This window comes from Morganella sp. B601 (assembly GCF_051172335.1).
In the GTDB taxonomy this organism is placed as follows: Bacteria; Pseudomonadota; Gammaproteobacteria; order Enterobacterales; family Enterobacteriaceae; genus Morganella; species Morganella morganii.
In genome coordinates, this window is the sequence record NZ_JBPIZE010000002.1 from 171651 (window position 1) to 229321 (window position 57671).

A 57671-nucleotide genomic window follows, 5' to 3' on the forward strand; every position below is an offset into this window, starting at 1 on the left:
TTCATTTGCGAACTTCGGCTCTGTGGGAATGATTATCGGCTGTGTGTCCGCGATCAGTAAAAAACACGGAAAAATGATAGCCGCAAATACGTTCCGGCTGGTTGCCGGTTCAACGCTGGTCAGTTGTCTGTCTGCAACAATGGCCGGTATTTTTTCCGGGCAGAGTTAAGCCTGTATTATGGTTCCGTACATCATATGCGTGATCAGAGGAGAAGTGAGATGACGAAAATTATTATGGATTGTGACCCGGGTGTGGATGATGCTGTTGCGATTCTGCTGGCACTGGCTTCTCCTGAAATTGAGCTGCTGGGGGTCACAACTGTTGCCGGGAATGTTGAGCTGGATAAAGTTCATGAAAATGCCCGCAGGATCCTTGCGCTGGCATCGCGCCCGGATATACCGCTGGCCAGAGGCTGCGGGCGTCCTCTGCTGACCCGCCGGGGAAACAAAACAGCCGTGCACGGCAGTGACGGCCTGGCGGGGGTGGAAATACCGCAATCCCCTTACCGTTATTCAGAAAAACATGCGGTGGATTTTATTATTGATACCGTGATGTCCAACCCCGGCGAAGTCACTCTGTGCCCGACAGCACCACTGACCAATATTGCAATGGCGATGCTGAAAGAGCCAAGGCTCAGAGATAATGTGAAAGATATTGTCCTGATGGGGGGCGCGGCATTTCGCCGGGGAAATATCACACCAGCCGCTGAATTTAATTTCTATGTTGACCCGCATGCGGCACATATCGTTTTTGACAGCGCAGCACATATCACTATGCTGGGGCTGGATGTGACCCATAAGGCGGATATCCGGGCGGGATTATGCGGGGTACTGGAGCAGGGAAATGCCATTGCCGTTGCCGCCGCACAGATGGCGCGCGGCTATGCGGAATCGGATCCGTTCCTGCACGATCCCTGTGTGATTGCGTATTTAGTCCGCCCTGATATTTTTTCAGGCACCGACGGACACGTTGAAATTGAGTATGAGTCACACAAGCTTTTCGGCTTCAGCCATGCCGTTGTGCCGGATGTGCAGAAAGGTGCTGAAAACCAGTGCCGTATCGATGAACCACATATCAACACCACCATCATCACCGATGTACAGGCGGACGTGTTAATGTCGCTGATAGCAGAACGGATTCTGTCATTATAAATACAGATTACGGGTCAGAGGTGCCACGTTCGGTGCGTAGCACGGTTCTGTTGTTTTTTTATGTCCGGAATTAAAATACACTGATGCAGGATGTACAGGTAAAATTCCGGATTATAAAAATGAAAATATTACTGATTGAAGATCATGAAAAGACCGGCAGCTGGGTTAAAAAGGGATTAGAGGAAGCCGGATTTATTGTTGATATCACGGCAGATGGCAGAGACGGGTTGTATCTTGCTCTGGAGAACAATTACCGGCTGGTTATTCTTGATATTATGTTGCCCGGTATGGATGGCTGGGAAGTGCTGAGAATATTGAGAACCGCCAAAATGGTACCGGTTATTTGTCTGACAGCCAGGGATGCAGTTGCTGACCGGGTAAAAGGACTGGAACTGGGCGCGAATGATTATCTGGTTAAACCGTTTTCATTTTCCGAATTACTGGCAAGAGTCCGGAATCAGCTGCGTACTTCTCAGCCGGCTTCCAAAGTGATTAATATCGCCGATCTCAGCATTGATCTGACCCGTCATGATGTACAGCGGGGAGGCGTGAAAATATCGCTGACACGTCAGGAATATTCACTGTTGCTTTTTTTTGCGCTGCATTCCGGAGAGATCCTGCCCAGAACACTGATTGCCTGTGAGGTGTGGGGAATGGATTTTGAGAGTGATACCAATATTGTCGATGTGGCTGTCCGGCGGCTCAGAAAAAAAATAGATGACGATCATGATCGTAAATTAATTGAAACTGTCCGTGGTATGGGATACCGCCTGAACGGATCGGACTGATGAAAATACGCTCACTGAGATTTAAAATTGTATCATTATTTATGTTGCTGATGGTGGCAAACGCAGGTTTTGTCACACTGATCCTTTATCACTCTCTGAAAAATGAACTTGCCTCAAAAGATGATGACATTCTGATTAACCGTGCCGACCAACTGGCTAAACTGATTGTCAGTGGTATTGATATTAAATCGCTACCTGTTTATTTCCGGCGGATGATGGATATGCGGCAGGATGTTATTAAGATAGCAGATACTGATAATCACGTTATTGTGGATACCAACCCGGAGATAACCCTGAATACCCGGGACAAACTTAATTATCCGGATAATCAGGAAACGCCTTTAATCTCATACCAGAATACGGACGATAACATGCCGGTTTCCGTGGTTAATTTTGAGACTCAGGCTCCTGAAGGTAAATTATATGTCACTCTGGCAAAGCGTTCGGTTGATCGCAGCAGTGTTTTACGCGGATATTTACAGCAAAGTCTGATTGTTTCCGTTATTGCTATTCTTCTGATGGCCGTCTTCAGTATATGGCTTATCCGCCGGGGATTGCAGGATATTACGCATCTCAGCCGGATCACCGCGAAAACAGATCTGCACTCTCTGGGACAGACGGTGGATATCAGCCGCTTACCGGATGAACTGAAAAGTTTGGGTGATTCATTGAATATCATGCGCTCACGGCTGAAAAATGATTTTGTCCGGCTGACACAACTTGCGGATGATTTAGCGCATGAATTAAGAACACCCATTAATGCCATTAAAATTCAGAATGAAATCACATTACAAAAAACGCGCACTGCGGATGAGTATGAAGCGATTATCGCCAGCAATACAGAAGAGCTGGATAAACTGGCAAAAATAATACAAAACATTCTGTTTATCGCCAGAGCAGAGAATAAAAATATTAATCTGAAGCGGGAAACCATCGTTGTTTCTGAGCTGGTTGAGGATATTTATGAGTTACTGGCATTTTATGCCGATGAGAGAAATATCCGGCTGGTTAATAAAATATCGGATGTGACGGTATCAGCCGACAGAGTATTGCTGATGCAAATTATGGTTAATGTTGTGTCAAATGCGGTTAAATATTCATATGAAAATACGGAGGTTATTGCCTGTGCAAAAAATAATCATGGCAGCACCGTCATTTCAGTGATGAACAAAGGTGATGTTGTTGCAAACAGTGAACAGGTCTTTACCCGCTTCTGGCGCGGAGATAATGCGAGAACGTCAGAAGGAAGCGGGCTGGGCTTATCGATTGTTCAGGCAATAACAGAATTGCATTCAGGTGAGGTCAGATTTGAACGTACCGGGTCATATAACACGGTAACCTTAATTTTTCCGGATACTCATCCCCTTTCATGACAAATTTGTCATCGTCCTGTCAGCTTTAAATTCAGATTATGCGGTATAACAGTTCCTGAATGTTATCACCGTGATTGTTGGATACAGGGACTCATCATGAAGAAAATAATACGATCGTCTGAGATTACTCCGGAATCTGTTTTTATGATGAAGCGCAGGAATCTGCTTAAATTATTAGGTGCCGGTACGGCCGGATTAATGGTCAGCCCGTCAGTCAGCGCCGGTCTGTTTTCGTGGTTTTCCGGCGATGATAAGCCCGGAATTCCGGAGACAATCTTAAAAGACCTCAGTTATACAAAACCTGAAAAGTATCAGTCCGATCTGGTATTAACGCCGGAGGATAAGGTGACAGGTTACAATAATTTTTATGAATTCGGCCTGAATAAATCGGACCCGGCTGAAAACGCACATACCCTGAAAACGGATGAATGGACACTGACGGTTGAGGGAGAAGTTAACCGGCCTCTGGTATTAAATGCCGATGAGATCCGTCATAAATTTCAGGCCGAAGAGCGTATTTACCGAATGCGCTGTGTGGAAGCATGGTCAATGGTTATTCCGTGGGTTGGTTTTCCTCTGAGAGATTTATTGTTATCAGCGGAACCGAACAGCAAAGCGAAATATGTTGCTTTTGAAACGGTGTACGCCCCGGAACAAATGCCCGGTCAAAAGAGCCGTTTTACCGGAGGCGGGCTTCAGTATCCGTATATTGAGGGGTTGCGCCTGGATGAAGCACTTCACCCTCTGACACTGATGGCAACCGGTGTTTACGGAAAAGAACTGCCGAAACAAAATGGTGCGCCTGTCCGGCTGGTGGTTCCGTGGAAATATGGTTTTAAAGGCATAAAATCCATTGTTAAAATTCGTCTGACAGAATCTGAGCCGCCGACCACATGGAATCTTTCAGCACCCCGTGAATATGGGTTTTATGCCAATGTAAACCCGCAGGTTGATCATCCGCGCTGGTCGCAGGCTACAGAACGTTTTATCGGCTCCGGAGGGTTAGGCCGGACAACACGGCAGCCGACATTACTGTTTAACGGTTATGCAGAAGACGTGGCAGAATTATATAAGGGGATGGATTTGCGGAGATATTTCTGATGATGAAATTATTCCGTTACCCGGCGGTTAAACTTTTTTTTCATCTGACGGCAGTATTGCCGCTGGTATGGCTTATTTATGCTGTTAATTACGGGGTGCTGGGAGCAGATCCCGCAAAAGATATTCAGCATTTCACCGGTATTACGGCACTTCGTTTAGTGATTATTATCGCAATGATACCGGTGATTGCTTTTTATTTTAAGCTGAACAGTTTATATCAGGTGAGAAAATTACTCGGATTATGGTGTTTTTTCTGGGCAACGCTGCATCTGGCCAGCTATTTTTTTCTTGAAATAGGTGCAGAAAATACGGCACTCTTTTTCAGTGAGATATTTTCCCGTTTTTATCTTAATCTCGGTGTGGCTGGTTGGTTAATTTTGTGCCTGATGGCAGTGACGTCGTCTGACCGGATACGCAACTTATCAGGCCGGTGGTGGAAACGGATCCATAATCTGTTGTATCCGTTGTTGTTTATTGTTATTACGCATTATATTTTAGCAGCGAAGACAGATACACCGGAACCGGCCATTTATCTGGTACTGGTTATTCTGGCATATTGTCATCGCCGGCAGCAGCGAAGCAAAAATCAGATGTTACCCGATAAAATCAGGTAACACTCTTATGCCAGTTATCTTCTGCGGTTACTTATCGCCGTAATATTCATAAGTGGTATGAAAAGGCACTTCACCGGCAGGTTCACCGTTAATATGCCGGAGCCAGAGCCCTGCGGTGCAGTTCTGATAGGTATCCCATTCCGTACACTGAATATCATTACCGGTTACGATTCCGGTGGATTCCGTTCTTTCTGTCCCTTTATCCAGGCCACCTTTCTCATTGTAGGTGAAATTAAAGTTACTGAGAGGAATTGGTGTGGTGTAAATACGGGTTAGCCGGTCAGCTTTATCATAATCAAAATTCAGATTGTAGGATTTGGCGAGAATTTCACTGCTTATCAGAACCGAATGTATATTGTTGTCACGGTATTCCACGGTGCCGTTTTCGGTCATGATGGTGCTGTTACCCTCGATAAAATTTTCCGTCCGGTAGCCGGTGATAACCTGTTGCGCATCTTTGAGCAGAAAAATCCGGCTGATAGTCGGGCGCGTTTTTTTCTTACCAACATAATCGGCAGAAAAGCGGTATTCCATACTGATCTCATCAGCAGTTTCCGCCCCGGTCACCAGTAAATCAAAGATCATACCGTATTGCATACTTTTGCGGGTGAAATCATAGTGAGTGATCTGCCCGCAGGGTGACAGTGTCACATTACTGGCGGAAAATATCCTGAGATCGCTGTCCTGCTGATCGCTGTCGGTGACCATGGAGGATGATTTTACCGGTCCATTCAGGTAAGAAAGTCCCATCATCCTCATATGATTGAGCCGGGTCTGTTCAGACATCGGCTGGCAGTCAGTTTCTGCGGCATAGGACGGCAGGGCGAAAACAGCGGAAAACAGCGCCAAAGGCAGAACTGAGCAGGTTACTGTGAGTTTTTTCACGATTTCTCCGGAAAGCTATGAATTCAGATTCATTTATTTCGATGGTAAGGGAGTTATTCCGTTCAGGCAACCGGCCAGTCAAAAAATCAGTTTTATCCGTTATAAAAATTATCCCCATGAAATTAAGTGAAAAGAATCGCTTTCAGAATTAACAGAACCCTGTTTTTTTAACAAAATTACAGTAGAGATATTACTTCATAAACTCATCAGAACCGACATGTTCCGAAGGAACATAAGTGAATTAAGAAAGGAAAAAGGAATGATGAGAAAAAAACGGGGTATTGATAAAATAAGCCACATTTATTACGAAAAACAGGATTATCTTAAATTTTCTGAATTTGAGCATGACTGGGGGATAAGTCATACACCATACGGAGATATTTATCATTATGACCCCGGCAGGTTCGGTGGCGGAAGAACCGGAGGAGACTCATTCTCTGATTTGCCACCGATATCGTATTCCCCGGATATTTATCCATACCCGGGGAATTCAATTGATTTAGGAGAAATAACAGTAAATTCAGGTTATCCGGATACAGAATCAACAGGAGAAGATCCTCTGTATACGGATGAGCCTTATTTGCATACGGCACACGCTGGTCTTGCAATATCAATGTATCCTCAGCAAAATACCCTGAAATTTATTCTTGATATGCGTAATATCTCCGCTATTGTTACACCAATAAAAACCTATTTATTACTGGCATTAGAAACTGTTCTTCCGATTGCGGGCAGGGTACTGGGAATTGCGGGCATATTAATGCCGTCATCAATCGCAGAAGAGCCTTTGGTTATATACTATCATGATAATAGTTATGGAGATGGTGATGATGATCCTTATATTCTGACCACGCTACCGGCAACTCTTGTCACCGGTACTTCACCAGAAATTTTCGCAGGGGAAAAATCGGTACCGGCAGACGTTATTGTATCCCTGGCCATCAATGAGCAGGAAGGGAAGCATACTACGGTAATTACACCTGTAAAAGATAAAATAATTCCGGTTATTAAAGCAGAGAAAACGGATATTCCCAGTGTGTATGATGTCAATATAATTCCGGATGCCCCCCCTGTTCGAATAACGGTTATAAATAATGTAAAAAGTATTATTGTCAAACCGGAACAGGTTAGTCTTACCCCTCCGGTGAAAAATTATATTCCGGCAAGTCCGGAGATTAAAACACACCATGCCATTATTGATTTTTCTGGTGAGCATGAACCTGTTTATCTGTTCCTGTCACAATTACCATTATTTGAAGAAATTGAATCTGGAAATACTATCCGACTCTGGCAGGAACAATTTCCGGTTGAAGCGGCACGGATAGCATACCAATCAGCAGAAACTGAACTGAATAACACCACAGAATTACGAAGAAAAGCCATATCGGATCGCAAAAACCACCGGGAAATTGACCTGGAATCTCATATGAAAAAGCTGGCATATTATCGGAGAATAGCTTCGCATTCCGGATATTTGGAAAGAAAATATGCAAAGCAAATTCAGCAGGATATCGACAGACATTTTGATGTTATCAACCAGCATAAAATCGCAGAACGTAATTTTATGCGGGCAGGGATACAGAAGAACAGAACTGAACGTCATCTGGCAATGATTGTTGCCGGGCCGGAGTGGCTTCACCGTATCCGTCATTTTGAAAAAAGATTAATATCACTGATTGAAAATCCGGATATATTTCTGATTGACGGAAATAAAACCGGGGAACTTCAGATTTCGGTGAAAGGCAGCGGAATTATCCCGCAACAAAATGAAGAAAAGCCTTTATTCCATGATTACCTGACGAACCAAAAAACGGACAGGAATGATTCAGAGGATAGTATTGCGGGGTATCATTCCGCCGTAATAATGCAGACGAACAGTATTGCAGGGCAAATGGCGGTGGCCGTTCCTGCCGGTAATATAAGAATATCGGATGGTTTTGCCGAAAGGAATTATCGTGGCCTATGGATTCGTGACAAAAATACCGAAAAATTGGTGGTCGTTTTTGATGTTCGCCGGTATCATCGCGGAAAAATCCCGGTTATTAACGCAGTAAAAGATAGCATTACCGGTGTATATAAAGCGTCTCTGCCATCTTCCGCGACCATTCTGATCAACCCCGTTAATCCGCCAATACCGCCCGGATTTCCGGGGGGAATATCCATTCCTGAGCTGAAATTTCCTTTCCATACAGGAACATCGGCGGAAATACCTGTAACACCGATGAATACCGGTTTCCCGTTGCCGGATGATATATCCTTCACGGATTTTATTCTGGTATTCCCTGATGGCAGCGGGCTGAAACCTGTATATATTATGCTCAGCAGCCCTTATGGTGAAACCAATGCCAAAGGTAAATTCAGCGGACGTGACTACCATACTGAGCGGGCTGGCGGACCGATTGAAGTACTTGACTGGCGGATTGCGGTAATAGACCGTGAGGGAGTAGACAAGGTAAGATTACATATCAGCCGTTTTGGAAGTAGCGCTGATAATGACATTATGCTTGAACGGCTGGAATATATTCTTACCGGAACGTTTCCGGCGACTGATACAGATAAACGGTTTTATACTCATGAAATACGTGAGCTGGAGCGTTACCGGAATCTGGGCATAAAAGACGGAGTACGACCTGAGAATGAAGGGGAAGTGTGGAATAATACACATACGGCTACATTGGAAGATTATCAATTGAGTTCGGATGATGCATTACTATATACAGCAGAGGCTCTATTTTCAACATATGATGATTGAGGTGTAAGGTGATTGATTACAATGAAATGGTAAAAAATGAATCGATGGAAGATGTTATCCTGTTTCTGGTTGCCAGGCGTGAAAGTGGTCTTATTTACCCGGCAATAGATCGTTTTTTTTATCGTTATAATGGCCCGGATAAATATGAATCGTGTAATATTATGATTCTCCGTGAAACGCACAGGCTTCTGAATGAAGAAAAAATAATGTGCGGGGGAGAGAAAGGCGGCCTTTATATGAAAGGGCCAAAATGGATTGAGCTCGATTTTATGTCAGAAGGGAAATATGAGATAGATTAAAAAAACATATGCTTGTTATTTTTGAGTGCAATTGTGCTCATGCGTATTGTATTTTATTAATCCAACTTCTCGGAAAAAATAAAAAATAAAAAATAAAAAATAAGATAAATAATCGTCCATAAAAATGAAACAATGAATAATCAATGCAAAAAAGTGACCGCCATTATGCGGTCACTTAACATAACAAACAAGATACGCTTATTTCACTTCCGGCATCAGCCCGATAAAGACTGTTTTCTTACGCGGGCCGGTCATCAGGTCTTCCAGCTTTTCCACACACTGTAAATAGTGCGGGGTTTTCTTATGTGCAGCCACGGCCGCATCATCGGCATAGGCTTCATAGATATAAAAGCGGGTTTCCACTTCCGGGTCCTGTAATACATCAAAACGCAGGTTACCGGGCTCTTTTACCGATCCCAGATGATTTTCACGGAAAACGGCAATAAATTCGTCCACTTTTCCGGGTTTCACATTGATTTCCACTAATGTTACGTTCAAAATTTACCCCTTGTTCTTTTCGCTCAGGAACAGCTGATAAGCCTGTGCTGCACTCTCACCGCCATGCACAACGGCACGGATCGCTTTCATCATGGCAACCGGGTTTTCGGACTGGAAAATATTCCGGCCCATATCCACCCCGGATGCGCCCTGGTCAATAGCGCGGAAACACATATCGAGTGCTTCGTTTTCCGGCAGTTTTTTACCGCCTGCAATGACAATCGGTACCGGACAACCGGCGGTGATGCGCTCAAAACCTTCCTCAACAAAGTAGGTTTTGATGATATTAGCGCCCATTTCGGCAGCAATACGGCTGGCGAGTGAGAAATAACGCTGATCACGCGCCATATCTTTACCCACCCCGGTCACTGCCATTACCGGCATGCCCACACGCATCCCCGCATCCACCATTTTGATGATGTTTTTGATGGACTGGTGTTCATGCCCGGTACCGATATAGACCTGGGCTGCAACCGCTGCCACATTCAGGCGAACCGCATCATCCATCGCCACCGCAACTGCTTCGTTGGAGAGTTCGGTCAGGATGGAGTTAGCACCGGATGCCCGCAGCACAACCGGTTTGTTGGTCGTGACCGGTACTTGTGCGCGCAGGATCCCGCGTGTACACATCAGGACATCGGTATGCTCAAAAAGCGGGGCGATATTAATATCAATCCGCTCAAGGCCGGTGGTCGGCCCCTGGAAATAGCCGTGGTCAAAAGCCAGCATGACCGTTTTATTATCCTGCGGATTAAAAATACGGGCCAGACGCGACTGCATACCCCAATCCAGCGAACCGCAGCCTTTGAGGGTATAAAGGGTGTTTTTTTGCGGCGTATTAAGCCCGAAGTCTTTGCCGTCACGGATATCATCTAAATCAGCCATGGAATTCTCCCCTGGTTAAACTGGCGCGGAGGGTGCCCGCGCCATTGGTTAAATCAGCAACTACATCAGAAATCATAGTTGTTAATGTTCTCTTTGGTGAAGATAACGCGCTCAGGCAGCACCACAATCCCGTTGCCTTTTGCTTCGTAGTCATAGCCCTGAACACTGTTCGGGGAGACTTCAACTTCACCGACACCGGCGACGGTAATCTTATCGCCGACATTCAGTTCGCCTTTTTTCATCAGTGCATCAGCCACGGCGACAGAAATTTCGCCCTGTTTGACAACATCCCATAACGCGAACTGATTAACTGTGCCGCGCTCCACATACGGACGCATCACGTTCGGGGTACTGAACCCGACAACCGCCACATCGTTACGTTTCAGGTTCTCTTTGGCCTGAGCAGCCGCAGGCAGGGCGTTGGCATCCGGCGCGATAATCACATCCAGGTCACTCCAGGCATTAAGAATACCTTCGGCAGTCTGTAAGGATTTGGTGGCATCGTTATAACCATACTGGGTGGTGACGACTTCCCAGCCCGGATGCTCAGCTTCGATTTTCGCTTTCGCTTCTTTTACCCACTGGTTCTGGTCAGTTACGGTCGGGCTGGAATAGAAGAAGGCCACTTTGGCTTTCTCTTTTTTCACCTGATCCGCTGCCATATCCACCAGGATGCCGCCGAGCTGTTTCGGTGTGCCCTGGTCGATATAAATGGAGCGGCATTCCGGGTTGGTATCGGAATCCCAGGTCAGGACTTTCACACCGCGCTGCATAGCGCGTTTCAGTGACGGACATAACCCGTCCGGCGAAACGGCAGAAACAATAATCGCGTCATAGCCCCGGTTAACGAAGTTGTTGATAAGCTGTACCTGACCGGACACACTCGGCTCGGTCGGGCCGTCGTAGGTGACATCGATACCGAGTTTTTTCCCGGCTTCCACAGCACCCTGGCCGCCGCTGGTAAAGAAGCCGACACCGACAAGTTTAGGAATAAAGGCGACTTTTTCTGCTGCATTCGCCCAGGAAACACATGCGAGACTTAATGCAGTGGCGAGCGCCAGTTTTTTCATGATGGGTTTCATGGTTTTCTCCATTTCGTCAAATCTGTGATAACAAACGTGTTTTACTCTGATACGAATTGCCTGTTGCGTTTACGCGCCCACCAGCCAAGGATGTGATGTCGGTGTAAAGAAACGGAACGACCAACAACGGCAACAATAAGCAGCGCACCCGAAAGTGCACTGGAGACCTGATTTGGTACGCCGATCATCTGCAATCCCTGCTGTAAAAAGCCGATCAGCAAAACAGCCAGCGCGGTGCCTAATACAGAGCCGGAACCGCCGTAAATATTGGCACCACCCAGTACAACAGCGGTGATAGCAGGCATCAGGAACGATGCGCCGAGATCCGCACGGGCAGAGCCGAAATAGGACACTAAAATGACAGAGGCGAGTGCGGCACTGACGCCGACCATCGCATACAGCAGACAGATAGTGCGTGTCACCGGGAAAGCACTGTAGCGCGCGACACGGGCATTCTGTCCGATTAAAAAGACATTACGGCCCGGATGGGTGCGGTGCAGATAAAACCAGAACACCAGCACACACAGGACAAAAATGATCAGCGGCAGCGGAATGCCGAGTAAATCAAGGTTAGCAAAATCAGTGAAGGCTGCCGGGAAGCCGCCGATCCCCTCAAAACCGGTCGCACCGGATAATCCGGAGAGCAGCAGGGCGCAACCGCCGAACAGATACATGGTGCCGAGCGTAATCACCAGCGGGTTAACGCCGGTAAACAGGATCAGCAGGGCGTTAATCAGGCCGCACAGTGCGCCGGTCAGCAGAGTGAGCGGAATGGCGGCAATCATCGGTACGCCGGCCTGATTGAGGATCCCGAGCACAATGGCGGTCAGCCCGATGGTGGAGCCGAAGGAGATATCCATCCCGCCGCTGACAATCACCAGCGTCAGCGGCAGCGCCACCAGACCGATACAGATAAAGTCACTGGTACTGAACAGCAGCACATTGACATCCAGCAGGCGCGGGTTGCCCATACCGAATAACAGAATTTCGAGGACAATCAGCAGCGCCAGGGCAATTTCCCAGCCGTAACGTTTGGTGATGCTCATTTTTTAGCCTCCTGCGGTGCGGAAGGATTAAGGAACCGGGCATAGCGCTGGGCGCGGAGGTTTTTCTCCAGTGCTACACGCAGACGGCCGTCAAAGACCAGAACCGCGAGTAAAACAAACCCGGCGATAAAGTCATTCCACCAGGCCGGCAGTCTGAGCAGCACCAGCACACTGTCAATCTGAGTCATAAAATAGGCACCGAGGATAGCGCCGACGATGGTACCGGTGCCACCGAGCAGGCTGATCCCGCCCAGCACACAGGCGGCGATGGCTTTCATTTCAAGGCCGTTACCGGTCTGATTCGGGATAAAACCGATTTGTGAGGCAAACACAATCCCGGCGAGTGCCGCCATCATGCCGTTTACAGAGAAGGCAATGATGCGGGTGCGATCAACCGGCACACCCAACTGGCGCGCGCCCTGTAAGTTATCGCCGGTGGCGTAGAAACCGCGTCCGGCGGTGGTGCGGGACAGGAACAGGGTCATCAGAATAATCAGCAGGATAATAAACCAGCCGATTGGCGACAGCCCGAGGAAGACCGGTTTTGACAGATCTTTCAGTTCCGCCGGTAAACCTTCAATCCATTTCCCGCCGGTGAGCAGCAGCATAATGCCGCGATACAGCCCGAGGGTACCAAGAGTGGCAACAATGGCGGGGATCCGCAGCCAGGTGACCAGGATGCCGTTGAAGAATCCGGCCAGCAGACCGGCGGCGATGGTCAGCAGGATCGCCACCGTCAGCGGCAGTCCCGCATTCAGCGCGATACCGACAATCACGGCACACAACCCGGTGGTTGATCCGACAGACACATCAATATTGCGGGTCAGCATCACCAGGGTGGCACCGATGGCCAGCAGCATCTGGATTTGAGCACTGCCGAAAATCATGGTGACAGTCTGCAGACTGAAATAACGGGTTTCCATGCCGCCGAGCAGAACAAACAGGCAGAGAATAGCAAGCAGTGCCGTTACTTCACGGTTATTCTGGATATATTTCAGCATGATGCGGCCTCCTGTAACGGGCTGCTTTCTGTTTCTGTCTGCGGGCGGTGCTCGCCGAACGCCATGTGCATAATGGTGTCGGTGTTCAGCTCGTTGTGCTGCAATTCCCCGGAGAATTCCCCCTGATGCATCACCAGCACACGGTCAGCCAGTGCCACCACTTCATCGAGGTCAGATGAGATCAGTAAAATCGCCACATTCTGTTGTGCGATACTTTGTATCAGCTGATAAATGTCATTACGGGCGCCGACATCCACGCCGCGTGTCGGTTCATCAATAATCAGCAGTGACGGATTGGCTTCGAGACATTTGGCGATCAGGATTTTTTGCTGATTACCGCCGGACAGCGTACGCACGATCTGTTGTCCGTCACTGAATTTAATATTGAGGGCGCGGCGGTAACGCTCGAGCAATGCATCATCCCGCGAGCGGTTGACCAGCAGCCCCTGGTGGTTATGCACCAGCGCACCGATATTCCAGGTGAGCGGGGCATCAAGAAAAAGTCCGGAGGCCTGACGGTCTTCAGGTAAACAGACCAGCCCCCGGGTGAGGCGTTTTTCACTGCTGACACCGCACAGATTGTCACCGTTGAGGAAAACCTCTCCGGCGATCAGCGGGCGCAGCCCGTACAATGTTTCTGCGAGTTCGGTCCGGCCGGCGCCGACGACACCGGCCAGCCCGACCACTTCCCCCGGGTTGACAACAAAACTGATGTTACGGAATCCTTCGCCGCACGCATTACGGACATCCAGCACCGGCGTATCATCCTGCGGACTGTTACGGGTGGCGGACAGATCCAGCCAGAGCTTCTGCGTCTCTGACAGCGGCTTTTTCTTCGCTTCAGGTGTGATGGCCTGAATGATTTCATCAGTGGAAAACTGTTTTGCCGGACCGGCCAGCGCGATATTGCCGTCACGCATCACGCTCAGATAATCGGCAATGGCATGTATTTCCGGTAGTTTATGAGAGATAAAGACAATCCCGACACCCTGCTGCTGTAATTCCCGCACCCGCTCAAACAGGCGTTCGGTTTCGGCGGGGGTCAGGGATGCGGTCGGTTCATCAAGAATAAGGATGCGCGAATCACGCATCAGACCGCGCATGATCTCCACCAGCTGCTGATCCGCCACATTCAGGCTGCCCGCCCGTGCGCTGAGATCAAAATTGCAGCGCAGTGATGTCAGCATCTGCTGTAATTTGGCTTTGCCTGCCTGATGTTTCGGCAGACGGAACAGAATGTTTTCCTGCACAGACAGATTCGGGAACAGCAGCGGCTCCTGCGGAACCAGATACAGCCCCAGCTGATGGGCTTTCGCCGGGGTCAGGTGCGATATCTCCTGACCTTCCAGCGTCAGGGTGCCTGCATCCGGCTGTTCAATCCCTGCAATAATTTTCATCAGCGTGGATTTTCCCGCGCCGTTGCCGCCCAGCAGCGCATGAACCTGTCCCGGCAACAGTGTGAAATCGATGTGTTTGAGGACAACCACACCGGAGAACTGTTTGGCTATTCCGCGGGCGGTGAGCAGCGGCTGAATCGGGTGTTGCTTCTCTGACATAACGGCACCTCTGGTGTTATGGGTATTGCTGCCGGATGTTATGTGGTTAAGAAAACATCAATAAAATGAACATTTATAATTTATAAACACATTTGTTCATAAATGTAAGCCATAAAAATCAAATAAGACAATATTTCGGCCATATTTTGTGAAAAAATCAGATCTGCGTTAGAATTTGTTCAAAATTTTGGCCTGCACCTCTGGCAGATTTCTGTAAAAGGTGCTTATCTGTAAAAACGGAAAACAAAAGTTCACATGACAACAGTTTCAAAAAACACGAAAGCAGCCCCGGTAAGCTCCGTTTCTTCGATGGACTATGACGCCTCAGGACTTAGTATGAATGAAGAAGAGTTATTGGCCCGTATTGCCTGGTTTTATTACCACGATGGTCTCACGCAGGGGGATATCGGGGATCTGCTCGGTCTGACACGGCTGAAAGTTTCGCGTTTGCTCGAAAAAGGACGTCAGTCCGGCGTCATCCGGGTGCAGATAAATTCCCGGTTTGAAGGCTGTCTTGAACTTGAAGATATTCTGAAAAAAAGATTTTCGTTAAAGCAAATTCGCATACTCCCGGCACTGAACGGTCCGGAAATCCATACCCGCCTCGGCGTGGCCGGTGCACATCTGCTGATGTCACAGCTTTCGCCCGGCCAGTTGCTGGCAGTCGGGTTCGGGGAGGCGGCAATGGCGACATTGCAGCATCTGAGCGGGTTTGTCTCTTCGCAGCAGATCCGTCTGGTGACACTTTCCGGCGGCGTCGGGCAGTACATGACCGGCATCGGCCAGCTTGATGCCAACTGCCCGGTCAGCATTATTCCTGCACCATTACGGGCATCAAGTGCTGCAGTGGCGGCGACATTCCGTCAGGAACGCAGCGTGCAGGATGTGCTGATGGCAGCCAGTGCAGCGGATATTGCCGTTGTCGGCCTGGGTGCGGTAAATCAGAAACAGGATGCGACCATTATGCGTTCCGGCTATATCAGCAGTGGTGAGCAACTGATGCTGGCACGGCGCGGAGCGGTCGGGGATATCCTTGGCTACTTTATCGGGCGCGAAGGGGAACTGACAGAAGAAGTGGAGATGCACCGCGAACTTATCGGCATCACCCCCGCAGAACTGAAAAATATTCCGACGGTGGTCGGAGTGGCGGGCGGTGAGGAAAAAGCCGAGGTGATTGTGGCGGCACTGCTGGGGGGCTATATCAACTCCCTGGTGACAGACGAGCAGACAGCGCGGGTGATGCTGACATTATTAACCTGATGCACTGACTGTCCCGCAGACGAAAATCACGCTGTATTTCATGGTGTAACGGTATCAGTCCAATTGAATTTGTGAGGATGGCGACATGAATCAGATTACGGGCAGCGGCTCATCAGAAAAATACCTGATGGCGCTGGATGCGGGAACAGGCAGTATCAGAGCCGTTATTTTTGATCTTCACGGCAATCAGGTGGCGGTCGGACAGGCGGAGTGGCGTCACAATGAGCTGCCGGATGTACCGGGCTCGATGGAATTTGATCTGCCGGTGAACTGGCAGCTGGCGTGTCACTGTATTGCGCTGGCACTGAAAAATGCCGGTCTGCCTGCTTCGGCGATTGCCGGGGTGGCGGCCTGTTCAATGCGTGAAGGCATTGTACTGTATGACCGCAACGGCGAACCGATCTGGGCATGTGCCAACGTGGATGCGCGCTCAAGCCATGAAGTCAGTGAATTAAAAGAGCTGTACGATAACACTTTTGAATATGATGTTTATCAGTGCTCCGGCCAGACCTTAGCCCTCGGCGCAATGCCGCGTCTGCTGTGGCTGGCACACCACCGGCCTGATATCTACCGGCAGGCGGGCACACTCACCATGATCAGCGACTGGCTGGCCTGCAAACTGACCGGTGAGCTGGCGGTTGACCCTTCCAACGCAGGTACCACCGGGATGCTGGATCTGAAAACCCGTGACTGGCGGCCGGGCCTGCTGGAAATGGCAGGGCTGCGCGCGGATATTCTCTCTCCTGTTAAAGAAACCGGTACTGTACTGGGTTATATCACAGCGAATGCCGCGAAAGAGTCCGGTCTGGCGGAAGGCACGCCGGTGGTGATGGGCGGCGGGGATGTCCAGCTGGGTTGTCTCGGGCTGGGCGTGGTCAGAGCGGGACAAACTGCGGTGCTCGGCGGCACGTTCTGGCAGCAGGTGGTGAATTTACCTGCACCGGTCACTGATCCGGATATGAATACCCGCATCAACCCGCATGTGATCCCGGGGATGGTGCAGGCGGAATCCATCAGTTTCTTTACCGGCCTGACGATGCGCTGGTTCCGTGATGCGTTCTGTGCGGAAGAAAAAATCATCGCTGAACGTCTCGGCGTGGATACTTACTCATTACTGGAAGATATGGCCGCCCGGGTGCCCGCCGGCTCTCACGGCATCATGCCGATTTTCTCCGATGTGATGCGGTTTAAATCCTGGTATCACGCGGCGCCTTCCTTTATTAACCTCTCCATTGATGCGGAAAAGAGTAACAAAGCCTCGCTGTTCCGCGCACTGGAGGAGAACGCTGCGATTGTTTCATCCCTCAATCTTGATCTGATTGCTAAATTCAGTGGTGTGAAGGCTGATTCACTGGTGTTCGCCGGTGGTGGTTCGAAAGGCAAGTTGTGGAGCCAGATCCTGGCGGATGTTACCGGGGTACCGGTGCGGGTACCGGTCGTAAAAGAAGCCACGGCGCTGGGGTGTGCGATCGCCGCCGGAGCGGGTGTCGGGTTATATGATGATATGGTGACGGCGGGTGAGAGTCTGGTGCAGTGGCAGCATGAGTATCAGCCAAATCCGGCACACCGTGAGGTTTATGACAAAGCCAAACAGAACTGGCAGAAGGTGTATGCGGACCAGCTTTCGCTGGTGGATTCCGGCCTGACGACATCGATGTGGAAGGCGCCGGGATTAAAATAAACCCTCATTTCAGTAAAAAGCAGAGATACCGTATGTCCGGGTAAACCTGCGATGACGGGCAAAGGAAACGAAAAGCATGCGCGTCATGGATGACGCGCCTGAGCGCACAGGGATGTGTTTACAGCGACTTTTCGTTTTTGCCCGTCATCAGCAGAGACACTGAATTAACAGAGATCTCTGCTTTTTCAACACTCAGACTGCTGCGATCACTTTGATTTCGACTTTATAATCCGGGTGCATCAGAGCAGCTTCCACGGTGCAGCGCACCGGCGCACTGCCTTTCGCGACCCATGCATCCCAGGCGGTATTCATACCGGCAAAATCGGCTTTGTCTGCCAGGAAAATGGTCGCATCGAGGATTTTGCTTTTATCTGAACCGGCGCGGGCCAGAATTTTATCGATCGCGTGCAGGGCACTGGTGGTCTGGGCCGTAATATCGCCGCTCAGATCTTCCGGAACACTGGTGTAATAAACGGTGTTGTTGTGTACAACCGCTTCAGACCAGCGGTCTTCCGGATCAATTCGCTGAATTGTCATTCTCTCTCCTGTAAATATATCCAGTTTCTTACACGGCAAGGTGGTGCTATTGCTCAACCCTTGGCATAATTAGCGCCTATTTTGTCAGAAGAGAACGCGCGTGTCAGACGATTTTGCAAAAAACGGCCGCTTAGCCCGTGTCATTCCCGGTTTTCAGCCAAGGGAAGCTCAGGTCACTATGTCGGCGGCGATCAGCCGGATAATTGAAACGCAGGGGCAACTGGTGGCGGAAGCCGGAACCGGGACCGGCAAAACTTTTGCTTATCTGGTGCCCGCGCTGCGTGCCGGAAAGAAAACTATTATTTCCACCGGCTCCAAAGCGTTGCAGGATCAGCTCTATAACCGCGATCTCCCCACCATTATTCAGGCGCTGGATTATGACGGCAGGGTGGCGCTGCTCAAAGGGCGCTCGAACTATCTCTGTCTGGAGCGGCTGGAGCAGCAGACTCTCGGCGATATTAATATGGAGCCGGAAACCCTCACGCAGATAGTGGCGGCGCGACGCTGGGCAACGGCGACGGAGCTGGGGGATATCACCACCTGTCACGATATTCCGGAAGACAGCCCGGTCTGGCCGCTGATCACCAGTACCAACGATAACTGCCTCGGCAGCGACTGCCCGCAATATAAAGAATGCTTTGTGCTGAAGGCCCGGCGCAAGGCGCTGGAAGCGGATGTGGTGGTGGTCAACCATCATCTGTTTATGGCTGACCGCGTGGTGAAAGACACCGGTTTCGGGGAGCTTATCCCTGAGGCGGATGTGATTATTTTCGATGAGGCGCATCAGATCCCGGATATCGCCAGTCAGTATTTCGGCCAGCAGCTCAGCAGCCGTCAGTTATTTGATCTCACCCGCGATATCACATTAGCTTACCGCAGTGAGCTGCGTGACCAGGCACAGTTACAGAAATGTGCGGATCGCCTGACCATGAGTGTGCAGGATTTCCGGCTGGCACTCGGTGATACCGGTTTTCGCGGTAATCTGCGGGAATTGCTGGCACAGCCGCAGTTTCAGCGGGCACTCACCTTGCTCGATGATGCTCTGGAACTCTGTTATGACGTGATGAAGCTCTCCCTCGGTCGTTCCGCCATGCTGGATGCGGCGTTTGAACGGGCGACCCTGTACCGCAATCGCCTCAAACGGCTGAAAGATGTCTCGATTCCCGGTTACAGTTACTGGTTTGAAAGCTATGGCCGTCATTTCCTGCTGGCACTGACACCGCTGACCGTGGAAGACAAATTCCGCGAAATGATGAGTAATCAGAAAATGGCGTGGGTATTTACATCCGCGACACTGTCGGTGAATGATGATCTGCACCATTTTACCCGCCGCCTCGGGCTGGATAACGCCGAAACCCTGATCCTGCCGAGCCCGTTTAATTATCAGGAACAGACTCTGCTCTGTGTGCCGCGTTTTCTGCCGTCGCCGAATCAGTACGGTGCGGCAAAACAGCTGGCGGAACAACTGCGCCCGCTGATCAATCTTAACCGTGGACGCTGTTTCTTTTTATGCACCTCACACCAGATGATGCGTGATCTTGCCGCTGAATTCCGTCAGTCACTGACACTGCCGGTACTGGTGCAGGGGGAAACCAGTAAAACACAGCTGCTCCGTGATTTTATCTCCTCCGGTAATGCCTTGCTGGTAGCTACCGCCAGTTTCTGGGAAGGGGTGGATGTGCGTGGTGATGCACTGACCTGTGTCATCATCGACAAGCTGCCGTTTACCGCGCCTGATGACCCGCTGCTGAAAGCCCGCATGGAAGATTGTCAGGTACGCGGTGGCGATCCGTTCCGTGATGTCCAGATCCCGGATGCGGTGATCAGCCTCAAACAGGGGGTCGGGCGGCTTATCCGTGATACGGAGGATTACGGCGTGATTGTTATCTGCGATAACCGGATTGTGATGCGCCCTTACGGGGAAATCTTCCTGAAAAGTCTGCCGCCGTCGCCACGGACCCGTTCGCTGACCAAAGCTGCGGAATTTCTGGCAGCACGGCAGTCACAGCGTCGCACAGCGGAATAACACTGAATCAGTTTCGCAATAAAAGTCACTGTTACCGTGATTTTTTTGTTACCATAAACCTTATTTATTTGCCGGAGTTATGGCATGTCCAGCCGAATTTTAGCCTTAGATACAGCAACAGAAGCCTGTTCCGTTGCACTTTACAACAATGGTGAGATCACCGCCGATTTTGCCGTCACCCCCCGCGAACACACACAGCGCATTCTGCCGATGGTGCAGGCCGTACTGGCACAGCAGAATCTCTCTCTCCGTGATCTTGATGCACTGGCCTTTGGTCAGGGGCCGGGCAGCTTTACCGGCGTGCGGATTGGTGTCGGGATTGCGCAGGGTCTGGCACTGGGCGCTGAACTGCCGATGATCGGTGTCTCATCGCTGGAAACCATGGCGGAAGGGGTTTTCCGTACTACCGGGCTCGCCCGTGTGCTGGTTGCCATTGATGCCCGCATGGATGAAGTGTACTGCGCGGCGTATGTCCGTGATGAGCAGGGCATTTTCCGGCAGGAACTGGCGGAAGCGGTGCTGAAACCGGCTGATTTTGTCACGCGCTGTGCCGCACTCACCGGCGAATGGAGACTGGCCGGCACCGGCTGGGCGGCGTATCCGCAGATGCAGGAAACGCTGACTCTCAGTACTCAGATGACAGAGATTACGCTGCCGCATGCACAGGATATGCTGCCGCCGGCACTGAATGCACTGCGCCGCGGGGAAACGTCTGTACCTGAGTCAGCGGAGCCGGTATATCTGCGTAACGAAGTGACCTGGAAGAAATTACCGGGCCGGGAATGACGTAAAAAAATAGCCTGCGTCAATTGTTGAACCGGCAATCATCAGCCACAATAAATGAATACTATCCGTCACAGGAGCTCATATCATGATGAATCGCTTACGGGGCAGTCTGAAGTATGGTGTTGTGATTTTATCACTGGCGCTGGCCGGCTGCGCCACAGTACCGGAATCCATTAAGGGCAGCGGCACCACGATGCTGACGGATTTTCAGGCCGTTCAGAAAGCGCCGCAGGCTTACAAAGGGATGGAAGCGCGTTTCGGCGGGCGGGTACTCAGCGTGCAGAATCAGCCGGATATGACACAGCTGGAAATCGCGGTGATGCCGCTGAACAGCACCGGTGCGCCATTCCTGGGTTCAACGATCACCGGCCGGATGTATGCCCGGATCAACAGTTTTATGGAGCCGGATAACTTCCGCGACCAGTATGTCACGGTGGTCGGGCTGATGAACGGCACACAAGCCGGTAAGATAGGCGATGTTCCTTATACTTTCCCGGTGATTGATGTCACCGGTTTCCAGCGCTGGCACCAGGCACGGCAGGTGATTATGCCGCCGCCGGTGTATGGTCCGGATCCGTGGCGCTGGCATAACGGGTACTACGGTGGCGGCTATTATGGCGGCGGCTGGTACTATCCGCCGGGACCGGCAGTGGTGCAGGATTATTTAGTGCCTTAATCGCGCGGATTTGCGGGTATGGTAACCTTAAAGTTCAGCATAAATGCGGATTTGAGTGTATAATCCCGCCCGTGACGATAAGCAGGAATGATTATCCTCACCTTGTTACAGTGAATAGATTAAGAGGCGGCATTTGCCGCCTCGATTGTTATCTGGCTTTATAAAACAAATTAGTGATGTGACTCTCAACCTGAAACAGAAAAATTATCCGAAAACGCCGTTTTATGTAAATACTTTATTTATGTAAATATTTTGTTAACACCGGCGGGTCATGAGATGAGCAGCAATAATCAGGAGTAAAACCTTGGAAAGAGTCTGGCTTAAACACTATCCGGAAGATGTCCCGGCAGATATCAATCCTGACACCTATGCCTCAATGGCAGAGATGCTGGAGAATGCGGTATCACGCTTTGCGGACCAGCCCGCCTTTATCAATATGGGCGAGGTGATGACCTACCGGAAACTGGAAGAGCGAAGCCGCGCATTTGCCGCTTACCTGCAAAACGGACTGGGGCTGAAAAAAGGGGATCGCATCGCGCTGATGATGCCGAACTTACTGCAGTACCCGATAGCCTTGTTCGGGATCCTGCGGGCAGGGATGGTGGTGGTGAACGTCAACCCCCTCTATACACCAAGAGAGTTAGAACATCAGTTAAATGACAGCGGCTGTGCCGCTATTGTGATTGTTTCCAATTTTGCACACACCCTCGAAAAAATCGTTTATAACACGCCAATCCGCCATGTGATCCTGACCCGTATGGGGGATCAGCTTTCCCGTCCGAAAGCCACGTTGGTGGATTTTGTGGTCAAATATATCAAGCGTCTGGTGCCGAAATATAATCTGCCGGATGCTATCTCATTCCGCCGCGTTATCCATCAGGGTTACCGCATGCAGTATGTCAAACCGGAAATTCACCGTGAAGACCTGGCATTTCTGCAATACACCGGCGGTACCACCGGGGTGGCCAAAGGTGCGATGCTGACTCACCGCAATATGCTGGCAAATCTCGAGCAGGCGCGGGCGGCCTATATTCCGGAGCTGAATGTCGGCAAGGAACTAATTGTCACCGCACTGCCGCTGTATCACGTCTTTGCCCTGACGGTAAACTGTCTGCTGTTTATTGAAATCGGCGGCCGTAATCTGCTTATCACTAACCCGCGAGATGTCAGCGGGACGATTAAAGAGCTGAGCAAATACCCGTTCACGGCTATTACCGGGGTAAATACCCTGTTTAATGCCTGGATCAACAATCCGGAATTTCACAAACTCGATTTCTCCACCCTGAATCTTTCAGTCGGCGGCGGTATGCCGGTGCAGAAAGCGGTGGCGGAAAACTGGGAAAAACTGACCGGCAAACATCTGCTGGAAGGCTACGGACTGACAGAATGCTCTCCGCTGGTCGCCGGTAACCCGCATAACCTGAAAAGTTACAGCGGGAGTATCGGATTCCCGGTACCGTCCACAGAGATCCGCCTGCTGGATGATGACGGCACGGATGTACAGGAAGGGCTGCCGGGTGAAATGTGGGTCCGTGGTCCGCAGGTGATGAAAGGGTACTGGAACCGCCCGGATGCCACCGCTGAAGTGCTGAAAGATGGCTGGGTTGCCACCGGGGATATTGCACAGTTTGATGAAAACGGTTTTCTGCACATCGTGGACCGCAAAAAAGACATGATTCTGGTGTCCGGTTTCAACGTCTATCCGAATGAAGTTGAGGATGCGGTCATGCTGCATCCGGCAGTACTGGAGTGTGCCGCTATCGGTGTGGAGAGTGAAAGCTCCGGTGAGACCGTGAAGATTTTTGTGGTCCGCAAAGATAAATCACTGACAGAAGATGATTTACGTCTGCACTGCCGCCGTTATCTGACAGGTTATAAAGTCCCGAAAATCATTGAGTTCCGTGATGAATTGCCGAAATCTAATGTCGGTAAAATTCTGCGCCGCGAACTGCGCGATGAGGAAAAGCACAAAACGGATGTTCAGCCGGTTGCATGACACCACATCAGGCCGCAGAATAATAACGCCGGTTAAAACCGGCGTTTATCTGTTCTGTTACGACTATTGATTGAAATACCCTGATCTGTTGAATTATTCTGTATCACATCACTTAACCACGTCGTCAAAGACTAAGAGAAGTTGTTTTGAATTATCAGTTGATTACCAGCGATACACACCTTGCCGCCTATTGCGGACAGGTTACCGGCAAACCTTATCTTGCTCTGGACACCGAGTTTGTCCGGATACGAACCTATTATCCGCATCTCGGTCTGGTTCAGCTTTATGACGGGGAGCATCTCGCACTGGTCGATCCGCTGGGGATCACTGACTGGACACCGCTGAAAACCTTACTGACTGCACCGGATATGATCAAATATCTCCATGCGGGCAGTGAGGATATCGAAGTCTTTTTCAACTGCATGGGATGTGTGCCGCAGCCGCTGGTGGATACCCAGGTGCTGGCCGCCTTTACCGGGCATCCGCTCTCCTGCGGATTTGCCACGCTGGTGGAAACCTACCTCGGCGTTACCCTGGATAAAAGTGAATCCCGCACTGACTGGCTGGCACGTCCGCTGACAGAAAAACAGTGTGAATATGCAGCGGCGGATGTGTATTACCTGCTGCCGCTGGCGGAAAAACTGACTGAAAAAGTTCGTGCGGCCGGTTACCTGGCTTCTGCGGAAGAAGAGTGTGCCATGATGGCGCAGCGCCGTATTACCCAGACTGACCCGGCTGAAGCCTACCGCGATTTCAGCGGTGCCGCACAACTGCGCCCGCAGCAACTGGCCTGTTTACAGAAACTGGCACAATGGCGGCTGGAACAGGCGCGTCAGCGTGATATGGCGGTCAATTTTGTGGTACGTGAAGAACATCTGTGGAAAGTGGCGCGCTATATGCCGACGTCACTGGGCGAACTGGACGGACTGGGGCTGACCGGACAGGAAATCCGCTGTCACGGCAGACGTCTGCTGGCGTTAACGGAAGAAAGCCGTGCACTGAATGAGGCTGATTATCCGGCACCGGTGGAAAATGTGTCCGATCATCCGTTATACCGCAAAACGTTCAAGGCGATTAAAGCACGCATTACTGAGCTGAGCGAAGCGGAACAATTCAGTCCGGAGCTGCTGGCATCACGCCGTCAGATTAACCAGTATCTGAATAAAGTGTGGGGATTCAAAATATCATCCGAAGAGCCGGAACTGCTGAGCGGCTGGCGTAAGCCGTTGCTGGAATCTGTACTGGCAGAGGTGGTTACCGGTATTGAGGCCGGTGCTGTCTGCGGGGAATAAACAGCAAAAAACACGGCGGGGTAAGCCGCCGTGTTATCAGTCACAGTAACGGTACTATTTTACCGCCTCGTCTTTCTTCGTGCCTTCATCGCCTTCAGGCAGCGTGACGTTCAGTTCAAGAACGGATATATCATCACCTTTCTGCTCAAACTGGACAGACAGCATCTCCGGATCAACCTGAACATACTTGCAGATAACTGCCAGTAAATCGCGTTTCAGATCCGGAAGGTAATTCGGTTCAGATTCACCGCGGCGACGCTCTGCAACAATGATTTGCAAACGTTCTTTTGCAATATTAGCTGTCGGTTTTTTTCTCGACAGGAAGAAGTCTAACAGCGCCATGGTTTACCCCCCGAATAAGCGTTTTAAGAAACCTTTTTTCTCTTCCTCAATGAAACGGAAAGGACGATCTTCACCCAGAATACGGGCGACGGTATCGTCATAAGCTTTGCCTGCATCTGATTCCTGATCCAGAATCACCGGCTCACCCTGGTTGGATGAACGCAGAACAGACTGATCTTCCGGAATCACACCGATAAGCGGGATGCACAGGATTTCCAGCACATCTTCCATACTCAGCATATCACCGCGGCTGACACGGCCCGGGTTGTAACGGGTAAGCAGCAGATGCTCTTTAATCGGCTCCTGTCCCTGTTCCGCACGACGGGATTTGGAGGACAGGATCCCGAGAATACGGTCAGAGTCACGGACAGATGAAACTTCAGGGTTGGTGGTAATAATGGCTTCATCAGCAAAATAGAGCGCCATCAGTGCGCCGCTCTCAATCCCTGCCGGGGAGTCACAGATGATGAAATCAAAGTCCATCTCACCTAATTCGTTCAGCACTTTCTCCACGCCTTCGCGGGTCAGTGCATCTTTATCGCGGGTCTGCGAAGCAGGCAGGATAAATAAATTTTCAGTCCGCTTATCTTTGATAAGAGCCTGATTCAGTGTGGCATCGCCCTGAATAACGTTCACGAAGTCATACACGACGCGACGCTCACACCCCATGATTAAGTCAAGGTTACGCAGACCGATATCAAAATCGATCACAACGGTTTTCTTTCCTTTCTGGGCAAGGCCGGTCGCTATGGCCGCGCTGGAAGTGGTTTTGCCTACGCCACCTTTACCTGAAGTAACAACTAAAATGCGTGCCATGGAATTATTCCTTGTTAAAGGTCTATATTAGATTGTTGATAGTGAGTTCATTATTAACCAGACTGAGTTTGGCCGCTTTCCCTGCGAATTCGCCCGGGATTTGATCACTCAGCCAATATTGTCCGGCGATAGAAATCAGTTCCGCATGCAGGTGAGTGCAGAAAATCTGGCTTTCCGTATCACCTGCCGCACCGGCTAACACACGTCCGCGCATCAGCCCGTAAATATGAATATTACCATCCGCAATGAGTTCCGCGCCCGCGCTGACATTGGCGGTCACGATAAGGTCACTGTTCGGGGCATAAATGCGCTGACCGGAACGGACAGGCACATTAATCAGCCGGGTCTTCCGGCAGGATGAATCTGCGGCGGATGATGCTGCCGGTGTTTCAGGCTCCGGCGCTTCCGGTTCAGCAACACGGGCACTCTTGCCCTCATTAAGCAGCGGAAGCCCGCTGCGGGTTGCGGCCCGGCGCATTTTCTCATCCTGACAGCCGCTGATCCCGACAATCCGTAAACCGGCGTCAGTGACGGCACGGCAGATAATTTTCAGGTTCGCGCCGGATGAAATCTGGCTGACATTAAGCACAACAGGAGCATTTTGGAAAAAGGCCGGCGCCTGGCTGACTTTTTCGCGCACAGCCTGTTCAATAATCTGAGGATCCTCATTATTCAGATGAAGAACCGAAAGTGTGAAGTTACTGCCTTTAAGATCAATTGGCGATGGTGACATCTGTCCGACTCAGTATAATTAGCGGCCCGCTATTCAGCCATATATAAATTGCATTGCAGCGACGCAATGCCGGGTAACGATATTATCAAAAACAATAGCATGTTATAGTTAGTGCCATTTACTGGCAAGTCACGATTTGATTTAAACGGGATAATTCCAATGTTGTGTGCAATTTACAGAAGTCCGAACCGCGATCAAACCTATTTGTTCATCGAAAAGAAAGATGATTTTTCCCGTGTCCCGGAAGAGTTGCTGAAAAGTTTCGGCAAGCCCGTCTTCAGCATGCTGATCAACCTTGCAAACCGCGATAAACTGGCCAATGCGGATATTGAGAAAGTGAAACAGGAACTGACAGATGCCGGTTATTATCTGCAGTTCCCGCCACCGGTGGAAGATCTGTTATCAGAATACCGGGATACACTGAATATTCAGGATAAATCCTAATAATAATCCCCGCGAAATAACCAGAAAGGATATCGCTATGCGCCTGACATTATTAAGCGCCGTGATTATTACGGCATCGCTGACGGCATGCAGTGCATCTCAGACTCCGGTATCACCGGCCAAATTAACGGCTGATGCTCCGGCAGTGCAGCAGCCGGCCGCTGCACGGTTGTCCGTGGCGGATTTACAGCGGGAATTTCCGGCTGACTCACGGACAGCAGAACAATTTCCGGCCTATGCTGAGCAGCTGAAAGTGATGGCGCGTCAGGAGGGTATTAAAGAATCCACACTGACCCGCGCTTTTGAGAATTTTCATTTTATCGAACGTGTTATAACGTCTGATAAAAACCAGCCTGAGAAAAAAGTCACACTGGATGATTACCTGGCCCGCCGTGTGACCAAAGGCGCAGTCAGCGCTGCAGTTAAACAGCATGATGCCAATGCGGCGCTGTTATCCGGTATCAGTCAGCGTTACGGCGTGCCGCAGGAATATATTGTCTCCCTGTGGGGACTGGAAAGCGGTTTCGGTCGTTATCAGGGTAAAGAAGATGTGATTTCCGCCCTGGCAACCCTGGCCTATGAAGGCCGCCGCGAAGAGATGTTTATTAAACAGTTTATCGCAGCACTGCAGATTATCGACCAGGGCCATATCCCGGCGGATCAGCAGCTGAAAGGCTCCTGGGCCGGTGCGATGGGACAGAACCAGTTTATGCCGACCAGCTATCTGACTTATGCCGTGGACGGTGATGGTGACGGCGTGGTGGATATCTGGAATAACAAAGCGGATGTGTTTGCTTCCACGGCGAATTATCTGGCTACTGAAGGCTGGGTAAAAGGGCTGCCGTGGGGATATGAAGTGACTGTTCCTGCAGGCTTTGACCGCAGCATTGAGGGAACAAAGAAAAACCAGAGCAAAACACTGGCGCAGTGGAAGGCCCTGGGTGTGACACTCCCTGCACAGGCAAATCTGCCGGAATCGACCCCTATGTGGTTAGTCGTACCGGAAGATAAGCAGGAGCGGGTGTATCTGGTCACACAGAACTTTATCACCATCATGCACTGGAACCGCTCGTACTTCTTTGCTCTCAGCGTTTCGCTGATGGCAGATAATGTCGGTGCGGAAATCCGCTGATGTCATCAGAATAATAAATTAAAGGGGTAAGACTATGTATCAGCATCGTGACTGGCAGGGCGCTCTCCTGGATTTTCCGGTCGGGAAAGTGGTATGTGTGGGGCTGAATTATGCAAAGCATGTTGCGGAGATGAAATCACAGGCATCCGCAGAACCCCTTCTTTTTATTAAACCTGAAACAGCACTGTGCGACCTGCGTCAGCCGGTCGCCATTCCGAAAGAGTTCGGTGAAGTGCATCACGAAACCGAACTGGCGGTTCTGATCGGTGCACCGCTGAAACAGGCCAATGAAGATCGCTGTGCCCGGGCGATTGCCGGTTTTGGTGTCGCGCTGGACTTAACACTGCGCGATGTGCAGATGAAATTAAAGGCGGCAGGGCAGCCGTGGGAAAAAAGTAAGGCATTTGACGGCTCTGCGCCGGTGTCCGGGTTTATTCCGGTCAATGAATTCCCGGATCCGCAAAATGTCACGCTGAGCCTGACCGTTAATAATGAATTGCGCCAGCAGGGAAACACCCGCGAAATGCTGACGCCGGTGATACCGCTGATTAGCTATATGTCCCGCTATTTTACACTGCGTCCGGGGGATATTATCCTGACCGGCACACCGGAAGGTGTCGGACCTCTGGTATCAGGCGATATGCTGAAAATCTCTGTAAATGATCACATGCTGACCACGCGGATTATCTGAAACGGGTCAGCCACGAAGTAAAAGGAAAAAAGAACATGTCTCAACCATTCTGGACGGTGAAAACCCTCGATGAAATGAGTGACGAAGAGTGGGAATCACTGTGTGATGGCTGCGGGCAATGCTGTTTGCAGAAACTGATGGACGCAGACACCGATGAAATTTATTTCACCGATGTGGCCTGCAACCAGCTGGATATTAAAAGCTGCCAGTGCCGTCATTATGAAGACCGTTTCCGCTATGAACCGGACTGCATCAAACTGACGCGGGAAAACCTGCCGACATTTGACGCCTGGCTGCCGATGACCTGTGCTTACCGCCTGGTCATGGAAGGCAAACCGTTATTACCCTGGCACCCGCTAATCAGCGGATCCAAATCCCTGATGCACCAGAAAGGCATTACCGTCCGCCATATAGCCGTCACCGAAAGCGTGGTACAGAACTGGGAAGACCATATCCTGAATAAGCCGGAAGGCGGGTTTTAACTGCGGATATTATATTATTCCGGATATATACCCCGCCGGAATAATATAACCCAGAAATCAATTTATTTACCATTTTTACCAATCCTGATTTTAACTGTCACATCAGGTAATGACTCATTGCAGATGATTGCCTCGCCATTATTAAATAACAAGATTATTATTTTGATAAAATAACAATGCATAGTCATTATAGTTATGGTATGAACACTCTCCGACAAAACTGGTCTTTTATATAAATATTTTCCGGTAGTCTGTATTCTGTTTTATTTTTAATATTTGAGAAATTCATCTTCATACGATATATTCAGAAGAAATATTGCGTGGATGATTATGATGAAAATAGTGATGCTGGATAAGAAAAAATACTCTGAATCTGTTATAAGACAATCATTATATTGGGTTTCTTCAGAATCAGCATGGAATTTAAAAGAAAGTAATGATTTTTTTGAAGTTACACTTAAAAATAGTAACGAAGGTTTAATTTTTACATTTGAGCGACTGCTTAATGATTATTTACTACGTGAGAAGGCTGAACGGCAAACAAAGCTGATAAGAGAATCAATCATAAATAAGGTATTGATGAGTATTGATGCGAGGTTATCAAAGTGAATCTTTTGCCGTTCAACTTTAATCGCATTAGTGATAATCGATTTTTTATCAGTAACTTAGCTGGTTTTTCATCAGTTATTGATGAGAGTTCACTGAATGAACTTATTGACCACGGTAAAACAAAAAACAGTGATATAAATCGAGGTCTGGAAGAAAAATTTTTTATTAGTGATGATCTTTTTACGGCAGAAAAAGTACTAGCTGCGGCATTGGGAAAAAAAATGGCCGCAGAAATGAAGTTTGCACCTATTTTTATGATAGTCCCGACACTGCGATGTGATCATACCTGTAAATATTGCCAGGTCAGCAGGGCATCATTAAGTGCAAAAAATATGGATCTGAAAGATGAGTATATTCCGGTTATAATATCATTAATAAAAAAGTTATCGTCGGCACCCTATAAAATTGAAATACAAGGGGGAGAACCCCTGCTGCGCTTTGACTTAATAGTGAAAATATATCAGGAAGCATCATCGCAGTTGGGTGAAAATAATTTTGAACTCATTATTGCAACAAGCTTGTCATTACTCAATGATGAAATGGTAAGTTGGTCTGTTGATAAACAGGTTTATTATTCAGTTTCACTGGATGGAAATGAATTAGTACATAACAAAAACAGGATATTGCCATCAAAAAACTCGTATGCGCTCGCTGTGAGTAATATAAAGAAACTTCAGGATAGTATAGGAAAAGATAAAGTTGCGACAATAACTACAGTTACAAGGGCATTAATATCTCAGCCGGAAGCTATTCTGGATGCACATAAAGAGCTGGGTATTTATGATTTATTCATCCGGCCGGTCAGTCCTTACGGGTTTGCAGAAAAGAAAGATGAATATTCAATGGCTGAGTATCTTCTTTTTTACAGAAAATTACTGGATATTATCGTTGACTGTAATCAATCAGGGATTAGGTTTACCGAGCATTCAGCAGCTATTCATATCAAGCGCTTGTATAATCCTTTATTTTGTGGTTATGCGGATTTGAAGTCACCGGGAGGGCTGGTATTTAACAGCTTACTGTTTAACTATGATGGAAAATTGTATGGCAGTGATGAAAGCAGAATGCTGCAAAAAGTTTATCCGGAAATCGATTTTTCAATAGGCAGTATTAATGATCTCTCATTCCGGGCTAATGCCATCTATCCCCATCTGTTAAACAACTCGTTTAATATGGTACAGGCAGGATGTGAAACCTGTGCATATCAGCCATTTTGTGGGGTAGATCCCTGTCAGAATATCAGTCTGTTTGGTGAACCGGTTGGTAACAAAAGTTTATCCCGCTTTTGTCGTTATCATAAAGGAATGTTTGATCTGCTGATATCCGGAATGAGTCGGGAGTCATATGAAGCAGAATTGCTGAAAGGGTGGTCTCATGTGTGAAGTAAAAAGAAAGGATGCATTTGAATCAGCGGATAACATTCCTTCCGGTTACTATCAGCTTTACAAAAATAAGCTATCTTCACCTGAATTTTACTTTGATAATATTATTGTTTCTGGTAGTCAGGATGAACCTTGTGATATGACAGGCGCAGTGTACTGCATTGTTGACCCTGTCTTGTATGATAGTATCGAAAATGGCGACATTGTATCTGTTAATAATAAAAGAATGCGGGTTATTCTCTCAGGGAAGGCAAATCATAATACCCTGTTGGTAACAGAACGTTGTAATAATCTCTGTCTTTTTTGTTCTCAGCCACCCAAAAAAGATAATGACGACTGGCTGTTAAATGTCGCATCAAAGGCAATAATCGCATTTAAATCAAAGAAATTAATCGGTATCAGTGGCGGAGAGCCATTACTGTATGGTGAGCAGTTTATTCAATTCTTACAATATATTAAAGACTATAGCCCGGATACCCCTCTGCATATTCTTACGAACGGCAGAGCATTCGGCGACTTTGATTTTACAAAAAAAATAGCGGCTGTAGTAGATGGTATGTCAGTATCATTTGGTATCCCGCTTTATTCAGTGTCAGCAGAAAGGCATGATGAAATAACGGGCAGCTCAGGTTCTTTCCGGGATACAGTCAGCGGAATTATCAATGCCGGAAATTCCGGGATTAATATTGAATTAAGATTTATTCCGGTGAGTATGAATTACCGGGATTTAAGTGCAGTAACAGAAATGGCAGGACGGGTTTTTTCTAATATAAATCAGATATCTGTAATGAATCTTGAAGCTCAGGGATGGGCACGGAAAAACTGGGAACAACTGTATCAGGAACCTGAAGTTTATAAAAATGATTTGTCAGTTGCGGTACAAACAGCCGAAAGATGCCAATTACCAATAGTATTATTTAATTATCCTCTGTGCCATATACCGGAAACTCTGTGGCCTTATAGTGTACAATCTATTTCAGACTGGAAAAATTACTATCCTCCGGCGTGTAGCGGATGCCGGAAAATGGATGAATGTGGTGGTTATTTCAGTTCTTCTTACGGAAAATATCATCAGTTACCGAGGGCTTTTTTATGAAAAAATGGAATTTAGCCGCCTTATTTCCCGGTTTTTTTATGCTGAGTCAGCAGGCGATTGCTGAGCCGGCTGTGTTGCCGGATAGTGCCGGTTCTCTTTTACCTGAGGACCTGGTGTTTTCACCGCTTAATACAGAAACCCCTCTTTATATCGCCGGGCACCGGAGTCACAGTTCACACAGAAGTCACAGTAGTCACAGTTCACACCGTTCATCTTCAGGTGGCGGGTATTATCGTTCATCCCCGGTATATTCCTCACCAGCGTATTCAGAACCGTCAGGAAATTCATCACAAAGAGCCGCCGGGAACACTGGCAGACGGGATTTTTCTCAGAATATTAATCAGACCACGACGACAACGGAACAACGTAAGCGGTTGATTATGCGGGTTCAGTATGCATTATTTGAACGCCATTATTTTGGCGGAAACATCGACGGTGTGATGGGACCACAAACACGTGATGCAATTACCCGTTACAGAAATGCAAATAAGTTACCCGGTAATGTGTATATTGATGCAGACCTGCTTAATTCATTAAGTATTTACGCAACAAACTGATTTTTTGATTTAATTACAAGCAGGTTTCTATGAAAACAATAGTTTTCTGTGCTGCATTAACGTTAGTGACCGGCAGCGCTTTTGCCGATGAATATCTGTATAACTACCGTTATGACGGTGATCCTTATGGCTATAATTACGATGTCTCCGGTACGGATGATTACGGGAATAGTGTTGAAGGGAATATTGATATTCAGGGTAAATACGGAAGCGGTGTGATTACGAATACCGAAGGTGAAGAGGTTGATGTGGATGTTGAATGGGATGGCTACGGTGTTCTTGTCGCGGAAGATGAGTCTGGAAATATCTACGATCTTGAAGTTGAATAATGAATGCAGTAATAGTACCAAATGCACCGGAAAAAATATCCGGTGCATTTTTTACGACATAACTCACTGCTTATTATTTTGTACTGACAACGGCAATATACCGCAGGCGATCACGGTTCTGCCGAAAATGGCGGAACATTTGTAAAAACTGCGGGCGGTTCTCTTTTTTCAGGGCGTTGCGGATGATTTTCAGTGTGCCGGAAAGTCCCTCATCGTGCAGCATGCCTTTTGGGGTCATCAGTGTCATCGCACCCTCCGAGCGGATCACATCACGGAAACCTGCGTCACGGAACAGTGCCAGCCAGTCATCACTCAGCATTGGTTGTGCTTTAACATGAATGGCTGCCTGCATTTCCTGTGTGACACACTCATCCTCACGCCGTTCTGTCAGCGCAATATCGTGGGTCAGCAGACGGCCGCCGGGCTTCAGCACACGGAAATATTCCTGTAACAGACGGGCTTTGGCTTTATCCGCATACATGGTCAGCATGGCTTCATTGATAACCACATCAAAATGGTTATCCGGGAACGGCAGTTTTGAGGCATCCGCTTCCTGCACGGTGATAAGGTGCGACAGCCCGTTAGCGAGGATATTTTTCCGCGCATTGGCAAGTGCCTGTTTATCCATATCAATGCCGGTAATATGACACTGAAAACGCTGTGCGATTTCAATCGCGGTGGTGCCCATATTGCAGGCAATTTCCAGCACCCGGCTGTCGGTCTGCAACCCGCTGTGTGTCAGCAGCCATTCTGTGGCGGTGCGGCCACCTGGGCGCAGGCGTTTTTTTCCCAGACGCGCCAGAAATTTGTGTCCGGCTTCATGGCCGGTATGTGTGCTTTCCATTATTCAGTCCTGTTTGTTTTCCGGTTCACGTAACATCACCAGCAGCATTTTTGCCCGCTCCGGTGCGTCCACAGCATGAGGAATATTGGCCGGCATACGGACAATATCCCCGGGTTTTGCCGTCACCGGTTTTCCGGCGATGGTCAGGATCAGTGAACCTTCGGCAATCATCACAATGGCATCAAACGGGGCGCTGTGCTCAGAGAGCGCCTGGCCTTTATCAAAGGCAAACAGGGTGATATTGCCGCCGCCGTTTTTGGCGAGAACGCGGCTGGAAATACCTTGCTCGGTGTAGTTCACCAGGTCGGCAATCACTAATGCTTCTGCCGGGGTAATCGTGTTATTGCTCATAATAAGTATCCTTATGGTTAATCAGGTAATAAATGGGTTTAGCGGAACAACGGGATCACGCCACAGGTCTGCCGGTGCGGGTGGTTAACCGGCACGACAGCAACCGGAAGCTGATACAGCTTTCCCAGATTCTCTTCAGTCAGCAGTGCGGGTGTCTGACCAAACTGCGCCTGTGTGCCGTCAAACAGTAACAATGAGTGATCCGCAATATGCAGGGCATGCTGCGGATAATGACTGGTAAACAGGATGGTTTTGCCGCGCTCTGCAGCCAGCATTTTCAGAACGGAAAGAACTGTGTCCTGATTTGCCAGATCCAGCGCAGAAGTGGGTTCATCCAGGATCAGAATGTCCGGTTCACCGGCCAGTGCGCGGGCTATCATCACCATCTGTTTTTCACCGCCGCTGAGCAGGTTAAATGGGGTGTCCGCAAACGGCGTTAATCCGAGGTCAGCCATTGCCTGTTCGGTGATGTCATGATCACGCCGGGACGGGGATGCATACCAGGGAAGATGGCGAACCCGGCCGAGGCTGACCATGGTGCGGACAGAGTAATTAAACAACGCACCGCTGAGTTGCGGCACATAGGCTGCCGGTGCGCTGAGCTGCACAGTACCGGTTGCCCCTTTTTGCAGTTTGAGCAGCAGGCGCAGCAGCGTGGTTTTTCCGCGTCCGTTCGGGCCGAGAATAGCGGCGATAGTGCCCGGCGGCTGGCGGAATGTCAGCCCGTCAAATAACGGACGTTTGCCGGTGTGGTAACTGAGCTGATTAACACGGATCACAGGTCTGCCACCTTTTTATTCATGGAGTGAATGAGCAGGGCGAAAATCGGTGCCCCGATCAGTGCGGTGATGACACTCAGCGGGATCTCCGCGCTGGTCATACTGCGCGCCAGGGTATCGACGGCGATCAGATAAATCGCACCGGTCAGGGCACTGGCGGGGAGCAGGATGCGGTGGTCATGTCCGCTGATCAGTCGTGCGATATGCGGAATAATCAGCCCGACCCAGCCGATGGTGCCGGAAACGGCTACGGTGGCGCTGGTGATCAGCGTGACGCAGACCAGGATAGTCCAGCGGGTTGCGGTGACGGGCAGCCCCAGCGCCTGTGCGTTTTCCTCGCCGAGGGACAGCACATTGATGCGGAAACGCAGAGCAAAAATAATCCCGCCTGCGATGATGACAACCGGCAGTAACACGCTCACTTTCAGGTAGGTTGCGGTGGCAAAACTCCCCATCAGCCAGAACACGATGGTTTGCAGGGTATTATTCGGATCCGCAAAATAGGTGATCAGCGAAATCAGGGCGGCAAAAAAAGCATTAATAATCACGCCCGCAAGGATCAGCATCAGAAGACTGCTGCCGTGCCGGTTAAGCCCCAGCAAAAAGACCAGCACAATAGCCAGCAGACCACCGAGAAAGGCAAAACTGATAGTGATAAATAAAGAGGAGAAAAGCAGCAGGGCCAGTGCGCCGCCCAGCGCTGCGCCGGATGAAACACCGATAATCTGCGGTCCCACCAGCGGGTTGCGGAAGATGCCCTGTAATGCGGCACCGGCAACCGCCAGCCCGGCACCGGCCAGTCCGGCGATCAGAATGCGCGGCAGACGGACATACAACACCACATTTTCGGCGGTGCGGCTGTATTCCGCAGACGGGCTGCGTCCGGTCAGAGTATCCGCCAGAATTTGCAGAACTGTTGTCACAGAGACCGCATAGCGCCCGGCACACAGCGCGAGCACGATGGTCAGTAATAGCAGGGCGGATAACAGGCACCATTGCAGACGGGATTTTCGCATCACGGCCGCCCCATCAGTGTCAGGTAATCACGACCTTCCCGGTTCAGATCGAGTTGTAAAATGCGGTCTGTTTCTTCATCAGTGAGAGAATAGCCGTACAGTTGAAGATAGCGTTTGCGGATCTCTTCCCGCAGCGGAAATGCCGCACTCTCCGGATGAAAAATCTGAGCCAGCCACTGCCAGTAGAGCGGTGTTTCCTGATTTGGCGCATCCCAGATAAAACCGCCGATCGGCAGTTTATAGACCCGTTTATTCTTTACCGCGGTCACATCACTGAGCATCGGATTGTTATAAATATCAGCGGGTGCCAGTCCGGCCTCAAAATTGCCCAGCAGGATAATATCCGGATCCCACACCAGAATCTGTTCGATATTCAGGGTGCGCGGCCCGGTCAGGTCACGGTTGAGGCTGACACCCCCGGCGAGTGCAAAATCCGCATTGTTATGAGATGTGGATCCGAAAGTCTGGATACTCTGTTTAAAATGAGAGAGGTAGAGCACACGCGGTTGTTTTTCTTCCGGAATCGCAGCAACACTGTTTTTCAGCTGGTTGATCACCTGTTTGCGCCAGGCAATCAGCCCGTCCGTTTTGGTTTCTTTGCCGAGGGTTTTCCCCATCAGGGTCAGCCATTCCTGTGTATAGGCTTCTTTGCCGTAATCCAGCGTGGCGACCGTCAGACCGGCATTGCGCATCGGCGTGATAATGTCATCGCCCCGGTGTCCCCACTGCCAGACCAGATCCGGGTTAACCGAGAGCAGAGCTTCAATATTCGGTGCGAAATCATTCCCCACCACATTACTGCGCACAGAGAGCACATCCGGAAACATCACACTGAGCATGCCGTCGCGGGCGGCAACACCGGCAAAGGGATGCATCCCGGCGAGTCTTTTGCTGCTTTCATCAACACTGACCAGCATGGAGGCGGCAGGAATCGGGATCACCACAATCCGCTGTGCAGGTGCGGCGAGTTCAATATTCTGCTGTGACATATCGGTGAAATGCACGGCGCCTTTTGCGGCATAAGCTGCTGTTGTGCAGGTAAAAAACAGTACCGGCAATAATGTAAATCTATTACTAATCATAAGGTTATTCGCCTTTTATTTTATGATTAAATTGATAATGCGATTGGTTATCATTTATAATTGCATTTATTCTGGCCGCACTGAGAGGAAAACCCTATGACATTTGTCAAAAAGACCCTTGTCCCCGCACAGCAAATGGCGATCCTCCGGTCGTGCCCGTTGTTTCAGGCGGCAGAGGATGATGATCTGGCGCTGGTACTGGCAGACAGCACACATCGTCAGTTTGCGGCGGGGGAATTGATCAGTCGTGAAGGGGAGACAGTAAAAGCCTGTCCGCTGATGATCAGCGGGCAGATTGATGTTTTCCGTCATACCTGGTCGGGTGAAGAGAAAGTATTCGGTATGTTTACCGCCGGTGAGCTGGTGGCGATCGCCGCTGTCTTTATGCCGCACAACCGTTTCCCGATGAGCCTGCGGGCGAGAACAGACAGCAGTGCGCTGATGCTGGATAAACAGGCGATTTTACGGCTGTGTCATGCCTGTCCGGCAATTATGGCGCAGTTACTGGCGCGGTTCAGTCTGAAGCTGTATGAGAATATCAACCATATCGACTGGCTGACCTCCAGCTCTGCAGAGCAGCGGCTGGCAGCTTATCTGCTGGATCTGAAACGGTGTCAGCAATCGGATTGTGTGGTGCTGCCGTTATCGCGCGGGCAGTTAGCTGCAAAACTGGGTGTCCGCTATGAAACCCTCAGCCGCCTGTTTTCCGGCTGGCGGCAGAAAGCGTTTATCGGAATTGATAAAGACGCGGTGCGGATCACCAATGAATCCTATCTGGCGGAACTGGCTATCCCGGCGCAGCGTCCCTTCTGAATAAATAAGAAATCCCCGCCGGGGGGATTTCTTATATCAGTAAGATCAGAAATTATAGGTGATACCGCCGTTGACACTGAATCCCATTCCCGGGAACAGAGTGCTGTCTTTGTCGGTAACTGAGCGGTTTGCCACTGAGGTGGTGGCATAGTGCTCGTTGGTCAGGTTATCCATCGACATATAGAGCGACCAGTTCTCCGCTGGCTGATAAGTGCCTCTCAGCCCGAGCACCGCATAGTGTTTGCGTTTCTGAATATCGAGATGGTTTTCATGATCGACAGCCATATCGGTCGGTGCCCAGTGAATATTCGGGCCGAAACGCCAGTCGCCGATCCGGTACAGCACTTCCGCCGAAACAATATTACGCGGGATCCCGGCGATATAATTGCCGTTATACTCGCCGCCCATAAAGCGGAAATCATTCCACGTCCAGGCCAGCTTATATTCCACATCCCCGGGACCGGCCGGGATCACGCCGTTAACACCGGCTTCCAGCCCCTGATGGCGGGTTTTGGCGGCATAATTAAAGACGCCGGTGATATTTCCCTCTGAATCATAAGTTGTGATGTATTCATCTTTGATAAAGCTGCGGTAGAGCGCCACATTCCATTTCAGTTGTTCGGTAATATCACCGTCACCGCCGATTTCAAACGTCACGCCTTTCTGCGGCTCCAGTTTTGTCAGGCGGCCGTCGGAGGAATTAATGATTTCATGGAAGGTCGCCGGTTCCTGACTGGCGCTGACGTTGGCAAACCAGCGCTGATTATCCGCAGGACGCCAGATCACGCCGGCTTTGGGGGTCCAGAAGGTCCAGTTCTGATCCAGTGAAACGGAACTGTTGCGCTTTTCCGTATCACGCCGCGCATGGGTGGCTTTGAGATCCAGATTCAGGGTCAGATCCGGGGTCAGATGAATACCGGCACCGGCAGAGGCATAAATATTATCTGCTTTGCCGTCAAACTTACCGATCGGTGTTTTGTCCATCTTCGTGCCGCGCCGGTTCTGCATCAGATCGGTTTCCAGACTCATATGATCCGCGGCCAGTGCCGCCCGCCAGGAGACCGGCTCGGTTTCCATCTGCCAGCCCAGCTGCATACCTTCACTGTGGCTCTGACTGAAACGGTAATAGGCCGGGGTGGTGAAATTATCATGGGTGCGGATATACCAGACACCGGCACTGATGCGCTGATTATCGATCTGCCAGTCCGAACGGTTAGCGGCACGGAACTGCTCCACATTGCGGTGCGGATCCCGCAGCCAGACCATCGGGTAAACCTCTGTCGGGTCACTGTCGAGCACGGCTTCAGAGACCGGCCCGGCGACATCAAAACGCAGGTCGGTCCAGTTGAGGGAGGTGCGGTTTTCAAAATTATCCCCGGTATAGCCAAAATTACCGCGTACGGTTTTGCGCTGTGATGAGGAGTGTTTGCGGTAGCCGTCGAAATGGTCATAAGTGAAATTGATGCGTCCGTCGAAACGGCCGTCATCCGATACGCCGCCGAATGCCGTCTGTAAACCTTCGCGGCCGTGAGAACCGTATTCATAGCGCAGGCGTCCGCCTTCGTCACGTCCGGTATAGGAAATCAGATCCAGCTCACCGCCCAGACTGTTACTCTGCGGATTCAGACTGTTGGCGCCGCGCCGGACACTGATCATCCGCGCATCCCGCATTTCCAGGGTGCTGATATGGAAACTTCCGTCTGCATCGGTGACCGGCAGTCCGTCCTGCATCAGCAGAATGCCGCGTGCCAGCGGGGCACTCTGCACACCGGAGCCGCGGATATTCAGCCGTGGCTGATCAATACCGCCGAAGAAATTCTGAACCAGCACGCCGGGCTGATAATCCAGTGCATCATGCAGCGTCGCCAGCCGGGTATCCTTTTCAACCATAATCAGGTTGGTGCCGCCCGCGACATTCTCCAGTTTCTCTTTTTCCTGCGCAGCATCCGGTGTGAGACGGCTTTGTTTTGCGGCGGTGACAATAAGGGTGTCCGGTGCGGGTTCCGCTGCCGCAGCGGAGACACCGGCAGTAAGTGAGAGCGCGAGGCAGTGTGTCAGCCTGCGGCGGGTGATTTTGTTCTGCATTATCCCTGACCTCATAAATGTAATGGTTATCATTTTCATTTGAGGTCATAACATAGTGCAGAAAATGCGGCTTACCCTATGACATTTGTCAAAAAGTCCCGTCCGGGGATTATTTCAGCCCCAGACGTTTTGCCAGACGGTGCAGATTTCCGGCATCAATCCCGAGACGGCGGGCCGCCGCTGCCCAGCTGCCGTCACTGCGGGTAAGGGCGGTGCGGATAAGCTCCGTCTGAAAAGCATCGGTAGCCGTGCGCAGATCCTGATCGGCCTCTGCAGGATGTGTTTCTGGGCTGACAACCGGTTCAGGGATTTCTTCCGGCGAGAAGTGATGAGGCTGTAACAGCAGTTCTTCACTGTTGCCGGTAGCTCGCGCCAGCACAATGGCGCGGTGCACAGCATGTTCAAGCTCCCGCACATTACCCGGCCAGTGATAATGCAGCAGCGCCAGGCGTAATGCGGGGCTTATTACCACCTGTGGCAAACCAAATGTCTGACGGTAGCGTTCGCAGAAATAGCCGGTCAGCAGCAGTATATCTTCATGGCGTTCCCGCAGCGGCGGCACCTGTAACGGGAAGATACTGAGCCGGTGGAACAGGTCGGCCCGGAAGTGGCCTGCGGCAACTTCCGCCCGCAGATCCCGGTTGGTGGCAGCCAGCACGCGGACATTCACCCGCAGCGGCCTGTCATCACCGATCCGCTGGATATCGCCATACTGTAAGACCCGCAGCAGTTTGGCCTGTAACGCCGGCGACAGCTCACCAATCTCATCCAGAAACAGCGTGCCGTTATCCGCCATTTCAAATTTGCCGCTGCGGTTGCTGATAGCACCGGTAAATGCGCCTTTGACATGCCCGAATAATTCACTTTCCGCAACAGTTTCCGGCAGCGCCGCGCAGTTAAGATACACCAGCGGGTGATCACGGCGGGCGGATAGTTCGTGAATGGACTGTACCACCAGCTCTTTACCGGTACCGGTTTCGCCGCTGACCAGCACATTCATATCAGCACCGGCCACAATGGCTATCTCTTTCTTTAACTGCATCATGCAGGGTGAAAGGCCGATAATATCGGTTTGTCCGCCGGATTGCCCTGCCGCCAGCCCGGCGGAGGCGCTGAATGCCAGTTGCTGGTTCTCGAGCTGACCGATAAGCAGGGCATTATTGAGTGCTCCGGCGGCCAGAGCAGCAATCAGGCGTAATTCTTCATCACTGAATGCATCAAACTGGTCCGGTGCAAGGCTGTCGAGTGTCAGCGCACCGATAAGATTTTGTCCGGCAAACAGCGGCAGACCGGCGCAGGCGTGCACTTTCAGATGAACATGATCCGGGATCAGCCCGTCATAAGGATCGGGCAACTGACTGTCTGCGGGAAAACGGACGACATCCCCGGCTCGGGCGATAGCTTCCAGTCTGGGATGCGCATCCAGCCGGAAGCGGCGGCCGAGAACATCCGGCGACAGCCCGTCAATCGCCAGCGGAATAAACTGATGTGATTCATAACGCAGCAGTGCGGCCGCATCACAATTAAGTACCCGGCGCAGTGTGGAGACCAGACGCTGAAAACGATCCTGATGACCGATATCCCGCTGTAAGGCAATAGCAATGCCGGTAAGTACATCAACTGAAAATCCCATGCGTTCCTCCGCTGTCATTATGACAACACAATGTCATAATGACAGTTAATTGCATAGTCATTTTGACACTTATTTTTTATCCTGAAATTTAAAATCTTTATAAAACAATAAAATAAAAGTTGGCACGCAAATTGATTATCTCTCTGTAACGAAGCATAAAAACAGAAGGTAACTATCAAATGGCTATTCATGTAAAAAATAATGTGTATTGGGTCGGACAGCGTGACTGGGAAGTCCGCGATTTCCACGGAACAGAATACAAAACCCTGCTCGGCAGCAGCTATAACAGCTATCTGATCCGTGAAGAGAAAAATGTCCTGATTGATACGGTTGATCACAAATTCAGCCGTGAGTTTGTGCAGCATCTGCAGACACAAATCGACCTGAACGATATTGATTACATTGTGATTAACCATGCGGAAGAAGATCACGCCGGGGCATTAACCGAACTGATGGCGGCGATCCCGGACACGCCAATCTACTGTACTGAAAATGCCATTGATTCTATTAACGGACATCATCATCACCCGGAATGGCATTTTAATGTGGTGAAAACCGGGGATACCCTGGATATCGGTAACGGCAAACAGCTGATTTTTGTCGAAACCCCGATGCTGCACTGGCCGGACAGTATGATGACCTATCTGACCGGAGATGCCATTCTGTTCAGTAATGATGCCTTTGGTCAGCACTATTGCGACGAGCGCCTGTTTAACGATGAAGTGGATCAGACGGAGCTGTTTGAGCAGTGCCAGCGTTACTATGCCAACATTCTGACGCCGTTCAGCCGTCTGGTGACCCCGAAAATTACTGAAATCCTCGGGTTCGGGCTGCCGGTGGATATGATCGCGACCTCACACGGTGTGGTCTGGCGCGATAATCCGACCCAAATCGTGGAGTGGTATCTGAAATGGGCGGCGGATTATCAGGAAGACCGTATCACTATTTTCTATGACACCATGTCCAATAATACCCGCATGATGGCCGATGCAATCGCACAGGGGATTAATGAAGCGGACCCGGATGTGGCGGTGAAAATCTTTAACGTCGCCCGCAGCGATAAGAATGACATTATCACCAGTGTGTTCCGTTCAAAAGGGACGCTGGTGGGTTCATCCACTATGAATAATGTCATGATGCCGAAAATTGCCGGCATGCTGGAGGAATTAACCGGTCTGCGGTTCCGCAATAAAAAAGCAGCGGCTTTCGGCAGTTACGGCTGGAACGGCGGAGCGGTTGACCGTGTGCAGACCCGGCTGATGGATGCCGGTTTTGAAACCACGATGTCACTGAAAGCAAAATGGCGTCCTGACCTGAATACCCTTGAAGAGTGCCGTCAGTACGGACGTGACCTGGCGCGTCAGTGGGCGACCGGGGTATTACCGGCGGTCAGCAGACCGGCAGCAGCGGCACCAAAAGCGCTTACGCCGCAACCGGTGGCCACCCCGGCAGCTGCGGTCAATGATACCGGAAAAGCAAAATTATGTGACAGTGTCACCAATGTATCATCTCAGGATTTGGGGCCGTGTATGCAGTGCGGTGTGTGCCAGTGGATTTATGATCCGGAAAAAGGCGAGCCGATGCAGGGTGTGGAGCCGGGAACGCCGTGGTTCTGTGTACCGGATAATTTCCTGTGCCCTGAATGCTCTCTCGGTAAAGATGTATTTGATGTCCTGGCGACGGAGGCCGCATGAGCGCAGGTATTGTAATTATCGGCGGGGGCTTTGCTGCCCGCCAGCTGGTGAAAAATATCCGTAAAACCGATACACAGGTGCCGCTGACGGTGATTGCGGCAGACAGTATCGATGAATATAACAAACCGGATTTAAGCCATGTGATAAGTCTGAATCAGCGTGCCGATGATCTTATCCGGCAGTCAGCACAGGAATTTGCACAGCAATATAATGTGGCGCTGTTCCCGCATACCCGGATCAGCGGCATTGATGCACAACAGCATCTTATCAGCAGTGATCAGCAGCAATGGCACTATGACAAACTGGTACTGGCGACCGGGGCAACACCGTGCCGCCCGCCGGTGCCCGGCAATGAACTGATGCTGACACTCAACAGCCGCGAGGATTTCCAGCGGCACGAAACACAGCTGCGTAATGCACAGCGGGTACTGATCCTCGGCAGCGGCCTTATCGGCACGGAACTGGCAATGGATTTCTGCCGGGCCGGAAAAATCGTTACCCTGGCGGATATGGCGGCCAGTATTTTATCGTCACTGATGCCCGCAGAGCTCAGCAGCCGTCTGCGGCATAACCTGTCCGCATCCGGTGTGCGGGTGCTGACCGGCACACAGTTGCAGTCACTGAAGAAAACAGAAAATGAGACTGAAGCGCGGTTTGATCATGATTGTGTGACCCGCACGGATGTGGTGATTGCCGCCACCGGACTGAAACCGGATACCTCGCTGGCTGAGCTGGCCGGTCTGACTGTCCGGCGCGGTATTGTGACGGACAGTTCATTACAGACATCCGACCCGGATATTTATGCCCTCGGCGATTGTGCGGAAATTGACGGCAAAGTGATGCAGTATCTGCAGCCGATTATGCTCAGCGCAGTTTGTCTGGCAAAAAATCTGACCGGCGGAGAGGGAAAACTGACACTGCCGCCGATGCTTATCCGGGTGAAAACACCGGATCTGCCGGTACAGCTCGCCGGGGATTTTCATCACCCGGATTTACAATGGAGCATTGATATCAGCCACAACGGTATGACGGCCAAAGGCCATGACAGCGCCGGAAATCTGCATGCTTTTGCGGTGACGGAAGACAAACTCAGTGATGCTTTTACGCTGCTGCGTCAGCTGTCGCAGCACTGATTATCACGGTTTATGACTGAATTCTGAGGTAACAAAAATGACATTACGTGAAAAAACGCTGGGTGAACTGGCACTGTCTGTGAATGGCGCATCGGCACTTTTCCGCCGTTATGATTTGGATTTCTGCTGTGGCGGAAAACGGACGCTGGCAAAAGCGGCAGAGAAAAAATCCCTGAATATCGATGAGATTGAACAGGCATTACTCGCCCTGAAAGATGAGGCACCGGCGCAAGACTGGCGGAAAGCCCCGTTGGGTGACATTATCGCTTTTATTATTACGCGTTATCACGATCGCCACCGCGCACAATTACCGGAACTGATTTTACAGGCGGAAAAAGTGGAGCGGGTGCATGCTGCCAAAGCCAGTGTTCCGAAAGGGCTGGCCCGGCAGCTGACAGCACTGCATGAAGAGCTGACCTCCCATATGATGAAAGAGGAACAGGTGCTGTTTCCGATGATCTGCAACGGCATGGGACCACAGGCGGCGGGGCCGGTACAGGTTATGGAAGCAGAGCATGATGATGCGGGGGATATTGTGGAGGTGATTAAATTTATCACTAATAATGTCACAGCACCGGAAGAGGCCTGTACAACCTGGCGGGTGCTGTATAACGGTATCAATACCTTCATTGATGATTTAATGGAACACATCAGCCTGGAGAATAACTTGCTGTTCCCGCGCGCCCTGGCCGGGGAATAGTTCAGCCGCTGATATCATGACGGAACAGCGGGATATACTGCCCGCCTTGCTGTTCCGTCTGCTGCTTTTCTTCCTCACTCCAGCCGTAGTTAATAGCATGGCTGACCGCTCCGGAGTCGCGGGTGGTGATAATCAGGTGCGGTGGTTTGCAAACGCTCCAGTAACATTGTCAGAGAATGAACCATGCGTGCTGTGTCTTTTTTACCGGTATCATTAAAATTACTTAATTTATATGTGACGTTATCATATGACAGATAAGCATGTTACCGGCTGAATCTGAGAGTGGTAACGATGATGGCAGGAATAAGATTCTCCTTTATCATAAATAAGAAAATCAAACACCCGGGGGTGTTTGATTTAAATGATGTATATTGTTTTTTATTTTTTACAATACGGAATAAATGTTATTTTTATTAAACCCGCTATTTGGTTTTTATATTTGCTGTGTAGTATATCTTTGCCTAATCAGCGATAGCTTATGGTGACAATATGTTTTTCTGAATCAGATGAAACCGGAGTGATATTTACTTCACCAATGTTATCCGGTATTAATGTACCGTTAGGTTTATTATCCGCCTGAATACTGCTGTTATATTTGGCGGTTTCACCGGAACGGTAACATTCGGCATTGACGTTATTGCCGGATACCTTATAGGTGCAGGGTGCTTCTGTCAGTGACCCGTAGAAATTGATGACGCCGCCTTGCTGGCTCTGTAATGATGCGCTGTGTGCAACAAAAGATAATGCAATACCTGCAACTAAAACTAAACGGTTTAACATAGACATATTTTTTACTCTCTGTATTCGATATTAACTGAAAGTATCCCGTTTTAATATTATGAGAAAAGCATCAATTAATAACATCACGAATGATAGTTAACGGTTAATGATAATATATGATCGCTACGTCTTACTTTATAGTTTGAATGTTACATCAGTATTATTAAACAGAAGCATAACAAATAGCCTATCGTAAAAAAAAAGGACTATTGCTTTTGTTCTTTTTATTTAGGATTTGTTTATTAAGTGTAGTTTATAATGCAGGCATTAAAACAAAAACACTTTACTCAGTATCTATATCCTGTCCGCCCCGTTACGGGGCTTTTTTTTATCCGGAATACATTCACATTTAACCAATATAAGCGGGAATGTCAGTTGCTGTTATTATTGAGGAAAACTCATCAAACAACGGAGCGAATGTTAGCATCAAAAATCAGGAGGGGCAAAATTAAGAATAAACTGAATGACATCGCCTAAGTTTATGTTTATTGGTTTTTTTATGACCAAAATCCCGGGAAACAGGATAAAATCCCCGGGATTAAATTGTAATGTTCCGTGTAATAATCACTAATTTTGTAACACAATATTACAGGATGTTTCACCGTTATAGAGCTTAGTGATGTTTTCCAGCGTGGTTTCGCTGATACTCAGCAATGCTTCTTCTGTCAGAAACGCCTGATGGCCGGTAAACAGTACGTTATGGCAGGAGGAGAGGCGGCGGAACACATCATCCTGAATCACATCATTCGATTTATCTTCAAAGAATAAATCTCGTTCATTTTCATATACATCCATACCCAGTGCGCCAATTTTCTGCTGTTTTAGGGCATTAATGGCGGCTGCGGAATCAATTAATGCACCACGGCTGGTGTTGATAATCATCACACCGTCTTTCATTTTGGCAAATGCGGTTTCATTCAGCAGGTGATGGTTTTCCGGCGTCAGCGGGCAGTGAAGAGAAATCACATCAGATTGCGCAAACAGTGTGTTCAGATCGACATATTCCGCACCCAGATCCAGTGCTGTCTGGTTAGGGTAAGGATCAGACACCAGCAGCCGCATCCCGAATCCCTTTAATATCCGCAGTACGGCCAGGCCGATTTTACCTGTTCCGACAACCCCGGCTGTGCGGTTATGCATATTAAAGCCGGTCAGACCCTCGAGAGAAAAGTTGGCATCGCGGGTGCGCTGGTAAGCACGGTGAATACGGCGGTTCAGGCTCAGCATCATGCCGACGGCATGCTCAGCCACAGCTTCCGGGGAATAGGCCGGAACACGGACAACCTGAATACCCAGCTCTTCAGCGGCGGCTAAATCCACGTTATTAAAACCCGCACAGCGCAGTGCGAGGATTCTGATATTGAGATCCGCCAGTTCCTGCAATACTTCCCGGTTCGCATCATCATTAACAAAAATACAGACAGCATCGGCACCCACGGCGTTTTTTGCGGTTTGTTGTGTCAGCGGGAAATCAAAATATTCGATATCATACTGAAAGCGCGGATCCTGATTAATCAAATCCATATGTTTGCTGTCGTAATGTTTGGTACTGTAACTGACGATTTTCATCGGGGTTCCTCCGCTAAAAAATAAATCGCTACACTAAACCGGATAGCCCTGACAAAATAGGGCGGTCCTGTGTTCAGAAATGATTGAAATCTGCTGACTACAGTATAACGCTTAGTTGATGTATCTGTAACCGGGGAACTGCACCTCTGAGGTCTATGAAAAAATTACTGAAAGTGCTGGTGGTACTGCTTGTTCTGCTGATGATTATCCTCCCGGCAGCCTGGCTGACAATTCCGCGCTGGCTGCCTGCGGTGATGAAATCCTCTCTGCCTGATGGTGTTACACTGTCACTTTCTCAGCCAAAAATCCGTGCGGGTGGCCTCTATATAGAAGAAGCGGCTCTCCGCAGTAATGAATGTCAGCTGGCGGGCGGGGAAAAGCTGTCACTTCACTATCAGCGCGGCGGCCGCTGGATTATTGATGCCGGTTCACTGACCGGTGATGCGGACTGCTTTCAGAAATTACCTTCCGGCTCTGAAGAAACAGACACTACACCGGTTGATATCGGCGCACTGTTATCGCAGCTGCCGCCGGTGACGCTGACCGCGGATAACGTTATCCCCGCGCCCTGGCAGATGTATCAGGGAAAACTGAGCCTGACAACCGCACCCGGCCGGGGACAGCAACTGAGTTATCAGGGAGAGAACATTCAGGCGGAGCTGGCGGTTGATCCGGCACTGAACCTGACGTTGTCACAACTGGATGCCACTATCGGTGATGAAAAATTTGCGCTCAGCGGCGCACTGACACTGCCGCTGAATACAGCGGAGCTGCCGGATAAAGGCAGATTACAGGCTGAAATCACAACCACATACCGGTCACAGCCGTTGATGGCTGCCTTTGACTGGCAGGGGCGGCAGGGCGTTCTGACGCTGAGTGAAACTGATCCGCGGACCGTGCTGCTGAATATTCCCTGGGAAGCCACGGCGGAAAGTATCCTGATTAAAAGCGGGGAATGGCGCTGGGATGAGTGGGAACAGCCACTGCGGGGAACTATCAGCGCGGAACTGAAAAACTGGCTCTCTTCACCGGCGGATATGCTTTTGGGGGCACGGATCTCCGTGACCACGCAGGGTGTGCGCGGTAAAGGCACGGTGGTATTGCAGTTACCGGAAACACCCCTTTCGCTGACTGAGTTTGATATTCCTTTTGAGCTGGCCGGGCAGGTTAATCACAATGATATGTGGGCAGCCGGGCGGGTACCGGCGGTACTGACCGGCACGTTTGCCGACCCGGTGATCCGGTTACGTTCCGGGGCACTGGTGCGGGCTCGCGGACAGCTCAGTCCGGATTTTCTGGTGGAGGAACTGCGTCTGCCGCTGGCGGGAACTTCGCTGTCACAGCAGGGAATTTCCGGGCCGCTGGATGCGATTGTGACGGTGAATAATCCGGAGCTGGGGCGTTACCGTTTTCAGATGAAAGGCCAGGCGCGGGAATTCCTGCCGGATAATGGCCGCTGGTACTGGCAAATCTGGGGAAAAGGCCGGATGAAACCGCTGAATGCGGACTGGACATTCTCCGGTGCCGGTTCCTGGCTGGATGAGGAAATCCGTATCCGTAAACTGAACACCGGATTCAACGGTATCCGCTACGGTATGATGTCGATGGATGCCCCGGCGCTGACACTGTTATCCCCGCTGATCTGGACGCGGGTTGACGGGCAGGAGAAACTGTCCGGGAAAGTGCAGCTGACCACCCGGAAAATCCGGCTGGATAACAGCTATCTGCCGTCCGCGACCTTTGATATGACGCTGGATGGCCGTGACCCCCGCGATTTTTCTGTTAAAGGCACACTGTCAGCCGGAAAAAATATCGGGCCGATACATTACTGGAGCCGCTGGGACGGTGTCCGTCTGCGTGGTGAGGCCCGCTGGCCGGAGCAGGATATGCGGGCATTTCAGACGCTGATCCCGGCCGACCTGGGGATCACACTGCGTAACGGCGTTTTCTATGCCCAGGCGGCGTATTCCGCTGCACCGGGTCAGGGATTTGTCGCCGGTGGTCACTGGGTGGTCAAACAGGCGGGCATGTGGCTGAAAGACGGCGAAGTGAGCGGTGTGGATTTTGTGCTGCCGTGGCGGCTCGCGGACAGCCGCTGGCAGCTCGGCAGTAAAACGCCTGTGATGCTGCGGATTGCGCGCGTTGAGAATCTGTTTGAAGTGACTGATATTAAAGCCGATTTGCAGGGCTATTACCCATACGATGAGACGTATCCGCTGGAACTGTCCGGTGTCAGTCTGGATATTCTGGGCGGACAGGTCACCATGCCGTCACTGACCATTCCGCAGAAAACCGCAGCGGTGATAAAACTGGATAAACTGAATACCGGCCCGCTGATCAATACGCTGAAAGTGACACAGTTTGCCCTTGAAGGCAGTATCAGCGGGGAATTACCGTTTTATATTGATAATCCGCAGTGGATTGTGCATAACGGTTGGGTGGAAAACGACGAACCGCTGACCCTCAATCTGGATAATCAGTTTGTTGAATCGGTCAGTGAAAATAATATTTCAGCGGGTGCGGCGATTAACTGGCTGGATTATCTGGTGATGAAGCGGGTGCGGACGGATGTTAATCTGACCAACCTGGGTGTCCTGACGATGTCATCAGTGGTTTCCGGCTATAATCCGGTACTGGATGCACGGCGGGCGGTAAATCTGAATTACCGGCATGAGGAAAATGTGTTTCAGTTATGGCGCAGTCTGCGTTTCGGCAGCAATCTGGAAGCCTGGCTGGAAAAGAGTATTTCACAGAATCAGGAGTAACATCCGACGGAGTCAGAATGAAAAAATGGATAGCAGGTGCGGTATTACCGCTGATGATTATCGCGCTTAACGGTTGTCTGCGGGTGGAAGTGGCCACACCGGATAAACCCATTGATATCAATATGAATGTCAAAATTGAACATGAAATTAATGTCAAAATTGACCGCCAGGTTGAAGATTTGCTGAAAAATAACTCAGCGATATTTTGAGGTGAATAATGCGTAAATTCATTAACAGCGGGCTGGCCGCGCTGACATTACTGATCAGCAGCTCTGCGTTTGCACTGACCCTGGATGAGGCCAAACAGCAGGGGCTGGTGGGCGAAACCTTCAGCGGTTATATCGCGGCCGTGGATAAAGCATCGTCACGGCAGGATGTCAGCGGTCTGGTGAAAGAGATTAATACAGCACGGACACAAAAGTACAGCGAACTGGCACAAACCAACCGGATGAAAGCGGATGAAGTGGCTAAAATCGCCGGACAGAAACTGGTGACCCGCGCGCCGCAGGGAGAATATGTGCTCGGCATCAACGGTAAATGGCTGAAGAAATAGCGAAGCAGCAAAAAAACAGCGCCGGATAATCCGGCGCGGAACAAGGATGATTAATGATGATACTGCTTGTTTTTGTGTTGTTATCCGGTTATGCGGAAAGCGCTTCAACGCACTGACGGGCATTCTGCTGTGCTTTTTCAGCAAAATCCTCACCCATCGAGACACCTTCGGCATAAATAAACTCAATATCGCTGATCCCGATAAAACCCAGGAACTGTGTCATAAACGGCACAATCAGGTCAGATGTCTGATCGCGGTGGAAACCGCCGCGTGCGGTCAGAACAATCGCACGTTTGCCGGTCACCAGCCCTTCGGCACCGTTTTCGGTATAGCGGAAGGTCTTACCGGCGGCCGCAATGAAATCCAGATAGGTTTTCAACTGTGTCGGTATGGTGAAGTTATACATTGGTGCGGTGAATACGATAACATCGTGTGCAAAAAGCTCATCAATCAGTTCAGTCTGTAATGCATTTGCGGACTGCTGACGCTGTGTTAAGGTTCCGCCTGCGGACGCATGCATACCGGAAACAATTTCGTTATCCAGCACCGGGACCGGGTCAGCACTCAGGTCGCGGACAGTGATCGCATCATCTGCATGATTTTTCCGCCATTGTCCGATAAAATAATCCGCCATTTTGTTGGTGTGTGAGTAGTCCGCAAGAATACTGGATTTCAGAACGAGAACTTTTTGCATAGTAAACCTTGTTATTGTGATTCAGCTTATTTATTACGTAATCAGTGTATGAAAGCCGCTGTATAAAGAACAGCAGATAAATTCGGCGCATAACATCAAAAAATCTGACAATGGCCGGATACGGCAAGTTTAATAAAGACACGCGGTGTGCGTTACTCCGAAAACGGGATAACAATGACAGAGGGGAGACCCGCCGCACAAAAAGCCAAACCGTACAGACGGCACGATATTACCTATCAGAAGGACAGCAAGGTGAATTCCCTTCTTAATGAATTAAAACAGTTAATCCCCCATTTATCGCTGCGGGAGCAGCACCAGTTCCGCAAACGGCTGGCGGGTGTGGCGAAGATCCGCAACCCCGAATCTCAGCAGAAGGTACTGGCAGGGTTACAGGATGAGATGCTGCGCGGTATTACCCGCACAGAACTGCGCATTGCCAACCGGCCGGAGATTACCTATCCGGATAATCTGCCTGTCTCGCAGAAGCGCGAAGCGATTTATAACGCGATCCGCGATAATCAGGTGGTGATCATCGCGGGTGAAACCGGATCCGGGAAAACCACACAGATCCCGAAAATTTGTCTGGAGCTGGGACGCGGTATCACCGGGTTTATCGGTCACACCCAGCCGCGCCGTCTGGCTGCGCGGACCGTGGCTTCCCGTATCGCGGATGAACTGAAAGTCCCGCTTGGCGGCGCCGTCGGTTATAAAGTCCGCTTCAGTGATCAGGTCAGTGATAATTCGCTGGTTAAGCTGATGACGGACGGGATCCTGCTGGCAGAATTACAGCAGGACAAGCTGCTGCTGCAATATGACACCATTATCATCGATGAAGCCCACGAACGCAGTCTGAATATCGATTTTATCCTCGGCTATCTGCGCCAGCTGCTGCCAAAACGTCCGGATCTGAAAGTGATTATCACCTCCGCGACCATTGATCCGGAGCGGTTTTCCCGTCATTTTGGTAATGCACCGATTATTGAAGTCTCCGGACGTACCTATCCGGTGGAAGTCCGTTATCGTCCTGTCATGGGGGAAGAGAATGATTCGGATCGTGACCTGACTCAGGGCATTCTGGATGCCGTTCATGAACTGGGACGGGAAAGCGCCGGGGATATCCTTATCTTTATGAGCGGGGAGCGGGAGATCCGTGAAACCGCCGATGCCCTGAATAAAGCAGATTTGCGCCATACCGAAGTGCTGCCGCTGTTTGCCCGTCTTTCCAACAGCGAACAGAACCGGATTTTTCAGCCGCACACCGGCCGGCGTATCGTACTGGCCACTAACGTGGCGGAAACCTCACTGACCGTGCCCGGTATCAAATATGTGATTGATACCGGATTTGCCCGTGTCAGCCGCTACAGCTACCGGACAAAAGTCCAGCGTCTGCCGATAGAACCGATTTCGCAGGCCTCGGCAAACCAGCGCAAAGGGCGTTGCGGTCGTGTTTCTGACGGGATCTGCATCCGCCTCTATTCTGAAGATGATTTCCTGTCACGGCCGGAATTTACCGACCCGGAAATTCTGCGTACCAATCTGGCCTCCGTTATTCTGCAGATGACCGCGATCGGGCTGGGGGATATCGCCGCCTTCCCGTTTGTGGAAGCGCCGGATAAACGCAACATCCAGGATGGCGTCAAACTGCTGGAAGAACTGGGAGCTATCGACGGTAAAACCTCCGCCGAAGGGCATTATCATCTGACACAAACCGGCCGTCAGCTGGCGAAACTGCCGATTGACCCGCGTCTGGCGCGGATGGTGCTGGAAGCCCGTAACCACGGCGCGGTGCGGGAAACCATGGTGATCGCCGCCGCACTCTCCATCCAGGATCCCCGTGAGCGTCCGCTGGAGAAACAGCAGGCGTCCGATGAAAAACACCGCCGCTTTGCGGATAAAGAATCTGACTTTATTGCCTTTGTGAATCTGTGGAACTATCTGAAAGAGCAGCAGAAGGTGTTATCCAACTCGCAGTTGCGCAAACAGTGTCGTCAGGAGTTTCTTAACTATCTGCGGATCCGCGAATGGCAGGATGTGTATACCCAGCTGCGTCAGGTGGTGAAAGAGCAGGGAATTCCGGTGAACAGCGAACCGGCGGATTATAAAAGTGTGCATCTGTCGCTCCTGAGCGGTCTGCTGTCCCATGTCGGGCAGAAAGACACGGAAAAACAGGAGTTCACCGGTGCACGTAATGCGCGGTTCTCTGTCTTCCCGGGCTCCGGCTTATTTAAGAAGCCGCCGAAATGGGTAATGGTGGCGGAGCTGGTGGAAACCAGCCGGTTATGGGGGCGTATTGCCGCTAAAATCGAACCGGAATGGATAGAGCCGCTGGCACCGCATCTGGTGAAATATCACTACAGCGAGCCGCACTGGGAGAAATCACAGGGTGCGGTGATGGCGACGGAAAAAGTCACGCTCTACGGGCTGCCGGTTGTGGCGGGACGTCCGGTGAACTACGGTAATATCGATCCGGCGCTGTGTCGTGAACTCTTTATCCGTCATGCGCTGGTGGAAGGTGACTGGCTGACCCGTCATGCGTTCTTCCGGGAAAACCAGAAACTGCGTAACGAAGTGGAAGAACTGGAACACAAATCCCGGCGCCGCGATATCCTTGTGGATGATGAAACTCTGTTCAGTTTCTACGATACCCGCCTGCCGCCGGATATTATCTCGTCACGCCACTTTGATAACTGGTGGAAACGGGAACGGCTGCAGAAACCGGATTTTCTCAATTATGAGAAAAACATGCTGATCCGCTCCGATGCTAATCAGGTAACTGCACAGGATTATCCGAACTACTGGTATCAGGGGGATCTGAAATTCCGCCTGAGCTATCAGTTTGAACCCGGAACCGAAGCGGACGGTGTGACCGTACATATTCCGCTGCCGGTACTGAATCAGGTCAGTCCGGAAGGGTTTGACTGGCAAATCCCGGGGCTGCGTGAAGAGCTGGTTATTGCGCTGATTAAATCACTGCCGAAACCGGTACGCCGTAATTTTGTGCCTGCGCCAAACTATGCGGGCGCATTTATGGAGCGGGTACCGGAGCCGCAGGGCGCGTTGCTGGATGCACTGGAGCGGGAACTGCGCCGTATGACCGGCGTCACGGTTGATCGCGAATCCTGGCAGTTGGATCAAATTCCGTCACATCTGAAAATCACCTTCCGTATCACGGGGGATAAACAGAAAAAACTGGCGGAAGGTTACGATCTGGAAGCCCTGAAACTGAGCCTGAAAGAGCAGGTGCAGCAGACACTGTCAGATGTAGTCGATGACGGTATCGAGCAAAGTGGTGCGCATATCTGGCGTTTCGGCGACATTCCCGGCTGCTATGAGCAAAAGCGCGGTGGTTATGCGGTGAAAGCTTATCCTGCACTGGTGGATGAAAAACAGAGTGTCGGGATTAAGGTCTTTGAAACGGAATTTGAGCAGCAACTGGCGATGCAGGCGGGAACGCGGCGTTTGCTGCTGCTGAATATTCCGTCGCCAATCAAATACCTGCATGAAAAACTGCCGAACAAAGCCAAACTGGGGCTGTATTTTAACCCGTACGGCAAAGTGCTGGATCTGATTGATGACTGTATCGCCTGTGGTGTCGACAAGCTGATCGCACAATACGGCGGCGTGGTCTGGCAGGAAGACAAATTCGCGCAGTTACAGGAGTTTGTCCGGGCTGAGCTGAATGAAACCGTTGTCGGTATCGCGAAGCTGGTGGAGCAGATCCTGACCACCACATTTGCCATCAGTAAACGCCTGAAAGGGCGGATTGATATGCAGATGGCGTTTGCGCTCTCAGACATCAAAGCACAGATGAGCGGGCTGGTCTTCCCGGGCTTTGTAACGTCTCACGGCTGGCAGCGTCTGCCGGATATCCTGCGCTATTTACAGGGGATAGAGCGGCGCATCGAAAAACTGGTATCTGACGTTAACCGCGACAGGGCGAACATGAGTAAAATTGAGCATGTTCAGAACCTGTGGAAGCAGTGGCAGGGTAAGTTATCACCGGTGGAGAAACGCAGACCGGAAGCGGAGGCTGTGCGCTGGATGATAGAAGAGCTGCGTATCAGTCTGTTCGCCCAGCAACTGGGAACGCCGTATCCGGTTTCTGATAAACGGATTATTCAGGCAATGGAACAAATCAGCGGGTAAAGTGCCGTTTTTGCGGTATACTGTTTATTTATCCAGTGCCGGTGATTATAGTAACAAACGGGCATATCATCGCCCGTTTTCTTTTGTCCTTTTTCTGTGAATGCATCATTTTAGTTACAACATGCAGTGTGTTTTGATCTCAATCCTCCGCGGGAAGCAACGGTGTTTGTTTGAGTTCAGCAGAGAAAATTGGCGGGATGCGGGGGAGGAGACAAAAAAGCCGGTCAGTGACCGGCTCCTGTTTTCAGATTTTCAGCGCACCAGATACCAGAGTGCGGGAACTGCCGCTATCAGCAGGGCTGCAATAATGCTCCACTCGATAAAATGCAGTGTGGTTTTTATCTCGCGGTTTTTCAGGGCATAGAGAAATACCAGAATACCCGGTGCATAGAGCACAACTGACAGCATCAGATTGATAATGCCGGATGCATAAATCAGCCATAAGCCATACATTGCCGCAATCATACCCACGCCGAGCAGTGCCGGTTTTTTCATTCTCAGGGCGGTTTTTACCAGGAATGCACCGACCAGGAAATAGGGCACCAGAATCATTTCAGAAGCAATGGTCAGCAGCGTATTGTAATTACTGCCGCTGAGCCAGATCAGTACCAGTGCCAGCTGTACCGCACCGTTAGTCATCCATAAAGAGGAGGATGGGGCATTATTCGCATTCTGTTTTTTAAACGGTGACGGGAAAGAGCCATGCAGTGCGGCGATAAACGGCACTTCGGCAGCCATAATTGTCCAGCTCAGGTATGCACCACAGACAGAAATAATCAGACCCGCTGCGATAATAATCTCACCGCTGCCGCCAATCAGGTTCACCATCAGTGTCGCCATTGACGGGTTGCGCATTTCTGCCAGTTCCGGACGGGCAACAACCCCCATTGACAGCAGGGTAACCAGGATATAAATCGTCAGTGCGGAAATCACTGCCATCATTGTGGCCAGGCCGACATCTTTGCGGCGGCGGGCACGGGCGGAAACCACAACAGCACCTTCAATCCCGATAAACACCCACAGGGTGATCAGCATGGTATCTTTCACCTGCTGCCACACAGGTACTCCGAGATCCACACCGGTGAAATCAAGATGGAAGGTATCCCAGCGGAAAGCGATCACGGCCAGTACGATA

54 protein-coding genes (2 of these 54 cut by a window edge) are annotated in these 57671 nt (G+C 50.3%); 32 read left to right on the forward strand and 22 right to left on the reverse strand.

The window, feature by feature from the left end:
• The 6 genes from ACSBQN_RS05505 to ACSBQN_RS05530 all read left to right on the forward strand — a co-directional run.
• A protein-coding gene (locus ACSBQN_RS05505) for a NupC/NupG family nucleoside CNT transporter (protein ID WP_024472979.1) crosses the window boundary here: on the forward strand, positions 1-169 show its 3' end. 1025 nt of this gene lie to the left of the window's left edge; 169 of the gene's 1194 nt are visible here — the last part of the coding sequence; its start codon lies off the left edge, out of view; its stop codon occupies positions 167-169.
• 50 nt (positions 170-219) lie between these two features.
• Entirely contained in the window at positions 220-1152 is a 933-nt protein-coding gene (locus ACSBQN_RS05510) for a nucleoside hydrolase (RefSeq protein ID WP_024472980.1), read from the forward strand.
• A gap of 119 nt (positions 1153-1271) precedes the next feature.
• On the forward strand, positions 1272-1940 hold the full coding sequence (locus ACSBQN_RS05515; RefSeq protein WP_024472981.1) for a heavy metal response regulator transcription factor: 669 nt from the start codon (positions 1272-1274) through the stop codon (positions 1938-1940).
• On the forward strand, positions 1940-3313 hold the full coding sequence (locus tag ACSBQN_RS05520; RefSeq protein ID WP_024472982.1) for an ATP-binding protein: 1374 nt from the start codon (positions 1940-1942) through the stop codon (positions 3311-3313). The genes ACSBQN_RS05515 and ACSBQN_RS05520 overlap by 1 nt, the downstream gene beginning before the upstream one ends.
• A 96-nt stretch (positions 3314-3409) precedes the next feature.
• Positions 3410-4414 (forward strand): protein-methionine-sulfoxide reductase catalytic subunit MsrP, encoded by a 1005-nt coding sequence (gene msrP, locus ACSBQN_RS05525; RefSeq protein ID WP_036407890.1) that lies wholly within the window; start codon positions 3410-3412, stop codon positions 4412-4414.
• Positions 4414-5028: a sulfite oxidase heme-binding subunit YedZ gene (locus ACSBQN_RS05530; protein ID WP_036407893.1), complete on the forward strand. Its 615-nt coding sequence runs from the start codon at positions 4414-4416 to the stop codon at positions 5026-5028. The genes msrP and ACSBQN_RS05530 overlap by 1 nt, the downstream gene beginning before the upstream one ends.
• 27 nt (positions 5029-5055) lie before the next feature.
• Here ACSBQN_RS05530 and ACSBQN_RS05535 read toward each other — a convergent pair whose 3' ends face one another.
• Entirely contained in the window at positions 5056-5913 is an 858-nt protein-coding gene (locus ACSBQN_RS05535; RefSeq protein WP_036407898.1) for a hypothetical protein, read from the reverse strand.
• Between the two features lie 259 nt (positions 5914-6172).
• Between ACSBQN_RS05535 and ACSBQN_RS05540 the strand changes: the two genes are divergently transcribed.
• Together ACSBQN_RS05540 and ACSBQN_RS05545 are read left to right on the forward strand one after the other, a co-directional pair.
• On the forward strand, positions 6173-8665 hold the full coding sequence (locus tag ACSBQN_RS05540; RefSeq protein ID WP_172973049.1) for a colicin-like bacteriocin tRNase domain-containing protein: 2493 nt from the start codon (positions 6173-6175) through the stop codon (positions 8663-8665).
• An 8-nt stretch (positions 8666-8673) separates the two neighbouring features.
• Complete coding sequence (locus ACSBQN_RS05545) at positions 8674-8964, forward strand: hypothetical protein (RefSeq protein WP_434991631.1); 291 nt, start codon at positions 8674-8676, stop codon at positions 8962-8964.
• A gap of 198 nt (positions 8965-9162) precedes the next feature.
• Here the strand turns inward: ACSBQN_RS05545 and lsrG are convergent, their stop codons facing one another.
• The 6 genes from lsrG to lsrA form a co-directional block, all read right to left on the reverse strand.
• Positions 9163-9462: a (4S)-4-hydroxy-5-phosphonooxypentane-2,3-dione isomerase gene (gene lsrG, locus ACSBQN_RS05550; RefSeq protein WP_004239424.1), complete on the reverse strand. Its 300-nt coding sequence runs from the start codon at positions 9460-9462 to the stop codon at positions 9163-9165.
• Positions 9463-9465: 3 nt separating this feature from the next.
• Entirely contained in the window at positions 9466-10347 is an 882-nt protein-coding gene (gene lsrF / locus ACSBQN_RS05555) for a 3-hydroxy-5-phosphonooxypentane-2,4-dione thiolase (protein WP_024472989.1), read from the reverse strand.
• A gap of 65 nt (positions 10348-10412) precedes the next feature.
• Positions 10413-11429, reverse strand: a complete 1017-nt coding sequence (lsrB, locus tag ACSBQN_RS05560; RefSeq protein ID WP_015422696.1) for an autoinducer 2 ABC transporter substrate-binding protein LsrB — start codon at positions 11427-11429, stop codon at positions 10413-10415.
• 41 nt (positions 11430-11470) lie between these two features.
• Positions 11471-12475 (reverse strand): autoinducer 2 ABC transporter permease LsrD, encoded by a 1005-nt coding sequence (gene lsrD / locus ACSBQN_RS05565; RefSeq protein WP_004237496.1) that lies wholly within the window; start codon positions 12473-12475, stop codon positions 11471-11473.
• Entirely contained in the window at positions 12472-13476 is a 1005-nt protein-coding gene (gene lsrC, locus ACSBQN_RS05570; RefSeq protein ID WP_024472990.1) for an autoinducer 2 ABC transporter permease LsrC, read from the reverse strand. The genes lsrD and lsrC overlap by 4 nt, the downstream gene beginning before the upstream one ends.
• Positions 13470-15032: an autoinducer 2 ABC transporter ATP-binding protein LsrA gene (lsrA, locus tag ACSBQN_RS05575; RefSeq protein ID WP_220731049.1), complete on the reverse strand. Its 1563-nt coding sequence runs from the start codon at positions 15030-15032 to the stop codon at positions 13470-13472. The genes lsrC and lsrA overlap by 7 nt, the downstream gene beginning before the upstream one ends.
• 309 nt (positions 15033-15341) lie before the next feature.
• Here lsrA and lsrR point away from each other — a divergent pair, with 309 nt between their 5' ends.
• Together lsrR and lsrK are read left to right on the forward strand one after the other, a co-directional pair.
• Positions 15342-16292: a transcriptional regulator LsrR gene (gene lsrR, locus ACSBQN_RS05580; protein ID WP_046024608.1), complete on the forward strand. Its 951-nt coding sequence runs from the start codon at positions 15342-15344 to the stop codon at positions 16290-16292.
• An 85-nt stretch (positions 16293-16377) separates the two neighbouring features.
• Positions 16378-17973: an autoinducer-2 kinase gene (gene lsrK / locus ACSBQN_RS05585; protein WP_064483138.1), complete on the forward strand. Its 1596-nt coding sequence runs from the start codon at positions 16378-16380 to the stop codon at positions 17971-17973.
• A 192-nt stretch (positions 17974-18165) separates the two neighbouring features.
• On the opposite strand, the gene ACSBQN_RS05590 is transcribed toward lsrK, so the two are convergent.
• Positions 18166-18510, reverse strand: a complete 345-nt coding sequence (locus ACSBQN_RS05590) for a RidA family protein (RefSeq protein ID WP_004237501.1) — start codon at positions 18508-18510, stop codon at positions 18166-18168.
• Positions 18511-18610: 100 nt separating this feature from the next.
• Between ACSBQN_RS05590 and ACSBQN_RS05595 the strand changes: the two genes are divergently transcribed.
• The 5 genes from ACSBQN_RS05595 to rnd all read left to right on the forward strand — a co-directional run bounded on the left by ACSBQN_RS05595 (position 18611) and on the right by rnd (position 25286).
• Positions 18611-20536, forward strand: coding sequence for an ATP-dependent DNA helicase (locus tag ACSBQN_RS05595; RefSeq protein WP_214177139.1), 1926 nt, complete (start codon positions 18611-18613; stop codon positions 20534-20536).
• A gap of 84 nt (positions 20537-20620) precedes the next feature.
• Entirely contained in the window at positions 20621-21322 is a 702-nt protein-coding gene (tsaB, locus tag ACSBQN_RS05600) for a tRNA (adenosine(37)-N6)-threonylcarbamoyltransferase complex dimerization subunit type 1 TsaB (protein WP_152696354.1), read from the forward strand.
• An 85-nt stretch (positions 21323-21407) separates the two neighbouring features.
• Complete coding sequence (locus tag ACSBQN_RS05605; RefSeq protein WP_004237505.1) at positions 21408-21998, forward strand: Slp family lipoprotein; 591 nt, start codon at positions 21408-21410, stop codon at positions 21996-21998.
• 304 nt (positions 21999-22302) lie between these two features.
• The gene (fadD, locus tag ACSBQN_RS05610; protein ID WP_024472996.1) at positions 22303-23994 is read left to right on the forward strand and encodes a long-chain-fatty-acid--CoA ligase FadD; all 1692 of its coding nucleotides are present in this window, start codon (positions 22303-22305) and stop codon (positions 23992-23994) included.
• A gap of 146 nt (positions 23995-24140) precedes the next feature.
• Positions 24141-25286 carry a ribonuclease D gene (gene rnd / locus ACSBQN_RS05615; RefSeq protein WP_024472997.1) on the forward strand — a complete coding sequence of 382 codons (1146 nt, stop codon included), beginning with the start codon at positions 24141-24143 and terminating at the stop codon, positions 25284-25286.
• Between the two features lie 54 nt (positions 25287-25340).
• Here the strand turns inward: rnd and minE are convergent, their stop codons facing one another.
• The 3 genes from minE to minC are packed head-to-tail and all read right to left on the reverse strand — an operon-like array spanning position 25341 to position 27177.
• Positions 25341-25628, reverse strand: a complete 288-nt coding sequence (minE, locus tag ACSBQN_RS05620) for a cell division topological specificity factor MinE (RefSeq protein ID WP_354632797.1) — start codon at positions 25626-25628, stop codon at positions 25341-25343.
• 3 nt (positions 25629-25631) lie between these two features.
• On the reverse strand, positions 25632-26444 hold the full coding sequence (gene minD / locus ACSBQN_RS05625) for a septum site-determining protein MinD (RefSeq protein WP_004237510.1): 813 nt from the start codon (positions 26442-26444) through the stop codon (positions 25632-25634).
• 22 nt (positions 26445-26466) lie between these two features.
• On the reverse strand, positions 26467-27177 hold the full coding sequence (gene minC / locus ACSBQN_RS05630) for a septum site-determining protein MinC (RefSeq protein ID WP_004237512.1): 711 nt from the start codon (positions 27175-27177) through the stop codon (positions 26467-26469).
• A 159-nt stretch (positions 27178-27336) separates the two neighbouring features.
• On the opposite strand from minC, the gene ACSBQN_RS05635 reads away from it, so the two are divergent.
• From ACSBQN_RS05635 to ACSBQN_RS05675, 9 genes are all read left to right on the forward strand, one after another.
• Entirely contained in the window at positions 27337-27621 is a 285-nt protein-coding gene (locus tag ACSBQN_RS05635) for a YcgL domain-containing protein (RefSeq protein ID WP_015422698.1), read from the forward strand.
• A gap of 37 nt (positions 27622-27658) precedes the next feature.
• Complete coding sequence (locus ACSBQN_RS05640) at positions 27659-28753, forward strand: lytic murein transglycosylase (protein WP_024472999.1); 1095 nt, start codon at positions 27659-27661, stop codon at positions 28751-28753.
• A gap of 34 nt (positions 28754-28787) precedes the next feature.
• Complete coding sequence (locus ACSBQN_RS05645) at positions 28788-29444, forward strand: fumarylacetoacetate hydrolase family protein (protein WP_004237515.1); 657 nt, start codon at positions 28788-28790, stop codon at positions 29442-29444.
• Between the two features lie 35 nt (positions 29445-29479).
• Positions 29480-29926 carry a YcgN family cysteine cluster protein gene (locus ACSBQN_RS05650; protein ID WP_024473000.1) on the forward strand — a complete coding sequence of 149 codons (447 nt, stop codon included), beginning with the start codon at positions 29480-29482 and terminating at the stop codon, positions 29924-29926.
• 330 nt (positions 29927-30256) lie between these two features.
• Positions 30257-30535 (forward strand): His-Xaa-Ser system protein HxsD, encoded by a 279-nt coding sequence (hxsD, locus tag ACSBQN_RS05655; RefSeq protein ID WP_227989307.1) that lies wholly within the window; start codon positions 30257-30259, stop codon positions 30533-30535.
• A complete protein-coding gene (gene hxsB / locus ACSBQN_RS05660) occupies positions 30532-31917 on the forward strand; it encodes a His-Xaa-Ser system radical SAM maturase HxsB (RefSeq protein ID WP_024473002.1) in 1386 nt (461 codons plus the stop codon). The genes hxsD and hxsB overlap by 4 nt, the downstream gene beginning before the upstream one ends.
• Positions 31910-33013, forward strand: coding sequence for a His-Xaa-Ser system radical SAM maturase HxsC (hxsC, locus tag ACSBQN_RS05665; protein WP_024473003.1), 1104 nt, complete (start codon positions 31910-31912; stop codon positions 33011-33013). The genes hxsB and hxsC overlap by 8 nt, the downstream gene beginning before the upstream one ends.
• Complete coding sequence (gene hxsA / locus ACSBQN_RS05670; RefSeq protein WP_024473004.1) at positions 33010-33570, forward strand: His-Xaa-Ser repeat protein HxsA; 561 nt, start codon at positions 33010-33012, stop codon at positions 33568-33570. Before hxsC ends, hxsA begins: the two co-directional genes overlap by 4 nt.
• Positions 33571-33599: 29 nt before the next feature.
• Positions 33600-33899 (forward strand): hypothetical protein, encoded by a 300-nt coding sequence (locus tag ACSBQN_RS05675; RefSeq protein WP_024473005.1) that lies wholly within the window; start codon positions 33600-33602, stop codon positions 33897-33899.
• Between the two features lie 73 nt (positions 33900-33972).
• Here the strand turns inward: ACSBQN_RS05675 and ACSBQN_RS05680 are convergent, their stop codons facing one another.
• Genes ACSBQN_RS05680 through ACSBQN_RS05700 form a run of 5 tightly spaced genes read right to left on the reverse strand, consistent with a single transcriptional unit; the run spans position 33973 to position 37971 of the window.
• Positions 33973-34743: a class I SAM-dependent methyltransferase gene (locus ACSBQN_RS05680; protein WP_024473006.1), complete on the reverse strand. Its 771-nt coding sequence runs from the start codon at positions 34741-34743 to the stop codon at positions 33973-33975.
• Positions 34744-34746: 3 nt separating this feature from the next.
• Complete coding sequence (locus tag ACSBQN_RS05685) at positions 34747-35094, reverse strand: cupin domain-containing protein (RefSeq protein WP_004237520.1); 348 nt, start codon at positions 35092-35094, stop codon at positions 34747-34749.
• 38 nt (positions 35095-35132) lie between these two features.
• Entirely contained in the window at positions 35133-35873 is a 741-nt protein-coding gene (locus tag ACSBQN_RS05690) for an ABC transporter ATP-binding protein (protein ID WP_036407916.1), read from the reverse strand.
• On the reverse strand, positions 35870-36889 hold the full coding sequence (locus ACSBQN_RS05695) for a FecCD family ABC transporter permease (RefSeq protein WP_337137244.1): 1020 nt from the start codon (positions 36887-36889) through the stop codon (positions 35870-35872). The genes ACSBQN_RS05690 and ACSBQN_RS05695 overlap by 4 nt, the downstream gene beginning before the upstream one ends.
• Positions 36889-37971, reverse strand: coding sequence for an ABC transporter substrate-binding protein (locus ACSBQN_RS05700; protein ID WP_337137245.1), 1083 nt, complete (start codon positions 37969-37971; stop codon positions 36889-36891). The genes ACSBQN_RS05695 and ACSBQN_RS05700 overlap by 1 nt, the downstream gene beginning before the upstream one ends.
• Positions 37972-38067: 96 nt before the next feature.
• Between ACSBQN_RS05700 and ACSBQN_RS05705 the strand changes: the two genes are divergently transcribed.
• Positions 38068-38784, forward strand: coding sequence for a Crp/Fnr family transcriptional regulator (locus ACSBQN_RS05705; protein ID WP_024473011.1), 717 nt, complete (start codon positions 38068-38070; stop codon positions 38782-38784).
• 45 nt (positions 38785-38829) lie between these two features.
• Here the strand turns inward: ACSBQN_RS05705 and ACSBQN_RS05710 are convergent, their stop codons facing one another.
• Both ACSBQN_RS05710 and norR read right to left on the reverse strand, forming a co-directional pair.
• Positions 38830-40869 carry a TonB-dependent receptor family protein gene (locus ACSBQN_RS05710; protein WP_024473012.1) on the reverse strand — a complete coding sequence of 680 codons (2040 nt, stop codon included), beginning with the start codon at positions 40867-40869 and terminating at the stop codon, positions 38830-38832.
• Positions 40870-40978: 109 nt separating this feature from the next.
• Positions 40979-42502: a nitric oxide reductase transcriptional regulator NorR gene (norR, locus tag ACSBQN_RS05715; RefSeq protein WP_024473013.1), complete on the reverse strand. Its 1524-nt coding sequence runs from the start codon at positions 42500-42502 to the stop codon at positions 40979-40981.
• Positions 42503-42681: 179 nt separating this feature from the next.
• Here norR and norV point away from each other — a divergent pair, with 179 nt between their 5' ends.
• The 3 genes from norV to ytfE are packed head-to-tail and all read left to right on the forward strand — an operon-like array spanning position 42682 to position 46029.
• Complete coding sequence (gene norV / locus ACSBQN_RS05720; RefSeq protein WP_024473014.1) at positions 42682-44196, forward strand: anaerobic nitric oxide reductase flavorubredoxin; 1515 nt, start codon at positions 42682-42684, stop codon at positions 44194-44196.
• On the forward strand, positions 44193-45329 hold the full coding sequence (norW, locus tag ACSBQN_RS05725; protein WP_024473015.1) for an NADH:flavorubredoxin reductase NorW: 1137 nt from the start codon (positions 44193-44195) through the stop codon (positions 45327-45329). The genes norV and norW overlap by 4 nt, the downstream gene beginning before the upstream one ends.
• Positions 45330-45366: 37 nt before the next feature.
• On the forward strand, positions 45367-46029 hold the full coding sequence (gene ytfE / locus ACSBQN_RS05730; protein WP_024473016.1) for an iron-sulfur cluster repair protein YtfE: 663 nt from the start codon (positions 45367-45369) through the stop codon (positions 46027-46029).
• Between the two features lie 465 nt (positions 46030-46494).
• On the opposite strand, the gene ACSBQN_RS05735 is transcribed toward ytfE, so the two are convergent.
• The gene (locus ACSBQN_RS05735; protein ID WP_227989328.1) at positions 46495-46815 is read right to left on the reverse strand and encodes a hypothetical protein; all 321 of its coding nucleotides are present in this window, start codon (positions 46813-46815) and stop codon (positions 46495-46497) included.
• Between the two features lie 561 nt (positions 46816-47376).
• Entirely contained in the window at positions 47377-48378 is a 1002-nt protein-coding gene (locus ACSBQN_RS05740) for a 2-hydroxyacid dehydrogenase (RefSeq protein ID WP_024473018.1), read from the reverse strand.
• A gap of 155 nt (positions 48379-48533) precedes the next feature.
• Here ACSBQN_RS05740 and ACSBQN_RS05745 point away from each other — a divergent pair, with 155 nt between their 5' ends.
• From ACSBQN_RS05745 to ACSBQN_RS05755, 3 genes are read left to right on the forward strand one after another with little or no spacing between them, the layout of a single operon-like run.
• Positions 48534-51143 carry a YdbH family protein gene (locus ACSBQN_RS05745; protein WP_024473019.1) on the forward strand — a complete coding sequence of 870 codons (2610 nt, stop codon included), beginning with the start codon at positions 48534-48536 and terminating at the stop codon, positions 51141-51143.
• A 17-nt stretch (positions 51144-51160) separates the two neighbouring features.
• Positions 51161-51352, forward strand: coding sequence for a YnbE family lipoprotein (locus tag ACSBQN_RS05750; RefSeq protein WP_004237534.1), 192 nt, complete (start codon positions 51161-51163; stop codon positions 51350-51352).
• An 8-nt stretch (positions 51353-51360) separates the two neighbouring features.
• Positions 51361-51696, forward strand: a complete 336-nt coding sequence (locus tag ACSBQN_RS05755) for a YdbL family protein (protein WP_036407927.1) — start codon at positions 51361-51363, stop codon at positions 51694-51696.
• Between the two features lie 88 nt (positions 51697-51784).
• Here the strand turns inward: ACSBQN_RS05755 and ACSBQN_RS05760 are convergent, their stop codons facing one another.
• Entirely contained in the window at positions 51785-52390 is a 606-nt protein-coding gene (locus tag ACSBQN_RS05760; RefSeq protein WP_024473021.1) for an FMN-dependent NADH-azoreductase, read from the reverse strand.
• A 174-nt stretch (positions 52391-52564) separates the two neighbouring features.
• Between ACSBQN_RS05760 and hrpA the strand changes: the two genes are divergently transcribed.
• Positions 52565-56536, forward strand: coding sequence for an ATP-dependent RNA helicase HrpA (hrpA, locus tag ACSBQN_RS05765; protein ID WP_434991632.1), 3972 nt, complete (start codon positions 52565-52567; stop codon positions 56534-56536).
• A gap of 252 nt (positions 56537-56788) precedes the next feature.
• Here hrpA and ACSBQN_RS05770 read toward each other — a convergent pair whose 3' ends face one another.
• Positions 56789-57671, reverse strand: the 3' portion of a protein-coding gene (locus ACSBQN_RS05770; protein WP_004237538.1) for an amino acid permease. 509 nt of this gene lie beyond the right edge of the window; the window shows 883 of its 1392 coding nt (coding positions 510-1392); the start codon falls outside the window, past its right edge; the stop codon is at positions 56789-56791.

Excerpts from the sequence above, each read along its gene's own strand:
- ACSBQN_RS05510 (WP_024472980.1), top strand. The coding sequence starts at position 220 with ATGACGAAAATTATTATGGATTGTGACCCGGGTGTGGATGATGCTGTT.
- ACSBQN_RS05515 (WP_024472981.1), top strand. The coding sequence starts at position 1,272 with ATGAAAATATTACTGATTGAAGATCATGAAAAGACCGGCAGCTGGGTT.
- ACSBQN_RS05520 (WP_024472982.1), top strand. The coding sequence starts at position 1,940 with ATGAAAATACGCTCACTGAGATTTAAAATTGTATCATTATTTATGTTG.
- msrP (WP_036407890.1), top strand. The coding sequence starts at position 3,410 with ATGAAGAAAATAATACGATCGTCTGAGATTACTCCGGAATCTGTTTTT.
- ACSBQN_RS05530 (WP_036407893.1), top strand. The coding sequence starts at position 4,414 with ATGATGAAATTATTCCGTTACCCGGCGGTTAAACTTTTTTTTCATCTG.
- ACSBQN_RS05540 (WP_172973049.1), top strand. The coding sequence starts at position 6,173 with ATGATGAGAAAAAAACGGGGTATTGATAAAATAAGCCACATTTATTAC.
- lsrF (WP_024472989.1), bottom strand. The coding sequence starts at position 10,347 with ATGGCTGATTTAGATGATATCCGTGACGGCAAAGACTTCGGGCTTAAT.
- lsrB (WP_015422696.1), bottom strand. The coding sequence starts at position 11,429 with ATGAAACCCATCATGAAAAAACTGGCGCTCGCCACTGCATTAAGTCTC.
- lsrD (WP_004237496.1), bottom strand. The coding sequence starts at position 12,475 with ATGAGCATCACCAAACGTTACGGCTGGGAAATTGCCCTGGCGCTGCTG.
- lsrC (WP_024472990.1), bottom strand. The coding sequence starts at position 13,476 with ATGCTGAAATATATCCAGAATAACCGTGAAGTAACGGCACTGCTTGCT.
- lsrA (WP_220731049.1), bottom strand. The coding sequence starts at position 15,032 with ATGTCAGAGAAGCAACACCCGATTCAGCCGCTGCTCACCGCCCGCGGA.
- lsrR (WP_046024608.1), top strand. The coding sequence starts at position 15,342 with ATGGACTATGACGCCTCAGGACTTAGTATGAATGAAGAAGAGTTATTG.
- lsrK (WP_064483138.1), top strand. The coding sequence starts at position 16,378 with ATGAATCAGATTACGGGCAGCGGCTCATCAGAAAAATACCTGATGGCG.
- ACSBQN_RS05590 (WP_004237501.1), bottom strand. The coding sequence starts at position 18,510 with ATGACAATTCAGCGAATTGATCCGGAAGACCGCTGGTCTGAAGCGGTT.
- tsaB (WP_152696354.1), top strand. The coding sequence starts at position 20,621 with ATGTCCAGCCGAATTTTAGCCTTAGATACAGCAACAGAAGCCTGTTCC.
- ACSBQN_RS05605 (WP_004237505.1), top strand. The coding sequence starts at position 21,408 with ATGATGAATCGCTTACGGGGCAGTCTGAAGTATGGTGTTGTGATTTTA.
- minE (WP_354632797.1), bottom strand. The coding sequence starts at position 25,628 with ATGGCGCTGTTAGACTTCTTCCTGTCGAGAAAAAAACCGACAGCTAAT.
- minD (WP_004237510.1), bottom strand. The coding sequence starts at position 26,444 with ATGGCACGCATTTTAGTTGTTACTTCAGGTAAAGGTGGCGTAGGCAAA.
- minC (WP_004237512.1), bottom strand. The coding sequence starts at position 27,177 with ATGTCACCATCGCCAATTGATCTTAAAGGCAGTAACTTCACACTTTCG.
- ACSBQN_RS05635 (WP_015422698.1), top strand. The coding sequence starts at position 27,337 with ATGTTGTGTGCAATTTACAGAAGTCCGAACCGCGATCAAACCTATTTG.
- ACSBQN_RS05640 (WP_024472999.1), top strand. The coding sequence starts at position 27,659 with ATGCGCCTGACATTATTAAGCGCCGTGATTATTACGGCATCGCTGACG.
- ACSBQN_RS05645 (WP_004237515.1), top strand. The coding sequence starts at position 28,788 with ATGTATCAGCATCGTGACTGGCAGGGCGCTCTCCTGGATTTTCCGGTC.
- ACSBQN_RS05650 (WP_024473000.1), top strand. The coding sequence starts at position 29,480 with ATGTCTCAACCATTCTGGACGGTGAAAACCCTCGATGAAATGAGTGAC.
- hxsD (WP_227989307.1), top strand. The coding sequence starts at position 30,257 with ATGATGAAAATAGTGATGCTGGATAAGAAAAAATACTCTGAATCTGTT.
- hxsC (WP_024473003.1), top strand. The coding sequence starts at position 31,910 with ATGTGTGAAGTAAAAAGAAAGGATGCATTTGAATCAGCGGATAACATT.
- hxsA (WP_024473004.1), top strand. The coding sequence starts at position 33,010 with ATGAAAAAATGGAATTTAGCCGCCTTATTTCCCGGTTTTTTTATGCTG.
- ACSBQN_RS05675 (WP_024473005.1), top strand. The coding sequence starts at position 33,600 with ATGAAAACAATAGTTTTCTGTGCTGCATTAACGTTAGTGACCGGCAGC.
- ACSBQN_RS05680 (WP_024473006.1), bottom strand. The coding sequence starts at position 34,743 with ATGGAAAGCACACATACCGGCCATGAAGCCGGACACAAATTTCTGGCG.
- ACSBQN_RS05685 (WP_004237520.1), bottom strand. The coding sequence starts at position 35,094 with ATGAGCAATAACACGATTACCCCGGCAGAAGCATTAGTGATTGCCGAC.
- ACSBQN_RS05695 (WP_337137244.1), bottom strand. The coding sequence starts at position 36,889 with ATGCGAAAATCCCGTCTGCAATGGTGCCTGTTATCCGCCCTGCTATTA.
- ACSBQN_RS05700 (WP_337137245.1), bottom strand. The coding sequence starts at position 37,971 with ATGATTAGTAATAGATTTACATTATTGCCGGTACTGTTTTTTACCTGC.
- ACSBQN_RS05705 (WP_024473011.1), top strand. The coding sequence starts at position 38,068 with ATGACATTTGTCAAAAAGACCCTTGTCCCCGCACAGCAAATGGCGATC.
- ACSBQN_RS05710 (WP_024473012.1), bottom strand. The coding sequence starts at position 40,869 with ATGCAGAACAAAATCACCCGCCGCAGGCTGACACACTGCCTCGCGCTC.
- norR (WP_024473013.1), bottom strand. The coding sequence starts at position 42,502 with ATGGGATTTTCAGTTGATGTACTTACCGGCATTGCTATTGCCTTACAG.
- norV (WP_024473014.1), top strand. The coding sequence starts at position 42,682 with ATGGCTATTCATGTAAAAAATAATGTGTATTGGGTCGGACAGCGTGAC.
- norW (WP_024473015.1), top strand. The coding sequence starts at position 44,193 with ATGAGCGCAGGTATTGTAATTATCGGCGGGGGCTTTGCTGCCCGCCAG.
- ytfE (WP_024473016.1), top strand. The coding sequence starts at position 45,367 with ATGACATTACGTGAAAAAACGCTGGGTGAACTGGCACTGTCTGTGAAT.
- ACSBQN_RS05735 (WP_227989328.1), bottom strand. The coding sequence starts at position 46,815 with ATGTCTATGTTAAACCGTTTAGTTTTAGTTGCAGGTATTGCATTATCT.
- ACSBQN_RS05740 (WP_024473018.1), bottom strand. The coding sequence starts at position 48,378 with ATGAAAATCGTCAGTTACAGTACCAAACATTACGACAGCAAACATATG.
- ACSBQN_RS05745 (WP_024473019.1), top strand. The coding sequence starts at position 48,534 with ATGAAAAAATTACTGAAAGTGCTGGTGGTACTGCTTGTTCTGCTGATG.
- ACSBQN_RS05750 (WP_004237534.1), top strand. The coding sequence starts at position 51,161 with ATGAAAAAATGGATAGCAGGTGCGGTATTACCGCTGATGATTATCGCG.
- ACSBQN_RS05755 (WP_036407927.1), top strand. The coding sequence starts at position 51,361 with ATGCGTAAATTCATTAACAGCGGGCTGGCCGCGCTGACATTACTGATC.
- ACSBQN_RS05760 (WP_024473021.1), bottom strand. The coding sequence starts at position 52,390 with ATGCAAAAAGTTCTCGTTCTGAAATCCAGTATTCTTGCGGACTACTCA.
- hrpA (WP_434991632.1), top strand. The coding sequence starts at position 52,565 with ATGACAGAGGGGAGACCCGCCGCACAAAAAGCCAAACCGTACAGACGG.